Origin of the sequence: Dyella jejuensis, assembly GCF_044904675.1 — a bacterium.
In the GTDB taxonomy this organism is placed as follows: domain Bacteria; phylum Pseudomonadota; class Gammaproteobacteria; order Xanthomonadales; family Rhodanobacteraceae; genus Dyella_B; species Dyella_B jejuensis.
The window spans coordinates 173,014-222,236 of the sequence record NZ_JADIKJ010000010.1; the positions used below are offsets into that span (position 1 = coordinate 173,014).

43 protein-coding genes, 1 other RNA gene, 4 pseudogenes and 1 riboswitch (1 of these 49 running past the window's edge) are annotated in these 49,223 nt (G+C 61.0%); of the genes and pseudogenes, 17 read left to right on the top strand and 31 right to left on the bottom strand.

Annotated elements, in window-relative coordinates; genetic code table 11:
• The 3 genes from ISP15_RS10350 to ISP15_RS10360 form a co-directional block, all read right to left on the bottom strand.
• Nucleotides 1-989 carry the 5' portion of a copper resistance system multicopper oxidase gene (locus ISP15_RS10350; protein ID WP_404547226.1) on the bottom strand. It extends 778 nt beyond the left edge of the window, so 989 of the gene's 1,767 nt are visible here — the first part of the coding sequence; it begins with the start codon at nt 987-989; its stop codon lies beyond the left edge, outside the window.
• A gap of 79 nt (nt 990-1,068) precedes the next feature.
• Complete coding sequence (locus tag ISP15_RS10355) at nt 1,069-1,458, bottom strand: hypothetical protein (protein WP_404547227.1); 390 nt, start codon at nt 1,456-1,458, stop codon at nt 1,069-1,071.
• A 147-nt stretch (nt 1,459-1,605) separates the two neighbouring features.
• Entirely contained in the window at nt 1,606-5,052 is a 3,447-nt protein-coding gene (locus ISP15_RS10360; RefSeq protein WP_404547228.1) for a hybrid sensor histidine kinase/response regulator, read from the bottom strand.
• A gap of 333 nt (nt 5,053-5,385) precedes the next feature.
• On the opposite strand from ISP15_RS10360, the gene ISP15_RS10365 reads away from it, so the two are divergent.
• The gene (locus ISP15_RS10365) at nt 5,386-6,342 is read left to right on the top strand and encodes an MBL fold metallo-hydrolase (RefSeq protein ID WP_404547229.1); all 957 of its coding nucleotides are present in this window, start codon (nt 5,386-5,388) and stop codon (nt 6,340-6,342) included.
• Between the two features lie 146 nt (nt 6,343-6,488).
• Here ISP15_RS10365 and ISP15_RS10370 read toward each other — a convergent pair whose 3' ends face one another.
• The 10 genes from ISP15_RS10370 to cmk all read right to left on the bottom strand — a co-directional run bounded on the left by ISP15_RS10370 (nt 6,489) and on the right by cmk (nt 16,507).
• The gene (locus ISP15_RS10370) at nt 6,489-6,839 is read right to left on the bottom strand and encodes a tRNA-binding protein (RefSeq protein WP_404547230.1); all 351 of its coding nucleotides are present in this window, start codon (nt 6,837-6,839) and stop codon (nt 6,489-6,491) included.
• The gene (locus tag ISP15_RS10375; RefSeq protein WP_404547231.1) at nt 6,836-8,125 is read right to left on the bottom strand and encodes an NAD(P)/FAD-dependent oxidoreductase; all 1,290 of its coding nucleotides are present in this window, start codon (nt 8,123-8,125) and stop codon (nt 6,836-6,838) included. Before ISP15_RS10375 ends, ISP15_RS10370 begins: the two co-directional genes overlap by 4 nt.
• 123 nt (nt 8,126-8,248) lie before the next feature.
• Nucleotides 8,249-9,121, bottom strand: coding sequence for a UTP--glucose-1-phosphate uridylyltransferase GalU (gene galU / locus ISP15_RS10380; protein WP_404547232.1), 873 nt, complete (start codon nt 9,119-9,121; stop codon nt 8,249-8,251).
• Nucleotides 9,122-11,017, bottom strand: coding sequence for a polysaccharide biosynthesis protein (locus ISP15_RS10385; protein WP_404547233.1), 1,896 nt, complete (start codon nt 11,015-11,017; stop codon nt 9,122-9,124).
• The gene (locus tag ISP15_RS10390; protein ID WP_404547234.1) at nt 11,004-12,047 is read right to left on the bottom strand and encodes an MraY family glycosyltransferase; all 1,044 of its coding nucleotides are present in this window, start codon (nt 12,045-12,047) and stop codon (nt 11,004-11,006) included. The genes ISP15_RS10385 and ISP15_RS10390 overlap by 14 nt, the downstream gene beginning before the upstream one ends.
• Nucleotides 12,040-13,215: a lipopolysaccharide assembly protein LapB gene (gene lapB / locus ISP15_RS10395; RefSeq protein ID WP_404547235.1), complete on the bottom strand. Its 1,176-nt coding sequence runs from the start codon at nt 13,213-13,215 to the stop codon at nt 12,040-12,042. The genes ISP15_RS10390 and lapB overlap by 8 nt, the downstream gene beginning before the upstream one ends.
• On the bottom strand, nt 13,212-13,472 hold the full coding sequence (locus ISP15_RS10400) for a DUF1049 domain-containing protein (RefSeq protein ID WP_404547236.1): 261 nt from the start codon (nt 13,470-13,472) through the stop codon (nt 13,212-13,214). The genes lapB and ISP15_RS10400 overlap by 4 nt, the downstream gene beginning before the upstream one ends.
• A 150-nt stretch (nt 13,473-13,622) precedes the next feature.
• Nucleotides 13,623-13,979 carry an integration host factor subunit beta gene (locus tag ISP15_RS10405; RefSeq protein WP_404547273.1) on the bottom strand — a complete coding sequence of 119 codons (357 nt, stop codon included), beginning with the start codon at nt 13,977-13,979 and terminating at the stop codon, nt 13,623-13,625.
• A gap of 13 nt (nt 13,980-13,992) precedes the next feature.
• The gene (rpsA, locus tag ISP15_RS10410) at nt 13,993-15,666 is read right to left on the bottom strand and encodes a 30S ribosomal protein S1 (protein ID WP_404547237.1); all 1,674 of its coding nucleotides are present in this window, start codon (nt 15,664-15,666) and stop codon (nt 13,993-13,995) included.
• Nucleotides 15,667-15,826: 160 nt separating this feature from the next.
• Nucleotides 15,827-16,507, bottom strand: a complete 681-nt coding sequence (cmk, locus tag ISP15_RS10415) for a (d)CMP kinase (protein ID WP_404547238.1) — start codon at nt 16,505-16,507, stop codon at nt 15,827-15,829.
• Between the two features lie 108 nt (nt 16,508-16,615).
• Here cmk and ISP15_RS10420 point away from each other — a divergent pair, with 108 nt between their 5' ends.
• The 6 genes and pseudogenes from ISP15_RS10420 to ISP15_RS18630 form a co-directional block, all read left to right on the top strand.
• Nucleotides 16,616-16,873, top strand: coding sequence for an acyl-CoA-binding protein (locus ISP15_RS10420; RefSeq protein WP_404547240.1), 258 nt, complete (start codon nt 16,616-16,618; stop codon nt 16,871-16,873).
• A gap of 82 nt (nt 16,874-16,955) precedes the next feature.
• Complete coding sequence (locus ISP15_RS10425; RefSeq protein WP_404547241.1) at nt 16,956-18,974, top strand: oxidoreductase; 2,019 nt, start codon at nt 16,956-16,958, stop codon at nt 18,972-18,974.
• 232 nt (nt 18,975-19,206) lie between these two features.
• A complete protein-coding gene (locus ISP15_RS10430) occupies nt 19,207-20,118 on the top strand; it encodes a LysR substrate-binding domain-containing protein (RefSeq protein ID WP_404547243.1) in 912 nt (303 codons plus the stop codon).
• A gap of 63 nt (nt 20,119-20,181) precedes the next feature.
• Nucleotides 20,182-20,307, top strand: a complete 126-nt coding sequence (gene ykgO / locus ISP15_RS10435) for a type B 50S ribosomal protein L36 (RefSeq protein ID WP_008215056.1) — start codon at nt 20,182-20,184, stop codon at nt 20,305-20,307.
• Between the two features lie 194 nt (nt 20,308-20,501).
• Nucleotides 20,502-21,278, top strand: a pseudogene (locus ISP15_RS18625) (PAS domain-containing protein); the annotation flags it as partial.
• Nucleotides 21,279-21,422: 144 nt separating this feature from the next.
• Nucleotides 21,423-21,845: pseudogene (locus tag ISP15_RS18630) on the top strand (methyl-accepting chemotaxis protein); the annotation flags it as partial.
• 43 nt (nt 21,846-21,888) lie between these two features.
• Here the strand turns inward: ISP15_RS18630 and greA are convergent.
• From greA to carA, 3 genes are read right to left on the bottom strand one after another with little or no spacing between them, the layout of a single operon-like run.
• Complete coding sequence (greA, locus tag ISP15_RS10445) at nt 21,889-22,365, bottom strand: transcription elongation factor GreA (RefSeq protein WP_404547245.1); 477 nt, start codon at nt 22,363-22,365, stop codon at nt 21,889-21,891.
• Entirely contained in the window at nt 22,362-25,589 is a 3,228-nt protein-coding gene (gene carB / locus ISP15_RS10450; RefSeq protein WP_404547246.1) for a carbamoyl-phosphate synthase large subunit, read from the bottom strand. The genes greA and carB overlap by 4 nt, the downstream gene beginning before the upstream one ends.
• The gene (gene carA, locus ISP15_RS10455; RefSeq protein ID WP_404547247.1) at nt 25,582-26,718 is read right to left on the bottom strand and encodes a glutamine-hydrolyzing carbamoyl-phosphate synthase small subunit; all 1,137 of its coding nucleotides are present in this window, start codon (nt 26,716-26,718) and stop codon (nt 25,582-25,584) included. Before carA ends, carB begins: the two co-directional genes overlap by 8 nt.
• A 214-nt stretch (nt 26,719-26,932) precedes the next feature.
• Here carA and ISP15_RS10460 point away from each other — a divergent pair, with 214 nt between their 5' ends.
• Nucleotides 26,933-27,637, top strand: a complete 705-nt coding sequence (locus ISP15_RS10460; protein WP_404547248.1) for a 2OG-Fe(II) oxygenase — start codon at nt 26,933-26,935, stop codon at nt 27,635-27,637.
• 79 nt (nt 27,638-27,716) lie between these two features.
• On the opposite strand, the gene ISP15_RS10465 is transcribed toward ISP15_RS10460, so the two are convergent.
• The 7 genes from ISP15_RS10465 to hrcA form a co-directional block, all read right to left on the bottom strand.
• Complete coding sequence (locus tag ISP15_RS10465) at nt 27,717-28,721, bottom strand: sodium:calcium antiporter (RefSeq protein WP_404547249.1); 1,005 nt, start codon at nt 28,719-28,721, stop codon at nt 27,717-27,719.
• A 93-nt stretch (nt 28,722-28,814) separates the two neighbouring features.
• Nucleotides 28,815-28,953, bottom strand: a riboswitch (yybP-ykoY riboswitch).
• Nucleotides 28,954-29,088: 135 nt separating this feature from the next.
• Nucleotides 29,089-29,892, bottom strand: a complete 804-nt coding sequence (gene dapB, locus ISP15_RS10470) for a 4-hydroxy-tetrahydrodipicolinate reductase (protein WP_404547250.1) — start codon at nt 29,890-29,892, stop codon at nt 29,089-29,091.
• A 132-nt stretch (nt 29,893-30,024) separates the two neighbouring features.
• The gene (dnaJ, locus tag ISP15_RS10475; protein ID WP_404547251.1) at nt 30,025-31,152 is read right to left on the bottom strand and encodes a molecular chaperone DnaJ; all 1,128 of its coding nucleotides are present in this window, start codon (nt 31,150-31,152) and stop codon (nt 30,025-30,027) included.
• On the bottom strand, nt 31,149-31,727 hold the full coding sequence (locus tag ISP15_RS10480) for a TMEM175 family protein (RefSeq protein ID WP_404547252.1): 579 nt from the start codon (nt 31,725-31,727) through the stop codon (nt 31,149-31,151). Before ISP15_RS10480 ends, dnaJ begins: the two co-directional genes overlap by 4 nt.
• Nucleotides 31,728-31,789: 62 nt before the next feature.
• Nucleotides 31,790-33,727 (bottom strand): molecular chaperone DnaK, encoded by a 1,938-nt coding sequence (gene dnaK, locus ISP15_RS10485; protein ID WP_404547253.1) that lies wholly within the window; start codon nt 33,725-33,727, stop codon nt 31,790-31,792.
• Nucleotides 33,728-33,845: 118 nt separating this feature from the next.
• Nucleotides 33,846-34,382, bottom strand: a complete 537-nt coding sequence (grpE, locus tag ISP15_RS10490) for a nucleotide exchange factor GrpE (protein ID WP_404547254.1) — start codon at nt 34,380-34,382, stop codon at nt 33,846-33,848.
• Between the two features lie 82 nt (nt 34,383-34,464).
• Nucleotides 34,465-35,514 carry a heat-inducible transcriptional repressor HrcA gene (gene hrcA, locus ISP15_RS10495; RefSeq protein ID WP_404547255.1) on the bottom strand — a complete coding sequence of 350 codons (1,050 nt, stop codon included), beginning with the start codon at nt 35,512-35,514 and terminating at the stop codon, nt 34,465-34,467.
• Nucleotides 35,515-35,738: 224 nt separating this feature from the next.
• Between hrcA and recN the strand changes: the two genes are divergently transcribed.
• Complete coding sequence (gene recN, locus ISP15_RS10500; RefSeq protein WP_404547256.1) at nt 35,739-37,412, top strand: DNA repair protein RecN; 1,674 nt, start codon at nt 35,739-35,741, stop codon at nt 37,410-37,412.
• 178 nt (nt 37,413-37,590) lie between these two features.
• Here the strand turns inward: recN and ISP15_RS10505 are convergent, their stop codons facing one another.
• Entirely contained in the window at nt 37,591-38,226 is a 636-nt protein-coding gene (locus ISP15_RS10505; protein WP_404547257.1) for a response regulator, read from the bottom strand.
• Between the two features lie 58 nt (nt 38,227-38,284).
• Here ISP15_RS10505 and ISP15_RS10510 point away from each other — a divergent pair, with 58 nt between their 5' ends.
• A complete protein-coding gene (locus ISP15_RS10510) occupies nt 38,285-39,877 on the top strand; it encodes an MASE1 domain-containing sensor histidine kinase (RefSeq protein WP_449757818.1) in 1,593 nt (530 codons plus the stop codon).
• 361 nt (nt 39,878-40,238) lie between these two features.
• Here ISP15_RS10510 and fur read toward each other — a convergent pair whose 3' ends face one another.
• The gene (gene fur / locus ISP15_RS10515) at nt 40,239-40,652 is read right to left on the bottom strand and encodes a ferric iron uptake transcriptional regulator (protein WP_404547259.1); all 414 of its coding nucleotides are present in this window, start codon (nt 40,650-40,652) and stop codon (nt 40,239-40,241) included.
• Nucleotides 40,653-40,728: 76 nt separating this feature from the next.
• On the opposite strand from fur, the gene ISP15_RS10520 reads away from it, so the two are divergent.
• Nucleotides 40,729-41,217, top strand: a complete 489-nt coding sequence (locus ISP15_RS10520; protein WP_404547260.1) for an outer membrane protein assembly factor BamE — start codon at nt 40,729-40,731, stop codon at nt 41,215-41,217.
• Nucleotides 41,218-41,258: 41 nt separating this feature from the next.
• On the opposite strand, the gene ISP15_RS10525 is transcribed toward ISP15_RS10520, so the two are convergent.
• Both ISP15_RS10525 and ISP15_RS10530 read right to left on the bottom strand, forming a co-directional pair.
• A complete protein-coding gene (locus tag ISP15_RS10525; RefSeq protein ID WP_404547261.1) occupies nt 41,259-41,534 on the bottom strand; it encodes an RnfH family protein in 276 nt (91 codons plus the stop codon).
• Nucleotides 41,527-41,958, bottom strand: a complete 432-nt coding sequence (locus ISP15_RS10530; protein WP_404547262.1) for a type II toxin-antitoxin system RatA family toxin — start codon at nt 41,956-41,958, stop codon at nt 41,527-41,529. The genes ISP15_RS10525 and ISP15_RS10530 overlap by 8 nt, the downstream gene beginning before the upstream one ends.
• Before the next feature lie 79 nt (nt 41,959-42,037).
• Here ISP15_RS10530 and smpB point away from each other — a divergent pair, with 79 nt between their 5' ends.
• The 3 genes from smpB to ISP15_RS10545 all read left to right on the top strand — a co-directional run bounded on the left by smpB (nt 42,038) and on the right by ISP15_RS10545 (nt 44,400).
• Nucleotides 42,038-42,532 carry an SsrA-binding protein SmpB gene (gene smpB, locus ISP15_RS10535; protein ID WP_404547263.1) on the top strand — a complete coding sequence of 165 codons (495 nt, stop codon included), beginning with the start codon at nt 42,038-42,040 and terminating at the stop codon, nt 42,530-42,532.
• Nucleotides 42,533-42,663: 131 nt separating this feature from the next.
• Nucleotides 42,664-43,015, top strand: a transfer-messenger RNA (tmRNA) gene (gene ssrA, locus ISP15_RS10540).
• 164 nt (nt 43,016-43,179) lie between these two features.
• Nucleotides 43,180-44,400, top strand: a complete 1,221-nt coding sequence (locus ISP15_RS10545; RefSeq protein ID WP_404547264.1) for a tyrosine-type recombinase/integrase — start codon at nt 43,180-43,182, stop codon at nt 44,398-44,400.
• 440 nt (nt 44,401-44,840) lie between these two features.
• On the opposite strand, the gene ISP15_RS10550 is transcribed toward ISP15_RS10545, so the two are convergent.
• Entirely contained in the window at nt 44,841-45,173 is a 333-nt protein-coding gene (locus ISP15_RS10550; protein WP_404547265.1) for a hypothetical protein, read from the bottom strand.
• Between the two features lie 429 nt (nt 45,174-45,602).
• Between ISP15_RS10550 and ISP15_RS10555 the strand changes: the two genes are divergently transcribed.
• From ISP15_RS10555 to ISP15_RS10565, 3 genes are all read left to right on the top strand, one after another.
• Nucleotides 45,603-45,857: a type II toxin-antitoxin system HicA family toxin gene (locus ISP15_RS10555; protein WP_404547266.1), complete on the top strand. Its 255-nt coding sequence runs from the start codon at nt 45,603-45,605 to the stop codon at nt 45,855-45,857.
• A 9-nt stretch (nt 45,858-45,866) separates the two neighbouring features.
• Nucleotides 45,867-46,325 (top strand): type II toxin-antitoxin system HicB family antitoxin, encoded by a 459-nt coding sequence (locus ISP15_RS10560; protein WP_404547268.1) that lies wholly within the window; start codon nt 45,867-45,869, stop codon nt 46,323-46,325.
• A gap of 601 nt (nt 46,326-46,926) precedes the next feature.
• Nucleotides 46,927-47,550 (top strand): hypothetical protein, encoded by a 624-nt coding sequence (locus ISP15_RS10565; protein ID WP_404547269.1) that lies wholly within the window; start codon nt 46,927-46,929, stop codon nt 47,548-47,550.
• A gap of 67 nt (nt 47,551-47,617) precedes the next feature.
• On the opposite strand, the gene ISP15_RS10570 is transcribed toward ISP15_RS10565, so the two are convergent.
• From ISP15_RS10570 to ISP15_RS10580, 3 genes and pseudogenes are all read right to left on the bottom strand, one after another.
• Nucleotides 47,618-47,764 carry a hypothetical protein gene (locus tag ISP15_RS10570; RefSeq protein WP_404547270.1) on the bottom strand — a complete coding sequence of 49 codons (147 nt, stop codon included), beginning with the start codon at nt 47,762-47,764 and terminating at the stop codon, nt 47,618-47,620.
• A 408-nt stretch (nt 47,765-48,172) separates the two neighbouring features.
• Nucleotides 48,173-48,680: pseudogene (locus ISP15_RS10575) on the bottom strand (DDE-type integrase/transposase/recombinase); the annotation flags it as partial.
• Nucleotides 48,676-49,223 (bottom strand): annotated as a pseudogene (locus ISP15_RS10580) (IS3 family transposase); the annotation flags it as partial. The pseudogenes ISP15_RS10580 and ISP15_RS10575, both read right to left, overlap by 5 nt.

The window sequence follows — 49,223 nt, forward strand, 5'->3', positions numbered from 1 at the left end:
ACCAGCACGTCATAGGTTTCGGCGTTGGCGATACGGAATTCGTCTACCTGAACAGGTTCTACGTCCTGGCCATCGGCGCTGACGATGGTCATCTTCAGGCCCGGAATGCGCACGTCGAAAAGCGTCATGGCAGAGCCGTTGATGAAGCGCAGACGGATCCGTTCGCCCGGGCGAAACAGTCCCGTCCAATTGCCCGCTGGCGTGTGACCATTTAGCAGGTAGGTATAGGTGTAAGCCGATACGTCGCTGAGATCGGTGGGATTCATGCGCATGGCGTTCCACATTTTGCGCATCGCAAACGCTTCGCGCAGCCCTTCCCTGCGGGCATCGCGCATGAAATCGGAGACAGTGGGCAAGTGCGTATCGTAGTAGTCGCTTTGCTGCTTGAGCCGGGCGAAGATATGGGCGGGATCGTCGTCGGACCAGTCGTTGAGCATCACCACATAGTCGCGCGCAACGGCATGAAGGTCGGGCTGGATCGGTTCGATGATCAGGGCACCGAACAGTCCGGTCTGCTCCTGATAGCCCGAATGAGCGTGGTACCAATAGGTCCCCGCTTGCCGCAATTGAAATTGGTAGACGAAAGTCTCGCCCGGCGCGATGCCGCCAAAGCTGATGCCAGGGACTCCATCCATCTGGAACGGCAGCACGATGCCATGCCAATGGATCGAAGTGGGAACACGCAGCCGGTTAGTGACGCTCAGTCTCACGTGGCTGCCTTCCTTCCAGCGCAAGGTTGGACCAGGCAGGCGGCCGTTGACGGTGGTGGCAAGACTACGCCTGCCGGTGTAATTGACCGTGGCCTGGCCGATCTCTAAGGCGAAATCGGTACCCGAGAGCACACTGGCGCCAAACAGGTCCTGTTGCGGAACAAACGCACCGGCAGGCCGCAACATGCCGAAAGCAGCGGCTGCGCCGCCAATAGCCATGCCTTGCACGAAACGTCGACGCGACATATCGGCCGCGGGCGGCAAACGAAACGGATTCATGTGATTAACTCCATACGAAACGGGACGCCACCGCACATGTCATGCGACACGGGCGGCCAGGCTGGCCTAGCAGACGGAGTTATCGGGCCGCGGGAGGCCGCAAGGGAGGGAGCGGTTGAAACATGGGCGCGTCGGCGCCGCGCATCGGCATGATCATGGCCGCAAGCGCGATAGGACCGAACCATGCAGGAATGGCGGCCGGCAGCACGCTGCCGCACAGGGCATGGCAATGGCAATGTGCCTGACTGGCCTCGCCGCAACAGTGACCGGCATGACAATGCTCACGAGCAGTGTGCTGTGCAACCATCTTCATGCCCGATGCCATCCCTGCCGCATCCTGTACTGAAGCACTGGCGGTCGTCATGGCGGGCTGCGGGAACGAAACAGCGAGCATCAGCCACGCGAGCAGCGCCACCGCCCGCAGGCAATGTGAAGCGGGACGCGAATGCATGGCAAACAGCAGGGACATGAGGGCAAGCTTATCGCCGCTGTCCGCTACGCTCAATCGTCTGCTTGATGAGCGTGCCCATGGTTGCAGGCCAAGCATGGCTTGTCCTTGTCGCCAGCCCGGTTGATCGTGGAAGGCATCGATATCCAGGCTGCACGAAGAGAGAAATCAGTAAGCTTCCGAATAGCGCTTCAGCAGTTCCCGCATGGCTGATTCGAGCCTTTCAATACCGGATCTTGCCCTGTCGACGCCGTCGGCCTGGATCCGCTTCTCGAGCGTGGCGCACAGGTCGGCGACGGGGTGTTCGCTGAGCATCAGCAACGCACCCTTAAGCGAGTGGATCCGCGAAAGCAATGCTTCCTGATCGCGCGTATCGGCAGCATCGAGAATCGCATTGAGGTCACGGGTGCCCGACTCGACGAATACACGACAGATTTTTTCCGGGAATTTACCTGCCCAGGCCACTTTGACCGGAGACTCTTGCAGCAAGTCGCCGCCGCGATTCAAGTAACGAGACATAGCCTCGCCGAGACGTTCGAGCGACAACGGCTTGAGCAGCAATTCGTTGATGCCCGCCTGTTTGCAATTCACTTTTTCGCTGGCCAGCGCAGTGGCGGTTACCGCGAGAATGGGAACCGTCACGCCACGCGCGCGCAACTGTTCCGTCAACTCATAGCCATTCATGTTGGGCATGTTGATGTCAGTGAGTACGATGTCGTAATGCCCATCCCGCCATATGTGCAATGCGCTGATGCCATCTTCGGCCGCCTCCACGGTATAACCCAGTGTTTCCAACTGCTGCTGGATAAGCTCGCGATTTACCGGATTATCGTCCACCAGCAGCACGCTACCCAGGCTGTCCATGCCATGGGCTTCGTTTTCAAACGGATTGTCGGCGCCCAGGTAAGCATCCTGATGAGTGTCGAGAATCGCTGCCTGCAAGGCCATGCTGGAGTAGCAGGAAACCAGGCGAATGCCGTCGCGCCATTCGGGCAGCAAGGGGCCGTCAGTGGTCGCCTTTACTACCCGTCTTGCAACGGCGACCAGGCGTGCTTCCTCGTCATCGCTCCAGGCTCGCCATGCGCCAAAAATGACCATCGCGTCGGCCTGGGCCACCCACTCCCGGTCGAATTCGACCGGCTGGGCCGCCACCACCACTTCAGCCCCCCAGCCCGTCAACAGCGATGTAATTTCCATCCGCCACTCCGAAGCGGACGAAAGCAGCGCGATGCGGCATTTGGCCAGTGGCAATACGGGCGCGGCTTGCGCTTGTTCGTCTAATCGGACCGGCACTTCGAACGAAAAGACACTACCGACGGCCGGCGTACTTTGCACATCGATCTGTCCGTCCATCAATTCGCTGATCTGTTGGCAAAGCGCCAAACCGAGCCCGCTCCCGCCAAAGCGGCGCGAGATGCTTGCATCAGCCTGCGAAAATGGCTGGAACACTTGCCTGCGCTGTTCTTGGGTGATGCCGATGCCCGAGTCGATTACCTCGAAACGCAGCCGCATGGCGCCGCTCGACGCGAATTCGGGCAGTTGCTTGACGCGCAGGATGATGCGACCCGATTCGGTGAATTTCACCGCGTTGCTCACCAGGTTGTTGAGCACCTGCCGGATGCGGTGAACGTCTGCCACAAAAGCAGCGGGCAGGCCGGACTCCATGCTGTAGTAAAGCTTCAGTCCCTTGCGCTGCGCCGTCGGCGCATAAAGCAGCGCGGTCTGCTCGATCAGCGGACGGAGTTCGAACGGTATCGGATCAATATCCAGCTGGCCGGCTTCGATGCGCGAGAAATCCAGCACGTCGCTGATGATGGAGAGCAATGTATCGGCGGACAGGCGGATTCGATCCAGCCGTTCGCGCTGCGAAGGCTCAAGGTGCGAGCGGCCGAGCAATTCAAGGTGCCCGAGAATGCCGTTGAGTGGCGTGCGGATTTCATGGCTCATGGTCGCGACGAACGAACTTTTCGCCTGACTGGCCGATTCCGCGGCGAGTTTGGCCTGCTCCGAATCCTGCCGCGCCTGGCGCAGGTTATCCTCGAGCTCGATCCGTGCGGTGACATCGCGCAGTACACAGAAGAGCGCCTTGCGATCGTGGTAGACGATCGGCATGGCGGCCACCAGCAAATGCCGCACTACCTTTTTTTGCGTGCCGACCAATGCAAGCGCGAATTCGCGGGCCTCGGGCCGGCCGTCCAATGACTGCGTGGCGGTGGCGTACTCTCGCAGCAACTGCCTGTACAGCGTGGTGTCTGCACTGGCCATGCCGCGTGCGTAGCCGCGTACCAGGTCGTTCTGCAGCAATGGCACGCTGTTGGCCGCGGCAATCACGCACAACCCTACCGGCGACGTTTCAATCATGGTTCGATTGAGCGCTTCGCTCTGGTAGACCTGCTTGGCTCGCGCCAGCACTGGCGCAAAAACGCCGCGATCCTGCCGGATCAACAACAGCCACATTGTGGCCAACAACAATGCCGCCAGTGCGGTTGCCGTCAGCATGGGCACGTATTCGCCATGCAGGATGTCGCGCCAATCGTATGCACGCACCAGGGCCCATCTCGTACCTGCCACGTGCTCGGCGATGAAGAAATGCTCGCCCTTGCGAAAATGGGCTACGCCAGCTTCGGGAAGGCGCAATGCCAGCAGCGGATGAACCGCTGCTGCGACTGCCACATTGCTTGCCTGCGGCCCGGTACCAAAGACCACCTTGCCATCGTCCGTGACAATGACCAAGGTATTCTTCGAAATCTCGCGCAGATGCTGCGCGAAAGGCTCGACCGGCTCATAGGCGACGAACACCCCGATGGGTTTGTCCCCATCCATCGCCACCAGGGCTCCCTGGATGGCGGGTTCGCCCGTCAAGGGACTGGTGCCGATGGAGGAAATCACTTTCGGCAATCCATCGCCGTAAAACGGCAGGGTCGGATTGCCCTTATGCAGGTCCTTGAGCAAGTGTGGATCGTTGAAATCGATATCCGGCACGGCAAGCCTGGTAAACAGGCTGGAACGATCCTTATCCTTGGCGATGATGTCCAGGTGATCGGATCTGAGGTCGTTCCCAAACGCGAACAGCACTTCGCTGGGATCGTAAAAATTGGCCATGGTTGGCGCGCGATCGCCGCGAACGGTCATGGACGTGCCGCTGATGATGGATAACTCGCGCGCCAGCCCAAGGTAGCGATCGACCTTTTCCCTGGGCCAGTCGGCGACAGCCGGCGCGCCCATGACCAGCCACGGCACGCTTCGCTGGCTGGCCTGGAGGATCGCTTCATTGTCGTGGGAAACAAATCCGGCCAGCTCCTCGTCACCCTCGCTGACCAGTTGGCTCGCCTTGTTCTGCCAGGCGTACTCGATCATGTTCAGGGTGCGGATATAGCCCGCATCGCGCTGGATGAATGCAGCGTCGAGCGCCAGCTTTGCCTTACGGAAATCTTCGAGCTGATCCGACTTGTAATCGTTGATGCTTATTAGCAGCGAGGCGATGAGAATCAACAAAATGATCAGCGACAGGAATGCCCCGCCGCCATACAGCAAGCGCCGCTGATGTTGTTCGAGTGCGGAAATATCCCGCTGGCCTGTAGGAATTTTATGTTGAACAGGCTCAGGCTTCGTCATTTCGTTCGTCCAATAATTCCTGGGAGGGCATTCAGCATGACCCGCACGCGGAGGCAACATCCTTAGAAGTAAGGGCGAAACAGCGGCTCCGGTACATTCTAGACACTTGGCTCCCCAGAGGGGATGAGAGCTAGGAAGGAGTCGATTGGCATGGCGGGGGCCCGGCCTCCATGTCAGAAAACGCCCCTGAGCCTTGTCGGCTCAGGGGCAAGCACCGTTGGAGGGGACTAACACGGGTTCGAGGATCGTAAGAGCGCCACTTCTTTAGAAATATCGGACTCATCTTAAAGATGACGCCGGAGGCGTACACTCGAAGCTGTCCCTGTAAAAATCATGCGTATGCCCGCCCCCTCGCGACCTGCCCTCCCGGAAGGCATCCACACCGTCGACACCGGCTTTGTCCGGCCCCGGTTCGATGCGGCCTATTTGCTCGTTCACGAAGGCCACGGCGCGTTCATCGACTGCGGCACTAAGCATGCCGTGCCGCGCATGCTCGATGCGCTTGCCAAAGCCGGACTCCCGCCGTCACGGGTCGATTGGCTGATACTCACCCACGTTCATCTGGACCATGCCGGCGGTGCCGGCGAGCTGATGGCGCAGCTGCCGCATGCACGGCTGGCCGTACACCCTCGCGGTGCCCGGCACATGATCGATCCCTCGACGTTGTGGGCGGGCGCGCTGGCCGTCTACGGCCAGGCGGTGATGGAGCAAGCGTATGGGAGCCTACGGCCGGTACCTGCGGAACGTGTGGTGGAGGCGCCGGATGGCCATGTCATCGATCTGGCAGGGCGCCCGCTACGCTGCATCGATACGCCAGGCCATGCCAGGCACCATATGGCGATCTACGATCAGTACGCAAACGTGTGCTTCACTGGAGACACGTTTGGCCTTTCTTATCGCGAGTTCGATACGGCAAGGGGACCCTTCATCCTGCCTACGACCACGCCGATACAGTTCGATCCTGAAGCGCTGCATGGCTCCATCGATCGGTTGATCGCGCTGAAGCCAGATGCCATGTACCTCACTCATTACGGCAGGCTGGAGGATATCGAGCGCCTGGCGGCGGACTTGCACGACACGATCGATGCCATGGTCGCCCTGGCCCGCGCATTGCGGAATTCGCCCGACCGGCACGCTGACCTCGTGCAGGGCCTGACCGAACTGTACGCGCAACGCATCGCCGACCATGGCTGGCAAGGCGACCGTGAAGCGCTATTGCATTGGCTGGGCATGGATATACAACTTAATGCCCAGGGACTTGGCGTGTGGCTGGATCACGCGCAAAGCTGATGCGATGGATGGGCTGATGCGGGCGGGAAAGTAATCCAGCGGTTGCAACCGCTGCAGGGGTTGGTCGCACGGCTCAGTCACCGGCGAACTGGGCCATCCGCAGACGCCATCACGTCATGACGCATGACGGGATCGCGTTCGACAGTTCATGCCAGCCTCGTCCCGTTCGGCACAGGACGTTCGACGGCGGTAATCACCACGCCTTGCCGGGTGTGGAACCCAGTGAGCAGAAATTGCGAGCGGAACGGACCGATCTGCTTCTCGGGAAAGTTGATGACGCCGACGATCTGCCGTCCGACCAGTGTTTCGGGCGTATACAGTGCCGCGATTTGTGCGCTGGTCTTGCGCTCGCCGTAAGGACCGAAATCCACCCATACTTTCCAGGCCGGTTTGCGAGCTTCGGGAAAGGGCTCTACCCGCGTGACGGTACCTGCCACGATCAATACCTTTTCGAAATCGGTCCAGCTGATTTCTTCCAAAGAATGTTGAGTGTTCATCCTTCCAGACTCGTCTTGAACCAATCGTTGCATTGCTGCCACCAATAACTGGCCTGGGCACCGATAAAGCCAAACGGCTTATAGGCGTGCGCCAGGCCGTAACCGGCAAATTGTTTCCACGCATCGTCGCCTTCGGCAATGGCCGAAGCCAGCAGCTCTCCTGCCGCGCAGGTTGGCGCCAGCCCGTGGCCACCGAACGCTTGTGCCCACCATAAGCCATCGCCGCCGGTTCCGATCTGGGGCATCTGGTGGCGCGCGTAGCTCATCAATCCCGACCAGGCATGATCGACACGCACCCCCTCCAGCTGCGGAAAGACGCGCAGCATATCCCGCATCAAAATGCGTTGGACGGCTGCCGGCGAACGATTTCGGACGGAAATTCGCCCACCCCATAACAGCCGTGTATCGGGCAAGGGACGGTAATAGTCAAAGGCGAAACGTGTGTCATAAACCGCCGCCTGCGTCTGCAGGCACTGGCCGAGTCGTTCGCCCAGGGGCTCGGTGACCATCACGTAGGTGGCAATCGGCAGCACGGCCTGATCAACCTGCCGCCGCAAGCCCGCCAGATAACCGCCACAAGCCAGTACAACGTGGTCGGCCAGCAATTCCCCTTGTGGGGTGCTGACCGACCAGCGTCCATTTTTCCGGCAAAGTCGCCAGACGTCGCTCTCTTCATGGATGCGCACGCCCTGCCCGGCAGCCGCCGCGGCAAGTCCGATCGCATAGTTCAGCGGGTGCAGATGCAACGCATTGCGCTCGTAAAGACCCTCGCAGTAACGTTCGCTGCGGATCATTTCGCGCATGGCCTGCTGGGGCAGCCAGTCCCAATGCACGCCATAGTGATCGGCCAGCAACCGCTGCCGCTTGCGTAACACATTCGGATCGCGGAACCAGTTGGCCCATATCACGCCCTGATCCACCATATCGCAGGGAATGGCATAGCTGGCGACGCGCTCGCGTATCCGTTGTACTGCGCAGGTCGTCAGGTCGAATAAGCGCTTCGCACGTTGCGGCCCGAGCTGGCGGTGCAGGGCCTCCTCACCTAGCGAGTAACCACCGAAGACGAAGCCACCGTTACGGCCGGAGGCACCAAAGCCGATATGCTGCCGCTCCAGCACGGCCACCTCGCGCAGGCCGCGCTCGGCCAATCCCAGGGCTATGTTCAGGCCGGCGAAACCGCCGCCAACGATGGCCACTCGCACTTCATGCCGGCCTTGCAGCGACGTGTAAGGCGCATACGGCGTGGCCGTGGCACGGTAGTAAGAAAGAACCGAGGGTTGCGTCATGCCTGTGCGCGTGGAAATCGAGGCGGCCCGGTGGTCGAGCATAGCGCGTACCGGCCACCGGCGCCGAGGCGCCGAAGGCGCGCGCAACGCGCCGGAATGCCGGCGCGCGTCGCTGAAAGATACTTAGAGTTTGCTGGCTACGTCGCGGACGGTCTGCGCAAGGACCGGATCCTGCATAGCCATGTGCATGGTTGCCCGCACCAGGCCGGCCTTATTGCCGCAGTCAAAACGGGTGCCTTCGAAACGATAGGCAAGCACCTTGCCTTGCTCGGTCAGCAATGCCTCGATGGCGTCGGTCAACTGGATCTCGCCGCCCGCGCCAGGCTTGGTCTGTTCAAGCAACTGGAAAATGCGGCCTGGCAATACATATCGGCCCACGACGGCCAGATTGGAGGGGGCCTCGGAAGGCTTCGGCTTTTCGACCATGAAGCGAATGCGCGCGCTGCGCTCGTCGATCGGTTCGGCATCGACGATCCCGTACTTGTCGGTCTGGTCCTGCGGCACTTCCTCGACCGCGATGACGCCCGCGTTCTCCGCTTCACCGAGTTCCGCCATCTGCCGCAGGGCACCCTTGCCTTCGTTCCAGATCAGGTCGTCGGGAAGCACGACGCCGAACGGCTCGTCACCTACAACAGGTTTGGCGCATAACACTGCATGTCCGAGGCCAAACGCCTCAGGCTGGGTAACAAAGATCGCGCGTACATGGGGGGGAAGCGTTCCCTGCACCAGCGCAAGCAGCTCGTCCTTGCCCTTTTCCTGCAGCTTGGCTTCCAGTTCGTAGGCCTTGTCGAAATAGTCGGCGATAGCGTGCTTGTAGCGGTTAGTGACGAATATGAGGGTATCGGCACCCGCGTCGACAGCTTCATCGACCGCGTATTGAATCAGCGGCTTGTCAAGAACCGGCAGCATTTCCTTGGCGACGACTTTGGTGGCGGGCAAAAAACGTGTGCCCAAGCCGGCCACTGGAAACACTACCTTGCGCAATGGCTTGCTCACTCACTTTTCTCCAATTTCGTTGCGGCGAATCGGAACCACGTTGTCCGGTTGGGCTACGTCGTTCCAGCTGAATGATGGAAGCAGATTGGACACGCATTGACGCAGCTCGCCCTCGTCGTAACCGCTGACGGCGGCATCGGCCCTTGCCATCTGCGCTTGCAGCAAATCCCAGGAAACCGGTCGATGCTGTGCCAGGAATATCTTGTTGTGTGTGGTGGCGCTGTAGTTTTCCAGTGGATGGAACAGCTCTTCGAACAGTTTTTCGCCTGAGCGCAGGCCGGTGTAGATGATCGGTATCTCGGTGCCGGGTTTCTTTCCGGCGAGCCGGATCATCTGTTCGGCCAGGTCGCGGATCTTCACCGGCTCACCCATGTCCAGCGCGAAGATCTCGCCGCCATTGCCCAGTGCCGCGGCCTGAAGGATCAGTTGGGTGGCTTCCGGAATAGTCATGAAATAACGGGAAATTTCCGGATGCGTTACGGTCACCGGGCCACCCGCACGGATCTGCTGACGGAACAGCGGCACGACGGAACCGGCCGAATCGAGCACGTTGCCGAATCGCACGGTGATGAAATGCGTGTTCGAATGCGCGTTGAGATTCTGGCACCAGATTTCGGCGATGCGCTTGCAGGCGCCCATGACGCTGGTGGGGTTGACCGCCTTGTCGGTGGAGATCAGCACGAAGCATTCCACGCGGATTTCGCTGGCCAGGTCGGCGATGGTGCGCGTCGCCAACACATTGTTGCGCACTGCCGTGCGCAACTGACCTTGCAGCATCGGCACATGCTTGTAGGCGGCGGCATGGAATACCACCTGCGGCATCACCTCGGTGAACAGGCGTCGCATCGCCACGGCATCGCCACAGTCGGCCAGCACGCTATTGAGCAACAGTTCCGGATAAGCTGAGCGCAATTCCTGCGAGATCTGATAGAGGTTGTATTCGCACGATTCGACGATCGTCAGCGCATGCACGCCAAGCCGGGCCACTTGCCGGCATAGCTCCGAACCGATCGAGCCGCCGCCACCGGTTATCAGCACGCGCCGGCCGGTAAGCGTTTCGCGGATCCTGGTCCAATCCAGCTCGATGGCGTCGCGGCCCAGCAGATCCTCGATCGATACTTCCTTGATTTGATTGAACTGCGCACGCCCCGCCACGACATCCTCGAGCTTGGGAACAGTGCGATAAGGAAGTCCGGTTCGGTCGCATAATTCCACGACCTGGCGCATCTGCCTCGCGCTGGCGCCGGGCAAGGCGATCAGCAGCATCTGCACCGCGGCTTCCTTGGCCACTTCCGGCAATTGCTCCAGCGTACCCAGCACTGGCTTGCCATTGATGCGGGCACCGCGCAACGAACGCTTGTCGTCGACAAAGCCGACGACCAGATAGCGACTATCGCGATGCAGATCACGGGCAAGTGCTTCGCCAGCCCGGTCCGCCCCAACAATCAGCACGCGCTGGGTACTGGCATTCATGAAAAGGTCGAGGCGGCTATCCTTCCAGAAGCGGTAGGTCAGTCGCGGCGCGCCCAGGAACAATGCCAGCACGAACGGATACAGCAGCAGGATCGAGCGTGGCACGCCATCGAGGCGCCCATAAAGGAACAAGGCCACGCCGATCGCCACCGTACCGACAATGGCCGCGCGCAGGATATTCCAGAGGTCAGGCAAGCTCGCGAAGCGCCACACGCCCTTGTAGAGGCCTGTCCATGCGTAGACCAGTCCCTGGACCAGCAATACGATCGGGAATTCAAAGAACCCGAAGGTAACTACCCATTGCGAATCCAGGGCGTATCGCAGTTCCTTGGCAACCCACCAGGCAAGCGCCGTGACGAGCAGGTCGTGTGCAACCACGGCCACTCGCGGATGAACTATGCCGACCCATTTACGTATGGACATGACTAACCTTGTATCGATCCCGTCGGGCCAGGCGTTGCTTGGCGGCCAGCCAGACAACGGCCGCGACCGCATAAACGCCGATGCAGGCCACTGGCCCCATCCCTGGTTTACTGTAAGCCAACAGCGCCAGCGGCGCCGCTACCAATAGGTTCCACCCCAAGTACCACCCTGCCCCCGCAGCATGCGTATGTCCCTTTCGCACGATCCATTGATACAGATGTTCGCGGTGCGCAGTGTACCAGCGGCGCCCTCTCAGAATACGGACCAGCAAGGTCAGGCTCGCATCCGTCACGAACGCCGAACTGAGAACAAGGGCTGGCCACAGTAATGGCCAGTGCAGGCGCCATAGCATGGCCGTCAGCGCAAACAACACAAAACCAAGGCTGCCGCTGCCCACGTCTCCCATGAAAATACGGGCGGGTGAGCGGTTGTAGCACCAGAAGCCAAGACACGCCGCGGCGACGCATGCCGACGCCCCGGCCAAGGGCAGCTGTCCGGCATATCCAGCCAGCAAGGCAAGGCCGCAGGCTACGAAAATGCCTTGCTGCGCCAGAATGGCGTCGATGCCATCCATAAAGTTGTGCAAGTTGATGCTCCACGCTCCGCCCAGAACCAGCGCCGGCAACCAAAGCAAACCTGGGCCGCCAACCAGCAAGGCGTAGGAAAACGATGTAACGGCCAGTATTTGCACCCCGAGCCGTGGAAGCGCCGGCAAGGAACTGTGATCGTCCCACCACCCGATCCAGGCCGACAGTGCGAGCGCGACCAATAGAGTGATGACGAAGTGAAGCGGCCAGGAGTGCATATGAAGCAGGCACACCGGCACAGTAAGCAGTATCGCGACAACGATGCCGATGCCGCCGCCACGTGGCGTAGGCATGCTGTGCGAGCGCCGTTGGCCGGGCTGGTCCAGCATGCCGCGGCGATGCGCGTAGGCAATCGCCGCGCGCACCAGCCCTAGGGCGATCAGGAAAGCGAACAACACGGCGAGCGCAATCGGGGCGAAGGCAGCCACGACAACCTCACTCATTGGCGACGCCATGGATTGGCCTGATCGTGCTCCAACCCTTGCAACTGGGACATTGCCAATGATGGGCCTTGGTGCCGAAGCCACAATGACTGCAGCGATACATGGCCTGGCCTTCCAGTAGTTTGCGGGTGAGATCGCGCAGGATCAGGAAATTTTCTCTTGCTTCGCCTTCGATCTTGTCCATGGTGGCATCGATGAGAGCCATCAGGCCACGCACGGAAGGACGCTGTCGCAATTGCGAAGTAAGAAAGTCGATGGCGGGCTTTTCACCATCGCGCTGCTGGTACAGGTGCGTCAGCGCCAGCACCGGCGAGATGCCGTGATAACGCGCAAGGATATCGCGCAGGAAAGCTTCGGCCCGTTCCATCTGGCCCGAGCGCGCATAGCTGTCCAGCAGGGGCGGCAGGATCTCAGGCACGAAGGCGATGTCAGCACCTACTGCGCGTTCGTATACATCGACCGCATCGGCGTGGCGTCCTTCTTCCGCAAGAAGGCGTCCGGTGAGCATGAAGGCGCGCACGCAATCGGACTGGCACGCGAACGCATGCTGCAGATATTCGCGCGCTTCGGCGCGCGCGCCATGCTGGCGCGACTGTTCGGCCAGCTCGCAATAAAACTGCGCGATGGTGGTGGCCTCTTCTTCCCCGGTCATGGTTTCCAGCCGGCGGGCATGCTCGATGGCCTTGTGCCAGTCGCGCTCGTGCTGGTAGATCGCAATAAGATGGCGCAAGGCGGATGGTGCGTGCGCATTCATCGCTACCAGGTCGGAAAACAACGCCTCGGCACGATCAAGCAGGCCGGCACGCATGTAGTCTTCGCCCAGCTCCAGCAAAGCCACCGTTTTCATGCCTTCGGACAAACCTGGCCTGGATACCAGATGCTGATGCAGGCGGATAGCGCGATCCACTTCACCCCGCCGCCTGAACAAGTTGCCCAGGGCGAGATGGGTTTCGACGGTGTCGCGGTTGTACTCGGCAAGCTTGAGGAAAACCTCGATAGCCTTGTCCTGCTCTTCGTTTAGCAGGTAATTCAAGCCGCGGAAATAATCGGAAGAAAGTTCGCTGACCTGGGCGCCCGAACGGCGCACGCCCGCGCGCCGCGCTGTCCACCAGCCGCTGAGGAAAGCCGCCGGTATGAGCAGAGCCAGCAGCGAATAGAGGATGTTCATGGCGTGCTCGACGCCTTGCCATTCCCGGGTTTCGCCGCGCGCCGTCGCTCGCGGCGGTGCCGGCTGCTAACACCCAGCCACGCCGTCAGGCCACCGAGAATCCAGCCTATGGCGAGCGTAGCCAGCAAGGCAGCCCCCTTGGGAACCTGGATACGCGCAAACGCGAGGTCGTAGCCGACGAGGTCCGCATTGAGCGCCCCGAGCACCACTCCCCCGGCGATGAACAGCAGCAATAACAGCATCACGATCAGTCGCATCGCGCGACTTTACCTGATTGGTTGTACGCCTCACAGGGATATGTGAAGAGCGATTCAGCCAGGATCGACTTTCTTCGTCCGCCGGAAAAAAAAGAAAGGCAGGATCAGCCAAAGGCTGCCTGCCTGTCGGAATAAGCATGGAAGTAACGATCAGCCGCTCTGCTGTTCCAGGCACATATTGACGCGCTCTCGCAGTTCCTTGCCGGGCTTGAAATGCGGAACATGCTTGCCTGGCAACGCGACGGCATCGCCGGTCTTCGGATTGCGGCCCATACGCGGTGGGCGGTAATGCAGGGCGAAGCTGCCAAAGCCGCGCACTTCGATGCGCTCGCCGCTGGCAAGGGCCTGGCTCATCTGTTCGATAACGTTCTTGACCGCCAGCTCGACGTCGCCAAACGCAAGATGGGTCTGACGCCTCGCCAGCGCCTCAATCAGCTCGGATTTGGTCATGGGTCCCCAATGTCCGTGACGTGGAACGAGTTGGGGCGGCGAAAAACGCCGCCCCACTGCAGGCACTACATCAATCAGCCTTGTTGAGCTGCTCCTTGAGCAGCGCCCCAAGCTTAGTCGTGCCACCGGACGCGGACGAATACTCGGCCATGGCGTCCTGCAGCTCTTCCTCGTCCTTGGCGCGGATCGACAGCGACAGCTGACGTCCCTTGCGATCCATCCCGGTGAACTTGGCTTCGACACTGTCGCCAACTTTCAGATGCTGGGTTGCATCGTCGACGCGCTCCTTGGCGATGTCGCTGGCACGCAGGTAGCCCTCGACGCCGTCGCCCAGGTCGATCACCGCGCCCTTGGCGTCCACTTCCTTGACGGTGCCATTGACGATCGCACCGCGCTGATGGACAGCCATGAAGTGACCGAACGGATCCTGCTCCATCTGCTTGATGCCAAGCGAGATGCGTTCGCGCTCCGGATCCACGGCCAGCACCACGGCCTCGATCTCGTCGCCCTTCTTGAAATTGCGCACCAGGTCTTCGCCGGATGCCTGCCAGGAAATGTCGGACAGGTGCACCAAGCCATCGATACCGCCGTCCAGGCCGATAAAGATACCGAAGTCGGTGATCGACTTGATCTGGCCGGATACCTTGTCGTTCTTTTTGTGCATCGCTGCGAACGCTTCCCAAGGATTGGAGCGCGTCTGCTTGATACCCAGCGAGATGCGGCGACGCTCTTCATCCACGTCCAGCACCATCACTTCGGTCTCGTCGCCGACCTGCACGACCTTGGCCGGATTGACGTTCTTGTTGGTCCAATCCATTTCGGACACGTGGACCAGGCCCTCGACACCGGGCTCGATCTCGACGAAGCAACCATAATCGGTGACGTTGGAAACCTTGCCGAACAGGCGGCTGCCAACCGGATAACGGCGCGAGATATTGACCCACGGATCGTCGCCCAGCTGCTTCAGGCCCAGCGATACGCGGTTGCGCTCGCGATCGTACTTCAGCACGCGCACGTCCAGCTCGTCGCCGACATTGACCACTTCGGAAGGATGACGCACGCGCTTCCATGCCATGTCGGTGATGTGCAACAGGCCGTCGATACCGCCCAGATCCACGAATGCGCCGTAATCGGTGAGGTTCTTGACGGTACCCTTCACCACCGCGCCTTCGGTCAGGCGTTCCAGCAGCTTCTCGCGCTCTTCGGAGAACTCGGTCTCGACGACGGCGCGGCGGCTGACAACGACGTTGTTGCGCTTGCGGTCCAGCTTGATGATCTTGAACTCGAGCGCCTTGCCTTCCAGGTACACCGGATCGCGCACCGGGCGCACATCAACCAGCGAACCGGGCAGGAACGCGCGAACGTCCTTGATGTCGACGGTGAAACCGCCCTTGACCTTGCCGGAGATCATGCCGGTGATGGTCTCTTCCTTGTCGAACGCCTGCTCGAGGTCGTCCCACACCATGGAACGCTTGGCTTTCTCGCGGGACAACTTGGTCTCGCCGAAACCGTCTTCGAGTGCATCGAGGGCAACCTTCACCTCGTCACCCACCTGCACTTCCAACTCACCCTTCTCGTCCTTGAATTGCTCGATCGGGACGATGCCTTCGCTCTTGAGGCCGGCGTTGATCACGACGACGTCGTTGCGGATTTCCACAACGATACCCGTGACGATGGCGCCCGGCTTCAGCTTGGAGATGGCCTGTTGGCTCTGTTCAAACAGTTCGGCAAAACTTTCAGTCATGTTGATTCCAGAAATAAGAAAAGGCCCCAACCCCAATGCGCCGTCGGATGTTTGCGCATGGGCAGGCCCACCGGTTGTGGGTGTGTCGGGATGGCTCCCTCGCACCGTTGACCCAAAACTCCATGCCGCGACATGAAGCACCAAAGCCGCCGTGACCGCTTTACGGTTTCACGACGGCCAAAACATTAGCGACCACATCCTCGATCCCCATGCCGGTGGTATCCACCAGCACCGCATCGCGGGCGGGCTTGAGCGGCGCAACGGTTCGCGAGGCATCGCGGGCGTCACGCGCTTCAATTTCGCTCTGAAGGGATGAAAGTGTAACGCTTAGCCCCTTTTCCTTCAACTGCTTATAGCGTCTTTTCGCCCTTTCGGCAGCACTGGCGGTCAGGAAAACCTTGAACGACGCATCGGGGAAGATCACGGTGCCCATGTCGCGCCCGTCGGCCACCAGCCCAGGCGGCTTGCGGAAGCCAAGCTGCAGGCCCACCAACGCATGGCGGACGGAAGGCACCGAGGCGATCGCCGACGCCGCGGCCCCGGCGGTTTCGGTCCGGAGCTCATCGGTGGCATCATGTCCGTTGACGATCACCCGCGTTTCGCCGTCATTGGGCGCCGCTCGAAACTGGATCTTCGTGGTTTCCGCACAACGGGTGACCGCTTCCGCATCGGACAGGTCCAGCCCGGCCATGCCGGCCGCGTAGCCAACCGCCCGGTACAGCGCACCGGAGTCCAACAGCCGCCAGCCCAGGTGTTCGGCCACCAGCCGGCTGATCGTGCCTTTGCCCGATCCGGACGGTCCGTCGATGGTAAGTACGGGCGCAGGCGGACGTGTTTGCATGGAATGACCTGATGGCACGGGAAGTGCTTAGCTTAACGTGTTTACCAGGGTGCCCCGCGCATGCTTACCCATTTTCAGCCCATGAACCAGCCTTTCCAATCATCCGCCATGAACGATCTGCAAGACCAGTTCAAGCAAGCGGCCGCGGATATCAAGCGATCAGGCGAACGTCCCGACAACGACACCCTGCTGAGGCTTTACGCGCTTTTCAAGCAAAGCACGGATGGCGATGTGCACGGATGCCAGCCAGGCTTCTTCGATTTCATCGGCACCGCCAAGCAGGAGGCCTGGTCATTGTTAAAAGGCATGCCGCAGGAAGAAGCCATGCGGCAGTACATTTCGCTGGTACGACAATTGCTGGATTGAAATCAGGGTGCCGCGCGCGGGCCACTTGCGCCCACGACGCATAGCGGGCACATTCATACGATCGTTTGAAGACGGTCGCCACATGAACTACCCCCACTTGTTTGCCCCGCTTGCGCTGGGTCAGGTCACCCTGCCCAACCGCATCCTGATGGGATCGATGCATACCGGGCTGGAGGACAGGTCCGCCGATTTCGACAAACTCGCCGCTTATTTTGCCGAGCGTGCGCGAGGCGGCGTCGGGCTGATGGTGACTGGAGGCATCGCACCCAGCATCGAAGGATGGCTCAAACCCTTCGGCGGCCGGATGAGCCTGCCCTGGCATAAGCCCCGCCATCGCAAGATTACCGGCGCCGTCCACGCTGAAGGCGGACGCATCTGCATGCAGATACTGCATGCAGGACGCTACGGCTATCACCCGCTGTCGGTGGCTCCCTCTCGCATCAAATCGCCGATCACGCCTTTTACGCCGCGTTCGCTCGACGCACGCGCGGTCGAGCGCACCATCAATGATTTCGTCCGCTGCGCCCGGCTTGCGCAAGATGCCGGCTACGACGGCGTGGAAGTGATGGGCTCGGAAGGCTATCTGATCAACCAATTCATCGCCGAGCGTACCAACCGACGCCAGGACGAATGGGGCGGCGACGCGACACGGCGCATGCGCTTTCCGGTTGAAATCGTTCGGCGCATGCGCGAAGCGGTCGGGCCCGATTTCATCATCATCTATCGCCTGTCGATGCTGGACCTGGTCGAGGGTGGACAGGACTGGCAGGAAATCGTGGCACTTGCCAAGGCCATTGAGGCTGCCGGCGCCAGCATCATCAACACCGGCATCGGCTGGCACGAAGCGCGTATACCGACCATCGTCACCAGCGTGCCGCGGGCCGGCTTCGCGTGGGTCACGAAAAAATTGAAAGGCGAAGTATCGATTCCGTTGATTGCGACCAACCGCATCAATATGCCCGACGTCGCCGAGCAGGTAATCGCCAGCGGCGCGGCGGACATGGTATCGATGGCCCGTCCGCTGCTTGCCGATCCGCAGTGGCCCGCAAAAGCCAAAGCGGGCCGCAGCGAACGCATCAATACATGCATCGCCTGCAACCAGGCGTGTCTCGATCATGTGTTCCAGAATCAGCGCGCCAGTTGCATGGTAAACCCGCGCGCCTGCCACGAGACCGAACTGCGGATCGTTCCTGCCGCCACGCGCAAGCATGTCGGCGTCGTTGGCGCAGGCCCAGCCGGCATGGCCTGCGCGGCTACGCTCGCCGAGCGCGGCCACGAGGTGACGCTGATCGATAGCGCGCAGGACATTGGCGGTCAGTTCAATTACGCCAGGCGCATTCCTGGCAAAGAAGAATTCAGCGAGACCCTGCGCTATTTCCGCCATCGCCTGGCCGATGCTGGCGTACGTCTGCAACTGGGCCAGCCAGCCAGCGCGGCCACTCTTGCCGCCGGCGGATTTGACGAGGTGGTAACGGCAACCGGGATTACCCCGCGCAAGGTGAACTTTCCAGGCAGCGATCATTCCAGCGTCCTTAGCTATCTCGACATCCTTGCGCACAACAAGGTGGCCGGAGCCCGCGTTGCGGTTATCGGCGCCGGCGGCATCGGCTTCGATGTCGCCGAATTTCTCACCGAACCGGCACCCTCCCCCAGCACCGACGTCGAAAGATGGACCCGCGAATGGGGCATCGACCTACATCTGACGCAGCGTGCCGGACTCAAATCACCACAGCCCGAGGCTCCTGCGCGGCAAGTCTGGCTGCTACAGCGCAGTGCGGGACGCCCCGGCGCACGCCTGAACAAGACCACCGGCTGGGTCCATCGCGCCACACTGAAGAACAAACAGGTGACCATGCTCGGGGGTGTCACCTATGAGCGTTTCGACGATGAGGGCCTGCACATCAGCGTAGACGGCAATTCGCAGGTATTGCCCGTCGACCATGTGGTGATCTGCGCCGGCCAGGAGCCAAATCGAAAGCTGGCCGACGAGCTCATCGCCCTAGGCCAGCGTGTACATGTCATCGGCGGAGCCGATGTCGCGGCGGAACTCGACGCCAAACGCGCCATCGCCCAGGGCACACGACTTGCCACGGAGCTTTAAGGGAGCTCCTCAACCGATTGATTCGGAAAGCAGAAAAGGAAGCGCCCCGCTGGCGACGCGTCGGTATGGGCTCTGGGGAGGGAGGCCGAATACCGCGGGGGTAGCGTCGCTGCGGGGCGAGGGTCAACGGCACTCGGGGGGAGGGGGTCAGTGCCGCGACAGGGATATATTATGATCGACCTGATACAGAATCAAATATATATTTAAAGCCCGATTCATATGAAAGTCATATATGTTTGATTTTCGCCAATTGCGCTACTTCATCGCGGTCGCCGAGGAGTTGAGCTTTACGCGCGCCGCGCAACGCCTGCATCTTTCCCAGCCGCCGCTTTCCCAGCAGATCCAGGCGCTCGAACAGGACCTGGGCACTCGCCTGCTGGAGCGCGACAAGCGCAACGTGGCCCTTACCGCGCCGGGCAAACTGTTCCTCGAACAAGCTCGGCAGATTCTTGCGATGGCCGAAGACGCGCGCACCCGAGTGGCCGAGGCGGCGGCAGGATTCAGCGGCCAGCTCAGGCTGGCTTATACGGTCTCAGTATCGTTCCATCCGGCCCTTCCACAGATATTGTTGCGCTCAGGCCAACACGCTCCAAACGTGCAGGTCTTGCTGAGCGAGATGTATACCGAGCCGCAGTTTTCCGCTTTGCGCGCGGGCCAGATCGACGTTGGCTTCGTGCGCGACATGCCTGCCCATGAAGACGATGCCCGCTGCTTGCGGCTGGATGTCATCGATCGCGAGCCGCTACTGCTTGCCCTGCCCGCCGGCCACCGGCTGGCCGGCCGCGATCATGTGGAACTTGGCGAAGCCGCTGGCGAGCCTTTCGTCGTCCAGCCTCGCGAATTGGCCGCCACGCTCTATGACCGGCTGGTGCGACTCGCCGCCAGCGCCGGCTTCCATCCCGTCATCCGCCAGCAAGCCCAGCAACTTAATGGACTGATCGCCTTGGTCGCTGCGGGCATAGGCCTGGCACTGGTTCCGGCCAGCATGCAGGTAGTCAAGCTGGCCGGCGTCAGCTATGTTCCGCTCGCCGATCCAGACGCTCATCTCTTGTTGGCCGTGGCAAGCCGTGCGGAGAATCCGTCGCCAGTGGTACTGCAATTCCTGCAAACCGTCTTTGAGGCCAAGGCGGCGCTGGGCTTGTGATAAATGCTTCAAATCGTTATACTTGCGTGCTTTCTTTGACTCATTTCGCTCCAGGAGCCTGCCGTGAAGGTGCTTTCCTCTTTGAAGTCCGCCAAGCAGCGGCATCGCGACTGCAAGGTTGTGCGCCGTCGCGGTAAAGTGTTCGTGATCTGCAAGAGCAACCCGCGCTTCAAGGCGCGTCAGCGTTGATCGACGCCATGAACCCTTAAAAAGAGCCGCTGCGAAGCGGCTTTTTTTATGCCCTGAACATGGAATCCTTGACTACCTAAAGTTCCTTTTTGGTGCGCCGATGAACATGGAACGAAGCGATGAAACCCAGTCAGGGACGTCATCGAAAATGTCACCGGGATGCAAGGCATCCTGGCCTCTGGGAGGGGCTCGCTATGAACCGTCTACGGACATTGTTCTGGAACTATCGCCGCTTCCGTTCGCGCAGCGAATTGCAGGGACAGATCGAGGCGCTGCACAAGGCACAAGCTATCATCGAGTTCCGCCTGGACGGCACCATCCTGGACGTGAACGAAAATTTCCTGCGGACCATGGGTTATGAACGCAAGGAGGTGATCGGCAACCATCACCGCATGTTCGTCGATCCGGTCGAGCGCGAAGGCGACAACTATAAGAAATTCTGGGAACGCCTCGGCTCAGGCGAGCATTACACAGGGCAATACAAACGCATGGCCAAGGGCGGCCGCGAAGTATGGATCCAGGCCAGCTACAGTCCGATCTTGGACCGGCGCGGACGCCCGTTCAAGGTGGTCAAGCATGCGATCGACGTGACCGCGCAGCGTTTGCAAACGGCCGATATGGAAGGCCGTCTCGCCGCGATCAATCGTGCACAGGCGGTGATCAGTTTTGATCTTGATGGCACCATTCTCGACGCCAATGACAATTTCCTTGCCACGCTCGGTTATCAGCGCGAGGAAGTAGTCGGTCGTCACCATCGCCTGTTCGTGGACGCCGCCACGCGCGAAAGCGAAGCCTATCGCGAATTCTGGGCCCGCTTGCGCGAAGGCGAATACAACGCGGGCCTGTTCAGCCGTGTCCGCAAGGATGGTACGGAAGTTTGGATCCAGGCTACTTACAATCCCATCCTGGATATGACCGGACGGCCTTTCAAGATCGTCAAATACGCTACCGACGTCACTGAGCAGACACGGGCCGTACAAACCCTGCAGAGTGCACTGGGTTCGCTCTCGGAAACCGTGCCGGCCATTGCCAGCCAGGCCTCGAACGCGAGGAGCCTGGCCAATGATGCCAGCAGCAGCGCAAGCTCTGGCGGATCCATGGTGAACGAGCTGGTCGGTACGATCAGCGATATCAACCAGCGCGCGCAAAGCATGGCCGAAATCATCGGGGTGATGGATTCCATTGCCTTCCAGACCAATATCCTGGCGATCAATGCGGCGGTGGAAGCAGCGCACGCTGGCGAGCAAGGCCGTGGCTTTGGTGTAGTGGCACAGGAAGTCCGCGCATTGGCGCAGCGGAGCGCGCAATCAGCACGCGATATTCGCGAGCTGATCCAGAACGCCGTCGATTCGCTGGCCGAAGGCAGCCAGCGCGCAAGGCAGGCCGGCGAGGCCATGCATGCCATCGTGGCTTCGGCGCTGCAGGTGAACGAGCGGGTGGGACAAATCGCGAACGCGGCGGACTCACAAGCCAGCGGCATCGCCCAGGTCAATCGCGCCATCGAGCGGTTGCGTGCCGGTCATACAGCGACGGCTTAGTGATTGCGGCCGGCGGCATACATAGCCCCGCCGGCCAGTCCTTTTATTCGTAACTGACGCCCGTAATTTCGTAGTGCTTCACGCCATTGGGCGCCGTGAACTCGAAACTGTCGCCAGCGCTCTTGCCGATCAGGGCACGCGCGATCGGCGAGGACACGGCGATCAGGCGCTGCTTGATGTCGGCTTCCAGGTCGCCGACGATCTGATAGGTCACCGCTTCGCCACTGTCCTCATCTTCCAGATCCACGGTCGCGCCGAACACCACCTTGTTGCCGGGACTCAAGCGCGACACATCGATTACTTCCGCAGTCGACAACGCCGCTTCCAACTCGGCGATGCGCCCCTCGATGAAGCTCTGCTGTTCACGCGCCGCATGGTATTCGGCGTTTTCCTTGAGGTCGCCGTGCGCGCGCGCTTCGGCAATGGCCGCGATGATTTTCGGCCGTTCGACTGACTTCAGGCGCTCGAGCTCGCCGCGCAGGCGTTCCGATCCGACTTTGGTGATGGGGGCGCGACTCATGCGCTCAGCTCCTTGTGAAGTTCCTGCAGGCTATGCACTTCGCCGTTATCGTGGAAATCCAGCGAATGCACCAGCGCACGCGCGCCTGCCACGGTGGTGGAATAAGTAACGCGATGCTGCAAGGCTTCGCGCCGGATCGAGAACGAGTCAGCGATGGCCTGCTTGCCCTCGGTGGTGTTGACGATATAGACAATTTCGCCGTTCTTGATCAGATCGACGATGTGCGGCCGGCCTTCCAGCACCTTGTTGATGCGCTCGCAGATAACGCCGTGCGCGGTGAGATAAGTGGCCGTGCCCGATGTGGCGACCAGCGTGAACCCGCGCGCGGCAATGTCCTTGGCAACCGTGAGCAGGCGCTCTTTGTCGGCATCACGCACTGAGACAAACACCTTGCCCTTCGGCGGCGTCTTGATGCCGGCCGCGTCATGGCCCCGCGCGAAGGCAGCACCGAAGCTGCGGCCTACGCCCATCACTTCGCCGGTGGAGCGCATTTCCGGACCAAGGATCGGATCGACATTCTGGAATTTCAGGAACGGGAAGATCGCTTCCTTCACGGAGTAGTAATCCGGAATCACCTCGCGAGTCGTGCCTTGCGCCGCCAGGCTGCGGCCCGCCATGCAGCGCGCGGCGATCTTGGCAAGCGCGACGCCGGTCGCCTTGGAGACGAACGGCACGGTACGCGAAGCACGCGGATTTACTTCCAGGATGAAAACGGTATCGCCCTGGATCGCGAACTGCGTATTCATCAGGCCGATGACCTTGAGCTCCTTCGCCATCAAGGCAACCTGGCGACGCAGTTCGTCCTGCACCGCAGGCGTGAGCGAATACGGCGGCAGCGAACAGGACGAATCGCCGGAATGCACGCCGGCTTCTTCGATGTGCTCCATGATGCCGCCGACCAGTACATTGCCCTCCTGGTCGGCGATGATGTCGACATCGACCTCGACAGCATGGTCGAGGAAGCGGTCGAGCAGCACCGGCGAATCGTTCGACACCTGCACGGCCTCGCGGATGTAGCGCGCCAGATCGGCATCGTCGTACACCACTTCCATGGCCCGTCCACCCAACACGTAGCTTGGGCGCACGACCAGCGGATAGCCGATCTCGCGCGCGAGCGCCAGCGCTTCGTCGGCATTGCGCGCGGTGCGGTTCGGCGGCTGGGTCAGGCCCAGCTTGCTGATCATTTGCTGGAAGCGCTCACGATCTTCGGCCAGGTCGATCGAATCCGGCGAAGTACCAATGATCGGCGCACCGGCCGCTTCCAGCGCTCGCGCCAACTTCAGCGGCGTCTGCCCGCCGTATTGCACAATGACGCCCTTGGGCTTTTCCAGATCCACGATCTCCAGCACGTCTTCGAGCGTCAGCGGTTCGAAGTAGAGGCGATCGGAGGTGTCATAGTCGGTGGAAACCGTCTCCGGGTTGCAGTTGACCATGATGGTCTCGAACCCGTCCTCGCGTAGCGCCAGCGCCGCATGCACGCAGCAGTAGTCGAATTCGATACCCTGCCCGATCCGGTTCGGGCCGCCGCCGAGCACGATGATCTTGTCGCGGTTGCTCGGGTTGGCTTCGCACTCTTCCTCGTAGGTCGAATACATATACGCAGTGGTCGTGGCGAACTCGGCCGCACAGGAGTCCACGCGCTTGTATACAGGGCGCACGCCGAGCGTGCGGCGCAGGTGACGCACGGCCGTTTCGTCGGTCCTGGTGAGCTCCGCCAGGCGTGCATCGGAAAAGCCCAGGCGCTTCAGCTCGCGCATGCGTGCTGCGTCGAGCGCGGTCAGGCCCTGCTCCTGCACTTCCTTCTCGGTCAGCACGATGTCTTCGAACGCAGCAAGGAACCATGGATCAACGTGGCTCAGATCGTGCACTTCTTCCAGCGTCAGGCCGGCGCGGAACGCATCGGCCAGATGGAACACGCGATCGGGACGCGGCTCGCGCAACTCGCGCTTCAGTGTCGCCAGGCCATCGTCGGTGCCGATATCCAGTCCGGTCGGATTCAGGCCGGTCTTGCCGATCTCCAAACCACGCAGCGCCTTCTGCAGCGACTCATGGAAGCTGCGGCCCATCGCCATCACTTCGCCCACCGACTTCATCTGGGTGGTGAGGCGTGCGTCGGCCTGCGGGAATTTCTCGAAGGCAAAGCGCGGGATCTTGGTAACTACGTAATCGATGGTCGGTTCGAACGAGGCTGGCGTGCGTCCACCAGTGATGTCGTTCTTGAGTTCGTCCAGCGTATAGCCGACGGCGAGCTTGGCCGCGATCTTGGCGATCGGGAAGCCGGTTGCCTTGGAAGCCAGCGCCGACGAACGCGAGACGCGCGGATTCATCTCGATCACCACCACGCGACCGGTATCGGCGTTTACGCCGAACTGCACGTTGGAACCGCCGGTATCCACGCCAATCTTGCGCAGCACCGCGATCGAGGCATCGCGCAGGCGCTGGTATTCCTTGTCGGTCAGGGTCTGCGCCGGGGCTACCGTGATCGAGTCGCCGGTGTGCACGCCCATCGGATCGAGGTTTTCGATCGAACACACGATGATGCAGTTGTCCGCCTTGTCGCGGACCACTTCCATCTCGAATTCTTTCCAGCCAAGCACGGACTCTTCGACAAGCACTTCATGCACCGGGGAAAGCTCCAGGCCGCGCTTGACGATTTCTTCGAATTCCTCGCGGTTGTACGCGATACCGCCACCCGATCCGCCGAGCGTGAAGCTCGGCCGGATAATGGTGGGATAGCCGACGGTAGCCTGGATCTCGACCGCCTGCTCGAACGAGCGCGCTACCGCGGCCTTCGGGCACTCAAGGCCGATCTCGGACATCGCTACGCGAAACAGTTCACGGTCTTCGGCCATGCGAATGGCTTCGCGCGAAGCGCCAACCAATTCCACGCCATACTTTTCGAGCACGCCGTGGTCGGCCAGGTCGAGCGCACAATTAAGACCGGTCTGGCCGCCCATGGTCGGCAGCACCGCATCGGGACGTTCCTTGGCAATGATGCGCTCCACCGTCTGCCAGTTGATCGGCTCGATGTAGACGGCGTCGGCAGTCTCCGGATCGGTCATGATCGTGGCGGGATTGGAGTTCACCAGGATCACCCGGTAACCCTCTTCCTTGAGCGCCTTGCAAGCCTGCGCGCCGGAGTAGTCGAACTCGCAAGCCTGGCCGATGACGATCGGACCGGCGCCGATGATGAGGATGCTCTTGATATCGGAACGCTTAGGCATGCGTGCGGCTCTCCTGCATCAGCTTGGCAAAACGGTCGAACAGGTAGCGCACATCCAGCGGACCGGGACTTGCTTCCGGATGGCCCTGGAAGCAGAAAGCCGGACGATCGGTCAACGCGAAACCTTGCAGCGAACCGTCGAACAGCGAGGTGTGGGTAATGCGCACGTTGGCGGGCAGCGTGCCGGGATCCACCGCGAAACCATGGTTCTGGGAGGTGATCAGCACACGGCCGTCGTCGTGGTCCTTCACCGGATGGTTGGCGCCGTGATGGCCGAACTTCATCTTCAAGGTCTTGGCACCTACCGCCAGGCCCATGATCTGATGGCCAAGGCAGATACCGAACAGGGGCATCTTCGCCGCCAGGAACTGGCGCGTGGCGGCAATGGCGTAATCGCACGCGGCCGGATCACCGGGCCCATTGGCAAGAAATACTCCATCGGGCTTCATCGCCAGCACGTCGCTGGCTGCCGTCTGCGCCGGCACCACGGTGATCTCGCACCCGCTCTCGGCCAGCAGGCGCAGGATGTTGCGCTTCACGCCGAAATCATAGGCCACCACCTTGAAGCGTCGATCCGGTCGGCTGAACGCGGTGCGGTCGAGGTCGTATATGCCTTCGTCCCAGATGTACGGCTTATCGACACTGACCACTTTGGCCAGATCCATGCCGTTCAAGCCAGGGAAAGCGCGCGCCCTGGCCAGTGCGGCGTCGGCGTCGACCGTTTCGCCGGCCACGATGCAACCGTTCTGGGCGCCTTTGTCGCGCAGGATGCGGGTCAAGCGCCGCGTGTCGATGCCGGCGATCGCCACGATACCGTGACGCTTGAGGTAGTCAGGCAGGCTTTCGCTGCTACGCCAGTTACTGGCCCGGCGCGGCACATCGCGCACAATCAGGCCGGCGGTGTGCACGGTGCTGGATTCTGCGTCTTCGGCGTTACAGCCGGTGTTACCGATATGGGGATAGGTCAGGGTGACGATCTGGCGGGCATAGGATGGATCGGTGAGGATCTCCTGATAGCCCGTCATCGCCGTATTGAAAACCACTTCGCCAACGGTTTCGCCAAACGCGCCAACGGCGTGGCCGTGGAACACGCTGCCGTCTTCGAGGGCAAGCAGAGCGGGAATGGGCATGGGGCCGCCTTTAAGGGTGCAGCAAAGCCCGCAAGCCGCGCGGAAGCAGGCTTGTGGACCTTGGGTCAAGGAAAGTCTCGGGCGGGTAGAAATGATAGGTGGCGAGCGGCGTTCTGTCCACCGCAACCGATAGCAAAAGCGCTGTCCCGCAAGGCATGTATGCCGCGCTCGCGCTAGACTGGCGGCAACTTAGCCAGGGAAGCTACGAAACTCCATGAACGCCACCGTCCTGCTCGATCCTATCCGTCTCGATCGCCCGGATACGGACATACGCGAGCAACCGTTTCCGTTCATGATTGCGCACGGGCAATTGCCGGACGAGGCGCGCGCCGATCTGGAGCGGGATTTTCCCAGGTACGCCAGCGCCGGTTTCTTTCCTTACGACCCTTCGGACTGCGGACCTTCGATCAACGCCCTGGTACAGCAATTGACCACCCCGGAATTCGCCAGCGCGATCGGCCGTTACCTGGGCATCCAGGACCTCGGCGGATATCCCACGCTGGTGACCCTGTGCCGCGCACTGAACAAGCGCCACGGCACCATCCACACCGACAGCCGCTCCAAGGTCGCCACCGCCCTGCTCTACTTGAATACGCAATGGCCGGATACCAGCGACGGTTGCCTGCGCTTCCTTAATCGCATCGACAACATCGACGATCTCGTCGTACCCGAACTCAAGCCGCTGTACGGCGAATTTGCCGTATTCAAGCGCTGCGACAACTCCTTCCACGGCCATCTGCCTTACGAGGGCGAGCGACGGGTGATACAGGTGGCTTGGCTGACCAGCGAAGACGAGAAGCTGCGCAAGACCAAGCGCGGCAAATTCTCGCGCACCTTCAAGAAGCTGTTTGGCGCGCTGGATCGAAAACTCGGTGCGGGCCGCGATCGCAACGCGGCGCACAAGACGCGCGACGCCTGAACAGTCGCACCAACCGAACGGACCGGCTCACCGCGCTGGCAGCGATGCGCAGGAGCGGCGGCGCATACCGCGAAAGGTATCAGGTCAGGACATGCCAGCCCACGTAGAGGGCAAACACGGCGTAAAGCAAGCCCACCGGTACCAGCTTGCGTCCATCGACGCGCCCCCGATGGAACAGCCACCACAGGTAGACGATGGCGATGGTGGTGATGACGCCCGACACGATCAGCGGCCGGTCGAACATCCATGGCGTAGCAAACAAGGCCAACGCGCTTGGAATGGTGGCCTGGATCATCATCGCGCCGGAGATGTTGGCCAATGCCAGACGCTCCTTGCCCTGGCGTACCCAGATCAGCGCATTCATGGTTTCCGGCAATTCGGTGGCAACCGGGCTGAGCACCAGCGCCACCAGATGCGGAGGCATATGCATGGCGGCGCCAATGCTTTCGATCTGCCCTACAAACACATGCGACGCGAAAGCAATCACCAGTAACGCCAAGACCGTCTGCAGCAGCACCATCTTGAGCGAGGGTGTTGCGGCGTCGCGCTGAAACATCAGCGGCTCAAGCGGTTCATGATCCGCACCGTCATCGCCATGCTTCAACTCGCGCCATACGTAGAAAACGTAGGCGGCTAGAAACAACACACCCAGCCACGGTTTGAAGGCGAAAGCGACCAGGCCAAGGCCGCATTTCACCACGAAGATCGACAGGAACCACAGCTGATCCCGCGCGAGCCGCGCATGCTCCACCTGCACGCACAGATCGTTTCGCCCCAGGCGCCGGCGGTTGCTCCACAACGCAATCCCGACGACCGCGTAGGCAATGGTGGCAAGCACCAGGGGACCACCCAGTGCTGCGCCAACCCCGATGTCCCGCACCTGTGCGGTTCGCCCCAAAATTACCGCTACGAAAGTTACCGCGCTCTCCGGCAGCGCCGTACCGAACGCAGCCAGCACCGTGCCCGTGGCAGTCGCGCCAAAATCGAGCTTGTGTCCCAGCCATTCGATGCCGTTGACGAAATACTCGCAGGCCAGATAGATGGCTCCGGCGGAAAGCAGGAACAACAGTGCGACGACGAGCATGGACGCTTCCTGGCCGGGCGAACGAAAAACCCATGGCACACGCGCACGGCTTGCCCGGCCTGGGTAAGTCGTGTCGTGGCCAAAGGTCTCGCCGGACCATCGCTGACGCAACCGCCTGCGATAACCATCCGCGCCATGAAGCAACCGGCTTCAAGTATGTTGACGCGGATTCCCCGAAGCACGACCTGTCGGCTCGATGCGTCGAGGATGGCTACTCCCCAATGACAACGCGAGGGATGGTACAGGCCTCTACCACTGCAGACAACGCTTGGTCGCCCGGCGCGGGCGAACGGGCGCGCGCTGGGCGCGCCAGCGCTGGGAAAAGCGTGTATTGGAATAACGGGCCTGCGTTGGGCCAACCGGGTTGTCAGGAACGGCGCGACTGCAGCATGTCATCGATGCCATAACTGCCATGCCCTTGCTTGACCAACCACGCGGCCGCCTCCAGCGCGCCGCGCGCAAAGATGGAGCGGTCCGTAGCGCGGTGGCTCAGTTCGACCCGCTCGCCCTGCCCGAACAGCAATGCGGTGTGCTCCCCCACCACGTCGCCCCCACGCACGACCGCGAAGCCGATGCTGCCGTGACGACGTATACCTGGACGTCCTTCGCGCGTGTAGACACCCGCCTGCTCCAGGCTGCCGCCGCGCGCGGCCGCCGCAGCATGGCCCAGCGCGAGCGCCGTGCCTGACGGCGCATCCTCCTTGCGGCCGTGATGCGATTCGACGATTTCCAGATCCCAGTCAGGCAGCGCCGTGGCCGCTTCGCGCAACAGGCGGGTCAGCACGGCAACGCCCAGGCTGAAGTTGGCCGCGCGCAAGATTGCGATGCGCTTGCTTGCCTGATCCAGCGTTGCCTCGAGGGCAGCGTCGATACCCGTGGTTCCGGTGACCAGCGCAATGCCATGCTCGGTGCAATGTGCCAACGCGATGGCAAGACCATCCGGCCCGCTGAAATCGACCATGGCATCGACAGGCGGCATAGCGTTCCAATCATGCGAATAACGCAGGGCATCGACCTGTTCGCCGAACACCGGCACGCCATCGTGCACGGAGCCTACCCGCACTATGGCGCGTACCAGCTCGAAGCGTTGGTCCTCGCGTACCAATGTGAGCAATGCTTGGCCCATGCGACCAGAAGCGCCATTGATGGCCAGGCGGATGGCTTGCACCATGGATGTATTCCTTATCGTCCCGGGCGGGAGTCGATTAGCCCTGTCCGGGCGCGCTGGGCTCAGCTTAGTTCAATGCATGCATGTCTGCCGAGCCGCGCACGCCCGATCCATCCGCTCGGCAACGCAAGCTCGTTAGCCTGAGGTCACGCGCGACCAGAATTGCTTGACGCCATCTACCCAGGAATTGGCACGTGGCGTGTGCTGGTTCGCGTCCCCATCCGAGAACGTCGCCTCGAGCTTTTCCAGCAATTCGCGTTGTTCGCGCGTGAGCCGTACTGGCGTTTCCACCACCACCCGGCAGACCAGATCGCCGGTGCGGCCACCGCGCACGGATTTGACGCCGCGCCCGCGCAGGGTAAATTGCTGGCCAGTCTGCGTTTCCGGCGGAATGACGATCGGCACTTCGCCCTCCAGCGTCGGCACCTGCAATTCCGCACCCAGCGCCGCCTGCGAGAAGCGGATCGGCAGTTCGCAATAAAGATGGTTGCCGTCGCGCTGGAAGATCGCATGCTCGCGCACGCGCACTTCCACATAGAGATCGCCAGGCTCGGTTCCCGCAGGCCCGGCTTCGCCTTGCCCCGTGAGGCGGATGCGATCGCCATTGTCGACACCGGCGGGAATGCGCACAGACAATGTGCGCGTTTCTTCCAGACGTCCTTCGCCGCGGCATTGCTTGCAGGGCTTCTCGATCGCACGGCCACTGCCGCTGCAATGCGGGCAGGTCTGCTGGATGGAGAAAATGCCGTTCTGCATGCGCACCCGGCCATGCCCATGGCAGGTCTTGCACGACGCGGTCTTGCCGTCTTCCGAGCCGCTGCCGTTGCAGTGATGGCAATTGACCTGGGTGGGAATATCGAACTTCCTCTCGACCCCGAACACGGCCTCCTCAAGATCGAGTTCCATGATGTAGCGCAGGTCGGCACCGCGCCGCGAACGCGCCCGGCCACCGCCTCCGCCGAAGATGTCGCCGAAAATATCTCCGAAGATATCGCCCATGTCACCGAAGCCGGCACCGCCACGGCCACCCATGCCATTTTCGAAAGCAGCGTGGCCGTACTGGTCGTACATCGAGCGTTTCTGCGCATCGGCCAGTACCTCGTAGGCCTCCTTGGCCTCCTTGAATTTCTCCTGCGCATGCGGATCGTCCGGGCAGCGGTCAGGATGGTATTTCATGGCCAGGCGGCGGAAGGACTTTTTCAGTTCCGCTTCGCCGACCGAACGTTCGACACCCAGCACTTCGTAGTAATCACGCTTGCTCATTGCTTGATCCGCGATTCGATGCGCCGATCGGGAATGAACCAGATCGCAGCCACCGTGGCATAAAGAACACACGACATCCACGGCGCCACGAACGCCAGCAGGATGCCACTCAGATACATGGCGACAGCAGCCTTGCCTTTCCAGTCTCCACCCAGCGCCCGGGCCAGCAAGGAAGACTTCCCGCCATTGGCCGCGATCAGGCAGTACTGGAGCGGCAGCCAGGCCAGCGCGCACATCAATAGCACGAAGCCGTAGACCGCCACCGGCTTCTGCCCAAAGTGGTTTTCGCCCATCCAGCCTGTCGTCACCGGCATCAGCGAAAGCCAGAACAGAAGGTGAAGATTAGCCCAAAGCACGCCGCCATTGACCTTCTCGGCAGCATGCAGGAAATGGTGATGGTTGTTCCAGTAGATGCCTACGTAAACGAAGCTGAGCACGTAACTGAGGAACACCGGCCATTGCTGGACCAACACATTCCAGCCGTCGCCGTGCGGCACCTTCAGTTCCAGCACCATGATGGTAATGATGATGGCCAGCACGCCATCGCTGAAAGCCTCAAGCCGCCCCTTGTCCATTGCCTTTCCTCCAAAGGCAACGAGCGCCCGCAATGGGCGCCCGTCTCCAACCTGCTCGACGATTACGACTTGCCGTCGTTCTTCACTTCGGTGAATTCAGCATCGACCACGTCGTCCGGCTGGGCGGAGCCGCCCGGGCCCGGGCCATGCTGCGCGGAACCGGCACCGGCATCGGCCGCAGCGCCACCCTGGGCCGCGGCATACAGCGATTGCGCCACCTGCTCCAGCTTCTGGACCTTGGACTCGATCGCCGCCTTGTCGTCGCCGTCCTTGACCTTTTCCAGATCCGACAGCGCACCTTCGATCGAGCTCAGCTGGTCACCCGGCACCTTGCCGCCATGCTCCTTGAGCGCGCTGCGCGTGGCATGCACCAGTTGGTCGGCCTTGTTGCGGGTGCTGACCAGTTCATGGAACTTGCGGTCTTCTTCCTTATTGGCCTCGGCGTCCGCGACCATCCGCGCGATTTCGTCCTCGGACAGGCCCGACCCGGCCTTGATCTCGATGCGCTGTTCCTTGCCGGTTTTCTTGTCCTTGGCCGACACATGCAGGATGCCGTTGGCATCGATATCGAAGGTCACCTCGATCTGCGGCATGCCGCGCGGCGAAGGCTCGATGCCGGCAAGGTCGAACTTGCCCAGCGACTTGTTGGCGTTGGCGCGCTCGCGCTCGCCCTGCAATACATGCACGGTCACGGCGGTCTGGTTGTCGTCGGCCGTGGAGAATACCTGCGAGGCCTTGGTCGGTACCGTGGTGTTCTTTTCGATGAGCTTGGTCATCACGCCGCCCATGGTCTCGATACCCAGCGACAGCGGGGTGACGTCGAGCAGCAGCACATCTTTCACCGAACCGCCCAGCACGCCACCCTGGATCGCGGCGCCGACCGCTACCGCCTCATCCGGGTTGACGTCCTTGCGCGGTTCCTTGCCGAAGAAGTCCTTGACCGACTCCTGCACTTTCGGCATGCGGGTCTGGCCGCCGACCAGGATCACCTCGTCGATGTCGGACACGCGCAAGCCGGCATCGTTCAGCGCGGTGCGGCAGGGTTCGATGGTCTTTTTCACCAGCTCTTCCACCAGCGCTTCCAGCTTGGCGCGGGTGAGCTTGATGTTCAGATGCTTCGGACCGGAGGCATCCGCCGTGACGTACGGCAGGTTCACTTCAGTCTGGTGCGCGGAGGACAGCTCGATCTTGGCACGCTCGGCCGCGTCCTTCAGGCGCTGCAACGCCAGCGGATCCTTGCGCAGGTCGATGCCCTGGTCCTTCTTGAATTCCTCGATCAGGTAATCGATGACGCGCATGTCGAAGTCTTCGCCACCCAGGAAGGTGTCGCCGTTGGTGGCCAGCACTTCGAACTGCTTCTCGCCGTCGACTTCGGCAATCTCGATGATCGACACGTCGAAGGTGCCGCCGCCAAGGTCGTACACCACGATCTTGCGGTCGCCGCCCTTCTTGTCCAGGCCATAGGCCAGCGCGGCCGCGGTCGGCTCGTTGATGATGCGCTTCACTTCCAGGCCAGCGATGCGGCCGGCGTCCTTGGTGGCCTGGCGCTGGCTGTCGTTGAAGTAGGCCGGCACGGTGATGACCGCTTCGGTCACCGTCTCGCCGAGATAATCCTCGGCGGTCTTCTTCATCTTCATCAGCACTTTGGCGGAGATTTCCTGCGGCGCCATCTTCTTGCCGTCGGCGGTCTGCACCCAGGCGTCGCCGTTGTCATGGGCAACAATGCCGTAAGGCACGATATGCAGGTCTTTCTGCACTTCGGCATCGGTGAACTTGCGGCCGATCAGGCGCTTCACCGCGTAGAACGTGTTCTTGGGATTGGTGACGCTCTGGCGCTTGGCGGGCGCGCCGACCAGCACTTCGCCATCCTTGGTGAAGGCAACGATGGATGGAGTGGTGCGATCGCCCTCCGCGTTCTCGATAACCTTGGTCGTACTGCCATCCATGATGGCCACGCACGAGTTGGTCGTGCCCAGGTCAATGCCGATGATCTTGCCCATAGATGTGCTCCGGAATCTTGCAAGCGGCTCCCTGGCCGCGAATGGTTGTCAAATGGGGTTTTGGCGAAAGCGGTTCAATACCAGCTAAACCCTGCGGTATTGGAATGGCAGGTACCGTTCAGTCGTCCTTGGCCACGGCCACCAATGCCGGGCGCAGCAATCGATCATTCAGAACGTAGCCTTTCTGCAGCACCGTAACTACGGTGCCTGCTGCCTTGCCCGGCGCTTCCACCATGCTTACGGCGTGATGACGTTCCGGGTCCAGCGGCTGGTCGACGGGATCGACCTGCACCAGCCCGTTGTTGCCGGCAATGCGCAGGAGTTCCTTCAACGTAAGGCTCAAGCCTTCGCGCACCGTGTTCACATCGCCGCCTTCCACTGACAGGCCACGCTCGAGGCTGTCGTAGACCGGCAACAGGTCATTGAGCAGTTTCTCGTTGGCGAAGCGGCGCGCCTGTTCCAGGTCGCGATGCAGGCGACGGCGCTGATTTTCCAATTCGGCCTTTTCGCGCAGCACCACCTCGCGCAGTTCGCTGTTGCTTGCTTCCAGCTCGGCCACCCTGGCCTTGAGCGCTTCGAGCTCGGCGCCCGGAGAAGCATGCTGTGCGCCGTTTTCCGGGGTACCTTCTGGCGACTGCGAATCGCTGTTATGCATGAATCACTCCAAACATCGTCCGTGGCCGGCACGTCGTACCGACCTCCTAATCATGTGCGGGCAAACCCGCCTCCCGAAGCGTTTATAAGGCCGTGGCCGCGCGATTCAAGGCTTCGCTGAGCAATCCGGCGGTCGCCTGCACCACCGGAATCACTCGCTGATAGGCCATCCGGGTAGGGCCGATGACCCCCACCGCCCCCAACAAGCGCCCCTGCGCACCGTAGCTGGCGGTGACGACACTGCAGCCGTCCAGCGCGGCAAAGCCTGATTCTTCGCCAATGAATAGTCGCACGCCAGGTGCCTTGGCACAGACTTCCATCAACTGCAGCAGCTCGTTTTTTTGCTGGAAGGCTTCGAACAGCTCGCGCAGCCGGTCCAGGTCGGCAAGTTCCGAATAGGCCATGAGATTGGTCTGGCCGCTGACGAGCACGTCCTCGCCCTGCGGTGCGAACGAGGCTGCCGCCAGCTCCACCGCACTCGACAACAGCTGATGCAATTCGCTGCTCGCCTCGCGCAGTTCGCGCAGCAGGTGTGCGCGGATATCGTCCACGCGCAAGCCCACGAAATGCTCATTGATATAGTTGGCCGCCTGCTCCAGTTCGCGCCCATCCAACGGCTTCACCAATTGGATCACGCGGTTCTGCACCTGGTTGTCGGAAAACACCAGGATCACCAGTACCCGGGCATCGGGCAATGGCACGAAATCAATATGGCGCAACGGGAAGTCGGTCTGGCGCGGCACCGTGACCACGCCGGCGAAATGCGTCATCGCCGACAGCAGCACCGAAGCGTTGCCGACCAGGTCGCGCACGGTGGTCGGGCCGGGCGGCAGCTCACGCTGCAGGCGCACCATCTCATCGCGCGGCACGGGCTGCAATTCGATCAGGCTGTCGACGAACAGGCGCAGGCCGCGGGGGGTGGGTATGCGGCCGGCCGATGTATGCGGCGAAGCCACCAGACCGGCTTCCTCGAGGTCGGCCATGATGTTGCGGATGGTCGCCGGGCTCACGTCCAGCCCGGACGAGCGCGACAGCGTGCGCGACCCCACCGGCTCGCCGTCGGCCAGGTATTGGGCGATCAACGTGCGCAGCAAGCGCCGCGCGCGGATGTCGAGATCGTGATGATGGGGCATGCGCTGTGGCAATCCGTGAGACGGTAAACAAATAAGGTTTGCCGAAGCAGAATGCAACAAAGCGCAACCCTTGGGGAAAAGGGAGCCCGCCAATGGCCTGTCAGGGTGACTTGCGGTTTCCGGGTCTCAAGGTCTCGCGCCAAAAACCGTCCTCCAGGCGGGCCGCCGTTCCCCGTTCATTCCCGCTCCCCTTACAATCGCCCGATCCACTGCCGCCCTTCTCCATGCTTACCTCCCTCTACGTCCGCCACCTTGCCGTCGTCGAACAAGCCGATATCACCTTCGGCCCAGGCTTGACCGTGGTCAGCGGCGAGACCGGCGCGGGCAAATCCCTGCTGGTCGATGCATTGATGCTATTGGCCGGAGCGCGTGCCGACAGCGGCATGGTGCGGACCGGCAGCGACCGCGCCGAACTGGTCGCCGAGTTCGACCTCAAAGGCCTGCCCGAAGCCCAGGCATGGCTGAAGCGCGAGGAACTGGATGAAGACGACGCCTGCCAGCTGCGACGCATCATCCGCGCCGAGGGCAGCTCGCGGGCATGGATCAACGGACGTCCGGCCACCATCGGCCAGATGGGCGAGCTCGCCGCGCTGCTGGTCGAAATCCACGGCCAGCACGAACACCAGGCTTTACTGGAGCGCTCGCATCAGCTGGGTCTGCTCGATGCCTACGCCGAAAACGAAAAGCAAGTGGCGCAGGTACGCGACCTCGCCTTGCAATGGCGCGATCTCGGCGCACGCATCCGCAAGCTCAGTGGCGGCGAAGACCGCGAACATCGCCTGGAGCTGCTCCGCCATGAACTGTCGGAGCTGGAAAAGTGGGCGCTCCCGGCCGCCGAACTGGCGGAACTGGAAGCCAGTCATAAACGCCTGGCGAACGCCAGCAAACTTACCGAAGGCATTACCGGCGTCGTCGAGCTGCTCGATAGCGATAGCGAATTCGCCTTGCGCCAATCGCTGGGCCGCGCGCATGCCGAACTGGCCCGCCTTGGCGCGTTGGACGATCGCCTTGGCGCGATGCTGGAGCTACTGGACAACGCACAGATACAACTCAACGAAGCCGTCGACGGCCTCGGCCGCTATGCGCAGGATGTGGATCTCGATCCCGAGCGCTACGCCGACGTCGATACCCATCTCGCCCACCTGCACGAACTTTCCCGCCGGCACCGCCTGCCCGCCGCCGACTTGGACGACAAGCGAGCGGCACTGCAGGCCGAACTGACGGAACTGGAAAATGCCGGCGAGGCGCTGGAACGGCTTGGTGCGCAGCGCGGACAGGCGCAAAACGACTACAACAAGGCCGCCGATGTGCTGGGCAAGTCTCGCCAAGCGGCCGCCAAGCGGCTCGGCAAGGAAGTCAGCGCCTTGATGGCCGAGCTGGGCATGGCCGGCGGCGTGCTGGAGGTTACGCTGGAGCGCCCGGACAGCAACGATCCCGATCCGCAAGGACGCGAGCGTTGCGAGATATTGGTCAGCGCCAACCCGGGCCAGCCACCGAGAGCGTTGCGCAAGGTCGCCTCCGGAGGCGAACTGGCCCGGATCAGCCTGGCGATCGAAGTGGCCACGCTGGGCAAGGACACGATCGGCTGCATGGTATTCGACGAAGTCGACACCGGTATCGGCGGCGCGGTCGCCGAAGTGGTCGGCCAGAAACTGCGGGCGCTGGGATCGCGCTGCCAGGTGCTATGCGTCACCCACCTGCCGCAGGTGGCCGCGCAAGGGCACGCCCATTTGCGTGTCAGCAAGCACAGCGAAGGCAAATCCACCCACACACGCATCGATTCCCTGGACAACGAAGGCCGGCGCGACGAATTGGCCCGCATGCTGGGCGGCGTCGAAATCACGCGGGAAACGCGCGCGCATGCGAAGAAAATGCTGGAGCAGGCGCAGATCGCCTGAATGGTCGCAAGCGACTGAGGTGAAACGGCAGGAAAGCGGGCAACCAGCAAGATGCCTGGCGAAGGCTATCTCCAAAAACGTAGCTTCGCCGGCCTTGGGTTCTGTGTGCTCCATCGCCGCCGCAATAGCATGCCGCCATGTGCATCCGCTTGCGTTCCGGGCCAGCCCGCAGAACAACCTATGTACGAATCGGCAGCAGCCCCCGCTCGCTGGCGATGCGGTAAAGATCCAGTTCCGAACCCGCCCCAAGCTTGCCCATCAAGCTGGCGCGGTGGATATAAACCGTTTTCTGCCCGATGCCCAACTCGCCCGCTACTTGCTTGGGTGCGCGTCCCGCAGCCAGCAGCAAGAACACCTCGCGCTCGCGCGCGGTGAGGCGATCGACCGGATCGAGCGTATCGTGCGGGCGCTCAGCGCGCCGCTGGCGCAAATCGGAACTGAGGAACTGCTCGCCACGCATCACCGCACGCAGGCCGGCCACCAGTTCCTCCGGCGCCGCTCCCTTGGTGACATAGCCGCTGGCACCACGCCGCAACGCCTCGGATACGTAAGGCTCGCCATCGTGCATGCTCAGCACCACGATGCGCGTACCGGTCGCCACGCTGCGCAAGTGTTCGATCAAGGGCAATCCGCTGCCATCGGGCAACGACAGATCCAGTGCCACCAGGTCGGGGCGGCGTTGGCTGATCGCCTCGACCGCATCGTCGGCATTACGGCATTCGGCCACGACCTCAAGGTCGGGCTCCATCTCGATAAGCCGTTTGAACCCTTCGCGGACGATGGCGTGATCGTCGACCAGAACAATGCTGTGCATGGACGCACTGTAGCAGTCTGCGCGACGGACGGAAGCGATCCACATGTACCATCTGCGCATGCGACTGAAATCCCTGCTGCCCTACGTCTCCGGCCCTCTTGCGGGCCTCGGCTACGCCTTGGCCTGGGCGCTGCTATGGCCTACCGCCGAGCCTGATTGGACCTTGCAGTTCGGCCTGCGCTTCGGGGTGCTGCTGCTGGCTCCATTGCGTTATTGGGGCTGGCTGATTGGTGGCGAATTGATTGCCGCGGGACTGATCGATTTCTTGCATAGCTACACCATGGGCTGGCGTGTGTTCGTTTACGGCGATCTGCCGCAACCGATCGTGGTGGCGCTGTGCCTGGGCTTGCTACGCCGGGCGAACCTGCGGCCGAGCCTGCGCGATCCGGAAGAGGTCTCGCGCCTGCTTCTCTCCGCCGGCTTCACCGTGGTCGCCGCCACCGCTACCGATGCGTTGATGATGGCGCTGGTGCACGAATTGCCGCCTTCCGGACTGCTGCAAGCGCTGGGCGACGAACTGCTCGGCAACTACGTCGGACTGCTACTGCTGGTGCCGCCGCTGATCATGCTATGGCGCGCGCGTCCTTCGAAACACGAAATGTCGGAATTGTTGATGGATGGCTTGCTGGTGATGCTGCCCGCCCTGGTCATCCTGCTGATCCTGACCGAACAGGCGGCGCCGCAACGCGAGTTCGCCCGGGTGCTGTCATTGGCGCCGGTACTGTTCTTCGCGTTCCGGCATGGCTGGCGTGGCGCGAGTCTGTCCATGCTGATGTCGAGCCTTGGCATGGCGCTGGTCGACCGCGTGTTCACCCACGCGATCCCGACCGCCTCCTCGCACATGTTCCTGGCGGTAGCCGGCACCGGCGCGCTGATGCTCGGTTCGGCGACCGACGCGCTTCGCCGCAGCAGCGCCCGCGTCGCCGAGCAGAACGTATACCTGGCCGCGGTGAATCGACGCCTGGACCACCTCGCTCGGCAACTGCGCGATGCCGCGCGTGGCAACATGCAGGCAGAGGAAAACCAGCGCCGCCACATGGCCGCCGAACTGCACGACGAACTCGGCCAAAACCTCACCGCCATCCAGACCCACGTCAAGCTTGCACAAAACCGCCTGCAGCAGGCCGGACTCGAAGATATCGGCACCTCGATCAACAGCATCCTCGGGCACATGCGCCGAGCCTTGCATCGCCTGCTGGATGACCTGCGGCCAGCGGTGCTCGATGAATTCGGCCTGATGCGAGCGCTTGACGAAGGTCCGATCCGCGATCTGATGGCCACCGCCGGCATGACCTACTCCACGGAACTGTACGGCGATCCACGCCTGCTCGAAGAGGATATCCGCACCGCCATCTACCGGCTTGCCCAGGAAAGCGCCACCAATGCGGTCAAGCATGCACAAGCCAGCGAATTTCGCCTGCGCCTGCGCATCGGCGAACGTGCGGGCATCGCGCTGGCGCTGCTGGATATCCGCGATAACGGCGTCGGCCTGCCCGAGCGGGTGCCGCGCGGCGGTCGTGGCTTGCAAGGCATGCGCGACCGGGTGATGTCGCTTGGTGGACTGTTCAGGCTGCGCCCCGATCAGCAGGGCGTGCACCTGCGCATTTTGTTGCGAAGCACAATCTCGGGTCGCGAAACAAGTGACTTGTGACACTGTAACTAGGAAATTTTCCAATACCAGCCACGTAAAGGCTTCGTTACGATCACTTCATCGATGTGGGGGAGCCGCCGTCGCAAGACGGTGAGCACGGGCCAGCCGTGGGGACGGCAGGCCCGAAGAATGGCAGGAAGCCATTCCGCCGGAGTCTGGACAAACGCGGGTATCACGAGCAACTCGGGTACTCGGCAAGTCAAGGGACAACGGTAAGCCGCTGGGTGGACAGGAGTCCTCCCGCGGCTTTTTTTATGGGCGAACGGAAAAACAGGCGCCCGATACCGAAGACCGCCTCACCCAGGCTTAACTGCCCCGCTCTCCCGGGGCTGGCCGCCCCTGGAGCGAACCGACCGAGTCCCTACCTCTTCCTGGCCGGCCGCACATAAAGCACGAGGCTATGGTCCTGGATTTCGTAGCCATGCCGGCTGGCGATCTCGCGCTGCAAACGCTCGATCTCCTCGCTGACGAACTCGATCACCTTTCCGCTGTCCACATCGATCATGTGGTCATGGTGCTGGCCACGATCCAGTTCATAGACCGCCTGCCCACCCTCGAAATTATGCTTGCTGAGGATGCCGGCGGCCTCGAACTGAGTCAGTACCCGGTACACCGTGGCCAGGCCGATATCTTCCTGGTAGGCCAGCAACTTCTTGTAGACGTCCTCGGCCGTCAGATGCCGAACGCCGTCCTCTTCGAAGATCTGGAGTATGCGCATGCGGGGATGAGTAACTTTCAGCCCGGCCTTGCGGAGTTCTTGGGTTTCCTGCTCCATCGCAAGCTCCCGATACACGGTGGAATCAAGCCTTTAGTGTATCATCCGTTACCTTCACGATCCGGACGCAATACGAATGCAAAAGCTGATCCGCACGCTGGGCTTCGCCACGCTGGCACTCCCCCTCGCCGGCTGCCATATCGTGTACACCCCCGACGTGGCCCAGGGCAATCTGTTCGACAAGACCATCGACAAGAACCTTGCCGAACAGCTGAAGCCGGGTCTCACCAAGCGCCAGGTGCTGGTGCTGCTGGGCACCCCGTCCGTCGCTTCACCATTCGATCAAAACCGCTGGGACTACGTGTCCACTTATTCCCATCGCGGCGAAAAGATGAAGCTCAATTCGCTTAGCCTGTTTTTCAATAACGACGTGCTGGTGCGCACCGAAGGCACGCTGTACTTCCAGGATGCGCAGAAGCTGGTCAACGAAAGCAACAAGTACAAGACCAATTACAACGTCAACGATACCTCCGGCGACAAGAGCTCCGGCGGCAGCGATGGCGGTGATAGCGACGGTGATGGCGGCGATAACGGCAATGGCGGCGACGACAGCGGTTCGCACTGATATCGATCAGTGCCATGCCATAGAGGCGGCGTAAAACCTCTCTATCGCGCGCGCCGTCGACGCGCATCCTTCGGATCCAGGGTAAGCGGTCGGTAGATTTCCACCCGATCGCCGTCGCGAAGCATTTCGTCCGGTGCCACACGGCGGGAAAAAACGCCAAGGCGCAACGGATCGAAGGCGACTCCTGGCATCTCGCGCAAGACCCCCGATTGCTCCACCGCCTGGATCACCGTGCTGCCGACAGGCAGGTTCAGGCGTCGCACTACCTGCCGTTCCGCCGTGGCGCACACCACCTCCACGCAGATGCGGTCAGCCATAGACCTTTTCCGCCTCGCGGCAGAAATCGTCGACCATGCGATTGGCCAAGCCCTGGAAACCCAGTTTCAAGGCCGCGCCGCCCAGGCGTCCGGCATAATCGAAATCCAGCTCCAGCGCGACCTTGCAGCCCTCCGTGCCCAGCGGGATGAAATCCCAGAAACCCTCCAGGCTGCGAAGGGGCCCACTCACCAGGCCCACCTGCAAGCGTCGCGGACGATCGATGGTGTTGCGCGTGGTAAAGCTGTGATGGAAACCGGCAAACTTGAGATCGAGCCGCACCACCAGCATGTTCTCCCCGCGCTCGATCACCTCGGTGTTGGCACACCAGGCGAAGCGCTTTGGGTATGCTTCGACCTCATTCACCAGGTCGAACATTTGCGCCGGCGAGTATTTCACCAGGGCGCTGCGGCGGATTTCGATCACGGCAGCCTCTTTACAAGAATCCAGGTCGAGCCGGCGTACAGGCGGCCTGCACGGGGCAACAGCCCGAAGTTTAGCGGACATGGCAAAAGCGAAGGACAAGGACAAAAAAAATACCGGCGGCACGATCGCGCTCAACAAGCGCGCCCGGCACGAATACCACATCGACCAGCGCTATGAGGCGGGCATCGCCCTGCAAGGCTGGGAGCTGAAGGCATTGCGCGCCGGCCGGATCAACTTCGGCGACGGCTATGCCGTGGTGCTGAAGGGAGAGCTATTCCTGGTCGGCACCTCCATCCCACCACTGATCAGCGCCTCCACCCACGTGGTGGCGGTAGACCGCCGCACCCGCAAACTGCTGCTCCATCGCCAGGAAATCGACCAGTTGATCGGCGCCGTGGAACGCAAGGGCTACACCCTGGTGCCGATCGCCATGTACTGGAAAGGCAACAAGGTAAAGGTGGAAATCGGCTTGGCGCGCGGCAAGCAGGAACACGACAAGCGCAACACCGAGAAAGAGCGCGACTGGCAACGCGAAAAGCAGCGCACCATGCGTTCGCATAACCGCGAGGCGTAGCGCGGCAGCGGAGAAGACAGCGGGAACAAGTCACCCATCGTTCTCTCAATCTCGCCCGATTTGTTGCCTCCCCTTGCCCCAACCGCAGTCGTCACCATATATACTGGCAACGCTTAAGCAATCTTTTCCCCGGGGGTGTCCTGGCTTCGACGGGGGTAGTGAGATAGCTTGGTGCATGCCGAGGGGGCAGCTTTCCTCGTTAATCCAGCCGCAAACTTATAGTTGCCAACGACGACAACTACGCTCTGGCCGCTTAAGGCCTAGCCCCGAACCCACTTGTGCCTGTGCTCGTCGGTGTAGGGTCATTATCACGGGATCGCCCAAAGCCGCCGCCTGCCGGCCAGGGTCAAATCAAGCGGGCTGGTCCTTCGATGCGCCTCGCACATCGTGCTGTCGCGGGATGAGATTCAACGGTGAGCTAAGCATGTAGTACCGGGCGTCAAGCGCCTTCGGACGCGGGTTCGACTCCCGCCACCTCCACCAATTACTCGTCCAACGACGTCCAACCAAGGCCGGAAAACCCGATGATACCAAGGGTTCCGGCCTTTTTCTTGTCCGATATCGTCCAACCGCATCCATTGAAATCCGGGGGTAACTGGGGGTAAGTTTCGGGGTAACTGGCCTACCCCCACAGGGTGTTACCCCCAATGCCTCTTTCTGACACCGGCATCCGCAAAGCCGCTCGTCCTGACAAGCCAAAGAAGCTCGCGGACGGTGGCGGGCTGTATCTGCTGCTCAATCCGAACGGCTCGAAATGGTGGCGCCTCAAGTACCGCCATGGCGGCAAAGAGAAGCTGCTATCGCTCGGCACCTATCCGGACACGAGCCTCGCCGACGCACGCGAAAAGCGCGACAGTGCACGCAAGCAACTTGCTGCAGGCATCGATCCAGGCGCGCACCGCAAAGCCGAGAAAGCCGCCGGCGAAGAACGGGCAGCCAATAGCTTCGAGGTCGTTGCCCGCGAGTGGCACGCTAAGCAGTCCAAGTCGTGGGTGGAACTACACGCCAGCCGCATCATGCTTCGCCTGGAGAACGACATCTTCCCTTGGCTGGGCAATCGTCCTATCGCCGACATCACGGCAAAGGAATTGCTGGGGACGGTGAATCGCATCGTCGACCGCGGCGCCGCTGAATCCGCACATCGTGTGCTGCAGAACTGCGGCCAGGTCTTCCGCTACGCGATCGCCACCGGACGCGCGGAACGCAATCCCGCAGCCGATCTGAAAGGCGCCCTTCCCCCGGTGAAGCAAAAGCACTTGGCCGCCATCACCGATCCGAACGCCATCGGCGCCCTACTCCGCGCGATCGATGACTACCGTGGATCCTTCGTAACGAAGTGCGCCCTACGGCTGGCACCGCTGGTATTCGTACGCCCAGGTGAATTGCGACAAGCCGAATGGACTGAGTTCGACCTTGACAAGGCGGAATGGAACATACCCGCCGAGAAGATGAAAATGCGCGAGCCCCATCTTGTGCCGCTGCCACTGCAAGCTGTAGAGATCCTACGCGAGCTGCAAGCACTTACCGGGCAAGGTCGTTATCTGTTTCCGAGCGCGCGCGGCCCGAAGCGCCCTATGAGCAATAACGCCGTGCTGGCGGCTCTTCGTCGTATGGGCTATGCCAGTGAAGAAATGAGCGGCCATGGCTTCCGAGCGATGGCGCGCACGGTACTGGATGAGGTACTGCACTTCCGGCCCGATTACATCGAACACCAGCTTGCACATGCCGTCCGTGATCCGAATGGGCGAGCCTACAACCGCACTGCACACCTGACCGAACGCCGGAAGATGATGCAGGCGTGGGCGGACTACTTGGATACGCTCAAGGCTGGCGGCAATGTGGTGGCGATCCGTAAGAAGGTCAGCTAGCCCGCAAAAAAAACCCGCCGGAGCGGTTAAGGATGCAACTTCTTTCCAATCAGTGGGGCCGACTATTGGGATCTTTGGTCCCTATGGCCCCGGTATACGGATTTACGCTACCGCGCGTGGAGAAATTATTCGCCTTCGTGTGATCTGGAGCTGTTCTCATATGCGACTGAACATGCTCACCATTACGTTTGATGTAGCTGTGCACATGCACATCTGACGAACTCTTTGAAGGATTGGGGTACGAGGAGCTGTGACGCGAAGATCCACTGTAATGATGGGAGGCCGCGTTGGCAGCCATAACCGGCAAGAAACAGAGAAGCAGAGCTACTCTCTTCACTTCATCCTCCTTGGCTTTATTGTCACGGCGAAACCGTACTTCAGGTATTAATGATGCATCTTTGCGGGGTTCTTCGGCGAATACGTTGCGCGCAATGTGTAAATTAGTTCACTTCATGTACGCCGCAAACTTCGAGGAGATACGACGTCGACACGTCATGCTCCTCTTCGCCATTCAAATGACAAAGTACGTTGTCCAAGATGGCCCGAGCACAGCGGTGCAGCTCAGCGTCGGTTGGCCCATGCAAGGACAGGACAATATTGGCAACAGCGTAGGACAGCGCCTGGACGCCGGTGCCTTTGTAGCCCCAATTAACACCGCCGTTGTATTTAAAGAGATCGTACCGGGCAGGAATCGCTTCGGCGGTCCCGCCTTCCTCGAACCTATGCATGGCAACACCGCCACCTTCCACATGACGCAACAAGATCGTGCCCATTAGCTACCTCCATTTGCTTTCGGCCTTGTATCGGCCGGCTGCGCGCTTACTTGAGCAGACCTTTCAGTTCGTTGCGAGCCTTGTCACCATTCCCTTTCACCCTAAACCCCGGACCTCGGCTCTTGAGCAGCCAGCCAAAACGGGGTCCAGGTAGGTCAGGAGGAAGAGTTCGGCCAACCCTGGCAATCGGCTTGACCTGTCGAAATGGTCGTGGTTTGCCGCATTGCCCCAGCACCATCCTGCTCGGCAATAAGGTCGGCGGAGCGTGCCGGTTTCCTCTGGGCGCTGGAATGGCTTATCCGCTCGGCCTAGCTGGTGCGGGGGTGGCGCGCGCAGCCATGGAGATAAAAGAGTTGTCCAATTTTGAGACCCGCTTAACAATTAGTAACTGTTTTTTAGTTACGATCCACCTCCAAGGAGCGGGGGCCGATGTCAAAACACGCGAAACTCATAGCGCGGATTGCTACGACCCCGCCGCCATCAGACATCAAGTGGGATGAGCTCAAGGGAGCACTAAAATCCCTTGGTTATGAACTCCTTAATGGAGGTGGATCGAGGCGGAAATTTTTCCATAGAGGAAAGAACGCTCTCATCATTTGCCATGAACCACACTCCCCAAACGAAGTCGACAAAGGATGCCTCGTCGACGTGAGGGAGCATCTCAAGGCACACGGATTTCTTTGAGGTATGACGATGACAGTATTTACTGCGTACAAGGGTTATGAAGGCACTGCAGACATCGATTTGGATACTTTTGAATGTCGAGGGAAGATCCTCTTCATTGACGACCTTGTGACCTTTAAAGCGGAATCGCCCAAGCTGCTCGAAAAGGAGTTTCACGCTGCGGTAGACGATTACCTCACGACCTGCGAGACGCTCGGCCGCGATCCTCAGCGTCCGTGCAAAGGCCAGTTTCAAGTTCGTATAGCTCCTGATCTGCATAGAGCGGCCTTGTTGCGCGCATCGGCCGAAAAAACCTCGCTCAACGATATAGTTGCGCGATCGGTCGACTGCTATCTAAACGGGCAGTCCGAAGTAAATCATCGCCATTTTGTCTTCGTGGAAATGGAAGCTGGTTCACTCGATTCGCCTTTTACGACCATGAAAGCGATGGTTGCAGAGGGTGCGGAGACCAATCGTGTCCACCATTGAGGGAGATCCCGGACGTCCTGCGGCCGAAGAGGTGGCGGGAACTGCTACCACTAAGGAATTGGCCACGATATTGGTGAAGCACTTTGGGCTCCACGAAGGGAAATTTAACCTTGCCGTCGAGTATCAGGTTGGCTCGGGACCTATTGGACCGAATAAAGAGAGTCTCGTGCCAGGAATCATGGTTGCCTTCAGTCGGCTCAACCTAGTGAAAGCAGACAAAGACGGCCCTCTTGTAGTCGATGCATCAGAGGTTAACCCAAGGCCGCGATCTAAAAGCCGCAAGTCTTAGTCAGCAACCCCGCTCTGGCGGGGTTCTTCATATCTGGTATGGCATAGCGCGACCTAGAAGCCGATATCCGTCAGTTCCCTCCGCGATCTGAAATACGCCGTACGTGTGATGGCTTCACAACGACTGGGCAGCTCCCCGTCGCTGAGCTACGCACGGTAACTCTGAAGATTTGCTAGCCTTATCGAAATACTTTTGGGCCCATTGCTGGGTATGGTGCATTGTTTGTGCTCCGTTCGAACCTTGTGGCCTTTCATGAACACACGCAACATCATGGCAGAGAATAGGCTTGGGAATTTTATGGAATGAGACGTTATGCAGAAGCTAGTCCGCTGGCTCGACTATGCACGCGAGAGACCCGAAATCGTACTGTCATTTGCGATCGGCTGTGTCTGCGGAGTTTTACTGCGTCTGCCACTTTTCCCCTGGAAGCTCGGTAATGACGCAAGCAACGTCATGGGGACAGCATTGGGAGCGCTGATAGGCGCCGGTACGGCGGCCGTTATCGCGTCTGGCATTGCAAATCGCGCCGATCGAGTCGCAAGAGCAACGATCGCCAACGTCATTCGAGAGCCGCTTAGCCTTCTGACACAAATTGAAGATTCGACGAAAAGAAATCTGCTTAATCACGAAATAGGCAGCCAAATAACTATTTTGAGAGATCAAGCTAGTCACGCACAACAGCGACTTAAAATTCTCTCCACATCAGATCGATTCGCCAGCGGGATGGCAGGTACCGCTATTGTGGATGCGATGCTTGTCATGGAATCGATTGATACTCGCATGGCGTCAACCGGGACCATCCTCGGGTTTGCGATGGCGAACGATCGAAACGGCTGGTACTCGATGCCACTTGAGACTCGCGCGAATATCACTGCCAACATCGTCAAACTTCAATCGGCTCTATCCATGCTCGGGCATACTTTTGGTCCGACATGAGTGCCGCCGATTCATTGCCACTCGCTGACTTCCAACTTCCTCTGCGACATGTGTGGCCGGATTGGCCTCAAAAATTGGTATGCCATACGTCCTGAGAAGCCGCGCTCAGTGGGTGATCACTTTGCGCGATCACGCCGAGGTAAACCGCGCAGGCATTCGCAGAAAGCCAGCGGTCGCCATCAACCAAGTTCATATCGCGCAGCAAAGTAGCCATTTTGCGCACACGCCGGATCGCGCCATCTGGCCTCGCGGTAGCTGTCTACGAAACAAACCGGTACTTACGCCATGTCGACACGGCAGAAAGTAAACCCAGCAGATAGCGCCGTCGCGGTCACGCATTCCTCAGTACGTCGCTATCAATGCACCAATGTCGGCCTTTTGAACCATGACCTCGATGAGCAGCCTTTGCTGTAAGTCCGTATGTGGCCCTTTGATGGCTCATCAGCCGCCAATCCCTCACCATAGGCATATCCATCAGCAGCAACCTGCTGCAGTCGTCCGTTCTGCGGATGGAACTGAAAGGATAGAAAGCAATCGTCACGGTCGTACCTGATCGTATCGCCAGCATTACCGCCGATGATGGTGAACCGCCCCGGCTTTCGTGAAGGCTGTTTGGTTTAAGTCATGCTGGTTCAGCGGCTCGTGATTGCGCGAGTTGCCGATAGTAGTTTGCCTCGGCCTCCGCTGGCGGGATATAGCCGATTGGTGCAAGCAATCGCTGGGCGTTGAACCAGGCCACCCATTCCAGCGTCGCAAGCTCTACGGCCGCCTTGGTTTTCCATGGCCCTCTGCGGTGAATCAGCTCGGCTTTGTAGAGCCCATTGATGGTCTCGGCGAGTGCGTTGTCGTAGCTGTCGCCGCGACGTGCCGTCGCGCTCTGGACGACGGGCGTAGAGCGCCTGCTCGAGTGCATCGAGTACGAAATCCGTACGCATCGAATCGCTGACCCGCCAACCGACGATACGGCGGGCGAAGACGTCGATGACAAACGCGACGTACAGCCAGCCCTGCCAGGTCGAGACGTACGTGAAATCACTGACCCACAGCTGGTTCGGTCGGTCGGCACGGAATTGCCGATTAACCTTGTCCAGCGGGCGCGGTGCATCACGATCACTGACGGTGGTNGCGACTTCCCACTGAAGGTTCGATTCCCGCCTCGGCCAGGCGTTCGCTATAGCGGATCGAGACGTATTGCGAACCTCGATCGCTGTGGTGGATCAACGTGCCGTCGCGCTCTGGACGACGGGCGTAGAGCGCCTGCTCGAGTGCATCGAGTACGAAATCCGTACGCATCGAGTCGCTGACCCGCCAACCGACGATACGGCGGGCGAAGACGTCGATGACAAACGCGACGTACAGCCAGCCCTGCCAGGTCGAGACGTACGTGAAATCACTGACCCACAGCTGGTTCGGTCGGTCGGCACGGAATTGCCGATTAACCTTGTCCAGCGAGCGCGGTGCATCACGATCACTGACGGTGGTGCGCACGACCTTGCCGCGCATGACGCCGCGCAGTCCATGCTTGCGCATCAACCGCTCGACCGTGCATCGTGCCGCCACGATGCCTTCGCGGCCGAGCTGTCGCCAGACCTTGTCCGCACCGTAGACCTGCAGGTTCGCTCGCCAGACGCGCTGGATCTGCGCAACCAGCGCCTCGTCGCGCTGTGTTCGCA

Bases quoted from the DNA above. Each gene is read 5' to 3' on its own strand.
- cmk (WP_404547238.1), bottom strand. From the start codon at position 16,507: ATGCAAACACGTCCGCCTGCGCCCGTACTTACCATCGACGGACCGTCC.
- dapB (WP_404547250.1), bottom strand. From the start codon at position 29,892: ATGGTGCAAGCCATCCGCCTGGCCATCAATGGCGCTTCTGGTCGCATG.
- ISP15_RS10505 (WP_404547257.1), bottom strand. From the start codon at position 38,226: ATGCACAGCATTGTTCTGGTCGACGATCACGCCATCGTCCGCGAAGGG.
- ISP15_RS10480 (WP_404547252.1), bottom strand. From the start codon at position 31,727: ATGGACAAGGGGCGGCTTGAGGCTTTCAGCGATGGCGTGCTGGCCATC.
- ISP15_RS10560 (WP_404547268.1), top strand. From the start codon at position 45,867: ATGACAGTATTTACTGCGTACAAGGGTTATGAAGGCACTGCAGACATC.
- fur (WP_404547259.1), bottom strand. From the start codon at position 40,652: ATGGAGCAGGAAACCCAAGAACTCCGCAAGGCCGGGCTGAAAGTTACT.
- carB (WP_404547246.1), bottom strand. From the start codon at position 25,589: ATGCCTAAGCGTTCCGATATCAAGAGCATCCTCATCATCGGCGCCGGT.
- lapB (WP_404547235.1), bottom strand. From the start codon at position 13,215: ATGAACATCCTCTATTCGCTGCTGGCTCTGCTCATACCGGCGGCTTTC.
- carA (WP_404547247.1), bottom strand. From the start codon at position 26,718: ATGCCCATTCCCGCTCTGCTTGCCCTCGAAGACGGCAGCGTGTTCCAC.
- ISP15_RS10400 (WP_404547236.1), bottom strand. From the start codon at position 13,472: ATGCGACTGATCGTGATGCTGTTATTGCTGCTGTTCATCGCCGGGGGA.
- ISP15_RS10525 (WP_404547261.1), bottom strand. From the start codon at position 41,534: ATGGCTGACCGCATCTGCGTGGAGGTGGTGTGCGCCACGGCGGAACGG.
- dnaK (WP_404547253.1), bottom strand. From the start codon at position 33,727: ATGGGCAAGATCATCGGCATTGACCTGGGCACGACCAACTCGTGCGTG.
- rpsA (WP_404547237.1), bottom strand. From the start codon at position 15,666: ATGACTGAAAGTTTTGCCGAACTGTTTGAACAGAGCCAACAGGCCATC.
- ISP15_RS10370 (WP_404547230.1), bottom strand. From the start codon at position 6,839: ATGAACACTCAACATTCTTTGGAAGAAATCAGCTGGACCGATTTCGAA.
- ISP15_RS10430 (WP_404547243.1), top strand. From the start codon at position 19,207: ATGTTTGATTTTCGCCAATTGCGCTACTTCATCGCGGTCGCCGAGGAG.
- grpE (WP_404547254.1), bottom strand. From the start codon at position 34,382: ATGCATAACAGCGATTCGCAGTCGCCAGAAGGTACCCCGGAAAACGGC.
- ISP15_RS10520 (WP_404547260.1), top strand. From the start codon at position 40,729: ATGCAAAAGCTGATCCGCACGCTGGGCTTCGCCACGCTGGCACTCCCC.
- ISP15_RS10550 (WP_404547265.1), bottom strand. From the start codon at position 45,173: ATGGGCACGATCTTGTTGCGTCATGTGGAAGGTGGCGGTGTTGCCATG.
- ISP15_RS10465 (WP_404547249.1), bottom strand. From the start codon at position 28,721: ATGCTCGTCGTCGCACTGTTGTTCCTGCTTTCCGCCGGAGCCATCTAT.
- ISP15_RS10545 (WP_404547264.1), top strand. From the start codon at position 43,180: ATGCCTCTTTCTGACACCGGCATCCGCAAAGCCGCTCGTCCTGACAAG.
- ISP15_RS10425 (WP_404547241.1), top strand. From the start codon at position 16,956: ATGAACTACCCCCACTTGTTTGCCCCGCTTGCGCTGGGTCAGGTCACC.
- greA (WP_404547245.1), bottom strand. From the start codon at position 22,365: ATGAGTCGCGCCCCCATCACCAAAGTCGGATCGGAACGCCTGCGCGGC.
- ISP15_RS10460 (WP_404547248.1), top strand. From the start codon at position 26,933: ATGAACGCCACCGTCCTGCTCGATCCTATCCGTCTCGATCGCCCGGAT.
- ISP15_RS10355 (WP_404547227.1), bottom strand. From the start codon at position 1,458: ATGTCCCTGCTGTTTGCCATGCATTCGCGTCCCGCTTCACATTGCCTG.
- ISP15_RS10390 (WP_404547234.1), bottom strand. From the start codon at position 12,047: ATGAGTGAGGTTGTCGTGGCTGCCTTCGCCCCGATTGCGCTCGCCGTG.
- smpB (WP_404547263.1), top strand. From the start codon at position 42,038: ATGGCAAAAGCGAAGGACAAGGACAAAAAAAATACCGGCGGCACGATC.
- hrcA (WP_404547255.1), bottom strand. From the start codon at position 35,514: ATGCCCCATCATCACGATCTCGACATCCGCGCGCGGCGCTTGCTGCGC.
- ISP15_RS10375 (WP_404547231.1), bottom strand. From the start codon at position 8,125: ATGACGCAACCCTCGGTTCTTTCTTACTACCGTGCCACGGCCACGCCG.
- recN (WP_404547256.1), top strand. From the start codon at position 35,739: ATGCTTACCTCCCTCTACGTCCGCCACCTTGCCGTCGTCGAACAAGCC.
- dnaJ (WP_404547251.1), bottom strand. From the start codon at position 31,152: ATGAGCAAGCGTGATTACTACGAAGTGCTGGGTGTCGAACGTTCGGTC.
- ISP15_RS10360 (WP_404547228.1), bottom strand. From the start codon at position 5,052: ATGACGAAGCCTGAGCCTGTTCAACATAAAATTCCTACAGGCCAGCGG.
- ISP15_RS10365 (WP_404547229.1), top strand. From the start codon at position 5,386: ATGCGTATGCCCGCCCCCTCGCGACCTGCCCTCCCGGAAGGCATCCAC.
- ISP15_RS10420 (WP_404547240.1), top strand. From the start codon at position 16,616: ATGAACGATCTGCAAGACCAGTTCAAGCAAGCGGCCGCGGATATCAAG.
- ISP15_RS10385 (WP_404547233.1), bottom strand. From the start codon at position 11,017: ATGTCCATACGTAAATGGGTCGGCATAGTTCATCCGCGAGTGGCCGTG.
- ISP15_RS10510 (WP_449757818.1), top strand. From the start codon at position 38,285: ATGCGACTGAAATCCCTGCTGCCCTACGTCTCCGGCCCTCTTGCGGGC.
- ISP15_RS10570 (WP_404547270.1), bottom strand. From the start codon at position 47,764: ATGGCTACTTTGCTGCGCGATATGAACTTGGTTGATGGCGACCGCTGG.
- ISP15_RS10555 (WP_404547266.1), top strand. From the start codon at position 45,603: ATGTCAAAACACGCGAAACTCATAGCGCGGATTGCTACGACCCCGCCG.
- ISP15_RS10565 (WP_404547269.1), top strand. From the start codon at position 46,927: ATGCAGAAGCTAGTCCGCTGGCTCGACTATGCACGCGAGAGACCCGAA.